General features: G+C 72.1%; 47 protein-coding genes and 1 pseudogene (1 of these 48 cut by a window edge). 27 read left to right on the plus strand and 21 right to left on the minus strand.

The annotated features are described in order from the left end of the window. Positions 1 to 106: 106 nt before the first annotated feature. From AB0C87_RS06545 to AB0C87_RS06560, 4 genes are all read right to left on the minus strand, one after another. Positions 107 to 577, minus strand: a complete 471-nt coding sequence (locus tag AB0C87_RS06545) for a hypothetical protein (RefSeq protein ID WP_360576748.1) — start codon at positions 575 to 577, stop codon at positions 107 to 109. 128 nt (positions 578 to 705) lie between these two features. After that, positions 706 to 996, minus strand: a complete 291-nt coding sequence (locus AB0C87_RS06550; RefSeq protein WP_360576749.1) for a chorismate mutase — start codon at positions 994 to 996, stop codon at positions 706 to 708. 25 nt (positions 997 to 1,021) lie between these two features. After that, positions 1,022 to 1,429 (minus strand): MarR family winged helix-turn-helix transcriptional regulator, encoded by a 408-nt coding sequence (locus tag AB0C87_RS06555; RefSeq protein ID WP_345180502.1) that lies wholly within the window; start codon positions 1,427 to 1,429, stop codon positions 1,022 to 1,024. A gap of 35 nt (positions 1,430 to 1,464) precedes the next feature. Then, positions 1,465 to 2,769, minus strand: coding sequence for a GH1 family beta-glucosidase (locus AB0C87_RS06560; RefSeq protein WP_360576750.1), 1,305 nt, complete (start codon positions 2,767 to 2,769; stop codon positions 1,465 to 1,467). Positions 2,770 to 2,918: 149 nt separating this feature from the next. On the opposite strand from AB0C87_RS06560, the gene AB0C87_RS06565 reads away from it, so the two are divergent. The 5 genes from AB0C87_RS06565 (at position 2,919) to AB0C87_RS06585 (ending at position 7,968) form a co-directional block, all read left to right on the plus strand. Continuing rightward, positions 2,919 to 3,542 (plus strand): TetR/AcrR family transcriptional regulator, encoded by a 624-nt coding sequence (locus tag AB0C87_RS06565; protein WP_345180498.1) that lies wholly within the window; start codon positions 2,919 to 2,921, stop codon positions 3,540 to 3,542. Positions 3,543 to 3,626: 84 nt separating this feature from the next. Next, positions 3,627 to 4,235 (plus strand): hypothetical protein, encoded by a 609-nt coding sequence (locus tag AB0C87_RS06570; protein ID WP_345180496.1) that lies wholly within the window; start codon positions 3,627 to 3,629, stop codon positions 4,233 to 4,235. Positions 4,236 to 4,478: 243 nt separating this feature from the next. Beyond that, complete coding sequence (locus tag AB0C87_RS06575) at positions 4,479 to 5,585, plus strand: ferritin-like domain-containing protein (protein ID WP_360576751.1); 1,107 nt, start codon at positions 4,479 to 4,481, stop codon at positions 5,583 to 5,585. Between the two features lie 260 nt (positions 5,586 to 5,845). Beyond that, positions 5,846 to 6,856, plus strand: a complete 1,011-nt coding sequence (locus tag AB0C87_RS06580; protein WP_353832562.1) for a hypothetical protein — start codon at positions 5,846 to 5,848, stop codon at positions 6,854 to 6,856. 485 nt (positions 6,857 to 7,341) lie between these two features. After that, positions 7,342 to 7,968 carry a septal ring lytic transglycosylase RlpA family protein gene (locus AB0C87_RS06585; RefSeq protein ID WP_345180490.1) on the plus strand — a complete coding sequence of 209 codons (627 nt, stop codon included), beginning with the start codon at positions 7,342 to 7,344 and terminating at the stop codon, positions 7,966 to 7,968. Between the two features lie 56 nt (positions 7,969 to 8,024). Here the strand turns inward: AB0C87_RS06585 and AB0C87_RS06590 are convergent, their stop codons facing one another. Next, the gene (locus AB0C87_RS06590; RefSeq protein ID WP_360576752.1) at positions 8,025 to 9,011 is read right to left on the minus strand and encodes a hypothetical protein; all 987 of its coding nucleotides are present in this window, start codon (positions 9,009 to 9,011) and stop codon (positions 8,025 to 8,027) included. 343 nt (positions 9,012 to 9,354) lie between these two features. On the opposite strand from AB0C87_RS06590, the gene AB0C87_RS06595 reads away from it, so the two are divergent. Further along, positions 9,355 to 9,717 carry a YkvA family protein gene (locus tag AB0C87_RS06595; protein WP_089311049.1) on the plus strand — a complete coding sequence of 121 codons (363 nt, stop codon included), beginning with the start codon at positions 9,355 to 9,357 and terminating at the stop codon, positions 9,715 to 9,717. Between the two features lie 13 nt (positions 9,718 to 9,730). Here AB0C87_RS06595 and AB0C87_RS06600 read toward each other — a convergent pair whose 3' ends face one another. Continuing rightward, the gene (locus AB0C87_RS06600) at positions 9,731 to 10,480 is read right to left on the minus strand and encodes an IclR family transcriptional regulator (protein ID WP_360576753.1); all 750 of its coding nucleotides are present in this window, start codon (positions 10,478 to 10,480) and stop codon (positions 9,731 to 9,733) included. 1,829 nt (positions 10,481 to 12,309) lie between these two features. Here AB0C87_RS06600 and AB0C87_RS06605 point away from each other — a divergent pair. The 4 genes from AB0C87_RS06605 (at position 12,310) to AB0C87_RS06620 (ending at position 17,758) form a co-directional block, all read left to right on the plus strand. Beyond that, positions 12,310 to 12,483 (plus strand): hypothetical protein, encoded by a 174-nt coding sequence (locus tag AB0C87_RS06605; RefSeq protein ID WP_345180450.1) that lies wholly within the window; start codon positions 12,310 to 12,312, stop codon positions 12,481 to 12,483. Between the two features lie 156 nt (positions 12,484 to 12,639). Next, positions 12,640 to 12,888, plus strand: coding sequence for a zf-TFIIB domain-containing protein (locus AB0C87_RS06610; RefSeq protein ID WP_345180448.1), 249 nt, complete (start codon positions 12,640 to 12,642; stop codon positions 12,886 to 12,888). Positions 12,889 to 13,159: 271 nt separating this feature from the next. After that, positions 13,160 to 14,956, plus strand: coding sequence for a fatty acyl-AMP ligase (locus tag AB0C87_RS06615; RefSeq protein WP_345180445.1), 1,797 nt, complete (start codon positions 13,160 to 13,162; stop codon positions 14,954 to 14,956). A 63-nt stretch (positions 14,957 to 15,019) separates the two neighbouring features. Then, on the plus strand, positions 15,020 to 17,758 hold the full coding sequence (locus AB0C87_RS06620; protein ID WP_360576754.1) for an MMPL family transporter: 2,739 nt from the start codon (positions 15,020 to 15,022) through the stop codon (positions 17,756 to 17,758). Positions 17,759 to 17,768: 10 nt separating this feature from the next. Here the strand turns inward: AB0C87_RS06620 and AB0C87_RS06625 are convergent, their stop codons facing one another. After that, positions 17,769 to 18,998 (minus strand): glycosyltransferase, encoded by a 1,230-nt coding sequence (locus AB0C87_RS06625; RefSeq protein WP_360576755.1) that lies wholly within the window; start codon positions 18,996 to 18,998, stop codon positions 17,769 to 17,771. Positions 18,999 to 19,007: 9 nt separating this feature from the next. Continuing rightward, the gene (locus AB0C87_RS06630) at positions 19,008 to 21,137 is read right to left on the minus strand and encodes a DHA2 family efflux MFS transporter permease subunit (RefSeq protein WP_360576756.1); all 2,130 of its coding nucleotides are present in this window, start codon (positions 21,135 to 21,137) and stop codon (positions 19,008 to 19,010) included. Between the two features lie 268 nt (positions 21,138 to 21,405). On the opposite strand from AB0C87_RS06630, the gene AB0C87_RS06635 reads away from it, so the two are divergent. The 3 genes from AB0C87_RS06635 (at position 21,406) to AB0C87_RS06645 (ending at position 30,318) form a co-directional block, all read left to right on the plus strand. Then, a complete protein-coding gene (locus AB0C87_RS06635; protein ID WP_360576757.1) occupies positions 21,406 to 27,894 on the plus strand; it encodes an SDR family NAD(P)-dependent oxidoreductase in 6,489 nt (2,162 codons plus the stop codon). A 39-nt stretch (positions 27,895 to 27,933) separates the two neighbouring features. Beyond that, positions 27,934 to 29,268, plus strand: a complete 1,335-nt coding sequence (ccrA, locus tag AB0C87_RS06640) for a crotonyl-CoA carboxylase/reductase (RefSeq protein WP_345180432.1) — start codon at positions 27,934 to 27,936, stop codon at positions 29,266 to 29,268. Between the two features lie 168 nt (positions 29,269 to 29,436). Next, positions 29,437 to 30,318, plus strand: coding sequence for a carbohydrate-binding protein (locus AB0C87_RS06645; protein ID WP_345180430.1), 882 nt, complete (start codon positions 29,437 to 29,439; stop codon positions 30,316 to 30,318). A 1-nt stretch (position 30,319) separates the two neighbouring features. Here AB0C87_RS06645 and AB0C87_RS06650 read toward each other — a convergent pair whose 3' ends face one another. Further along, the gene (locus AB0C87_RS06650) at positions 30,320 to 30,772 is read right to left on the minus strand and encodes an Lrp/AsnC family transcriptional regulator (RefSeq protein ID WP_185029243.1); all 453 of its coding nucleotides are present in this window, start codon (positions 30,770 to 30,772) and stop codon (positions 30,320 to 30,322) included. A gap of 108 nt (positions 30,773 to 30,880) precedes the next feature. On the opposite strand from AB0C87_RS06650, the gene AB0C87_RS06655 reads away from it, so the two are divergent. The 3 genes from AB0C87_RS06655 to AB0C87_RS06665 all read left to right on the plus strand — a co-directional run bounded on the left by AB0C87_RS06655 (position 30,881) and on the right by AB0C87_RS06665 (position 32,726). After that, a complete protein-coding gene (locus AB0C87_RS06655) occupies positions 30,881 to 31,489 on the plus strand; it encodes a LysE family translocator (RefSeq protein ID WP_360576758.1) in 609 nt (202 codons plus the stop codon). A 135-nt stretch (positions 31,490 to 31,624) separates the two neighbouring features. Next, the gene (locus AB0C87_RS06660) at positions 31,625 to 32,482 is read left to right on the plus strand and encodes a hypothetical protein (protein WP_360576759.1); all 858 of its coding nucleotides are present in this window, start codon (positions 31,625 to 31,627) and stop codon (positions 32,480 to 32,482) included. 28 nt (positions 32,483 to 32,510) lie between these two features. Next, the gene (locus AB0C87_RS06665) at positions 32,511 to 32,726 is read left to right on the plus strand and encodes a hypothetical protein (RefSeq protein ID WP_360576760.1); all 216 of its coding nucleotides are present in this window, start codon (positions 32,511 to 32,513) and stop codon (positions 32,724 to 32,726) included. 171 nt (positions 32,727 to 32,897) lie between these two features. Here the strand turns inward: AB0C87_RS06665 and AB0C87_RS06670 are convergent, their stop codons facing one another. Further along, positions 32,898 to 34,895: a glycoside hydrolase family 15 protein gene (locus AB0C87_RS06670; protein WP_345180420.1), complete on the minus strand. Its 1,998-nt coding sequence runs from the start codon at positions 34,893 to 34,895 to the stop codon at positions 32,898 to 32,900. Between the two features lie 439 nt (positions 34,896 to 35,334). Next, positions 35,335 to 36,348: an ABC transporter permease gene (locus tag AB0C87_RS06675; protein WP_345180418.1), complete on the minus strand. Its 1,014-nt coding sequence runs from the start codon at positions 36,346 to 36,348 to the stop codon at positions 35,335 to 35,337. Between the two features lie 347 nt (positions 36,349 to 36,695). On the opposite strand from AB0C87_RS06675, the gene AB0C87_RS06680 reads away from it, so the two are divergent. Next, on the plus strand, positions 36,696 to 37,904 hold the full coding sequence (locus AB0C87_RS06680) for a PucR family transcriptional regulator (RefSeq protein WP_244993805.1): 1,209 nt from the start codon (positions 36,696 to 36,698) through the stop codon (positions 37,902 to 37,904). Here the strand turns inward: AB0C87_RS06680 and AB0C87_RS06685 are convergent, their stop codons facing one another. Then, on the minus strand, positions 37,905 to 38,165 hold the full coding sequence (locus tag AB0C87_RS06685; RefSeq protein ID WP_345180415.1) for a hypothetical protein: 261 nt from the start codon (positions 38,163 to 38,165) through the stop codon (positions 37,905 to 37,907). Positions 38,166 to 38,291: 126 nt separating this feature from the next. Between AB0C87_RS06685 and AB0C87_RS06690 the strand changes: the two genes are divergently transcribed. Both AB0C87_RS06690 and AB0C87_RS06695 read left to right on the plus strand, forming a co-directional pair. Next, on the plus strand, positions 38,292 to 39,041 hold the full coding sequence (locus AB0C87_RS06690; RefSeq protein ID WP_353832549.1) for a UTRA domain-containing protein: 750 nt from the start codon (positions 38,292 to 38,294) through the stop codon (positions 39,039 to 39,041). Beyond that, positions 39,038 to 39,592, plus strand: a complete 555-nt coding sequence (locus tag AB0C87_RS06695) for an NUDIX hydrolase (protein ID WP_345180410.1) — start codon at positions 39,038 to 39,040, stop codon at positions 39,590 to 39,592. Before AB0C87_RS06690 ends, AB0C87_RS06695 begins: the two co-directional genes overlap by 4 nt. Here AB0C87_RS06695 and AB0C87_RS06700 read toward each other — a convergent pair. The 3 genes from AB0C87_RS06700 to AB0C87_RS06710 all read right to left on the minus strand — a co-directional run bounded on the left by AB0C87_RS06700 (position 39,570) and on the right by AB0C87_RS06710 (position 42,865). Further along, a complete protein-coding gene (locus AB0C87_RS06700; protein WP_353832548.1) occupies positions 39,570 to 40,640 on the minus strand; it encodes an ATP-binding protein in 1,071 nt (356 codons plus the stop codon). The genes AB0C87_RS06695 and AB0C87_RS06700 overlap by 23 nt on opposite strands. Next, positions 40,637 to 41,323, minus strand: a complete 687-nt coding sequence (locus tag AB0C87_RS06705) for a response regulator transcription factor (RefSeq protein ID WP_345180405.1) — start codon at positions 41,321 to 41,323, stop codon at positions 40,637 to 40,639. Before AB0C87_RS06705 ends, AB0C87_RS06700 begins: the two co-directional genes overlap by 4 nt. A gap of 72 nt (positions 41,324 to 41,395) precedes the next feature. After that, on the minus strand, positions 41,396 to 42,865 hold the full coding sequence (locus tag AB0C87_RS06710) for a glutamate--cysteine ligase (protein ID WP_345180403.1): 1,470 nt from the start codon (positions 42,863 to 42,865) through the stop codon (positions 41,396 to 41,398). 161 nt (positions 42,866 to 43,026) lie between these two features. Between AB0C87_RS06710 and AB0C87_RS06715 the strand changes: the two genes are divergently transcribed. Next, positions 43,027 to 44,370 carry an ATP-binding protein gene (locus AB0C87_RS06715; protein ID WP_345180401.1) on the plus strand — a complete coding sequence of 448 codons (1,344 nt, stop codon included), beginning with the start codon at positions 43,027 to 43,029 and terminating at the stop codon, positions 44,368 to 44,370. A gap of 47 nt (positions 44,371 to 44,417) precedes the next feature. On the opposite strand, the gene AB0C87_RS06720 is transcribed toward AB0C87_RS06715, so the two are convergent. After that, complete coding sequence (locus AB0C87_RS06720; protein ID WP_345180399.1) at positions 44,418 to 44,966, minus strand: YceI family protein; 549 nt, start codon at positions 44,964 to 44,966, stop codon at positions 44,418 to 44,420. Positions 44,967 to 45,204: 238 nt separating this feature from the next. On the opposite strand from AB0C87_RS06720, the gene AB0C87_RS06725 reads away from it, so the two are divergent. Continuing rightward, complete coding sequence (locus tag AB0C87_RS06725; protein ID WP_345180398.1) at positions 45,205 to 45,999, plus strand: L,D-transpeptidase; 795 nt, start codon at positions 45,205 to 45,207, stop codon at positions 45,997 to 45,999. 87 nt (positions 46,000 to 46,086) lie between these two features. After that, positions 46,087 to 46,812 carry a hypothetical protein gene (locus tag AB0C87_RS06730; protein WP_345180396.1) on the plus strand — a complete coding sequence of 242 codons (726 nt, stop codon included), beginning with the start codon at positions 46,087 to 46,089 and terminating at the stop codon, positions 46,810 to 46,812. 70 nt (positions 46,813 to 46,882) lie between these two features. Here the strand turns inward: AB0C87_RS06730 and AB0C87_RS06735 are convergent, their stop codons facing one another. Then, complete coding sequence (locus AB0C87_RS06735) at positions 46,883 to 47,854, minus strand: helix-turn-helix domain-containing protein (protein WP_345180394.1); 972 nt, start codon at positions 47,852 to 47,854, stop codon at positions 46,883 to 46,885. A 97-nt stretch (positions 47,855 to 47,951) separates the two neighbouring features. Here AB0C87_RS06735 and AB0C87_RS06740 point away from each other — a divergent pair, with 97 nt between their 5' ends. After that, positions 47,952 to 48,875, plus strand: coding sequence for a dienelactone hydrolase family protein (locus AB0C87_RS06740; protein WP_345180391.1), 924 nt, complete (start codon positions 47,952 to 47,954; stop codon positions 48,873 to 48,875). A 42-nt stretch (positions 48,876 to 48,917) separates the two neighbouring features. Here AB0C87_RS06740 and AB0C87_RS06745 read toward each other — a convergent pair whose 3' ends face one another. Next, positions 48,918 to 49,829 carry a chlorophyllase gene (locus tag AB0C87_RS06745; protein ID WP_360576761.1) on the minus strand — a complete coding sequence of 304 codons (912 nt, stop codon included), beginning with the start codon at positions 49,827 to 49,829 and terminating at the stop codon, positions 48,918 to 48,920. A 102-nt stretch (positions 49,830 to 49,931) separates the two neighbouring features. On the opposite strand from AB0C87_RS06745, the gene AB0C87_RS06750 reads away from it, so the two are divergent. Beyond that, positions 49,932 to 50,501, plus strand: coding sequence for a TetR/AcrR family transcriptional regulator (locus AB0C87_RS06750; RefSeq protein ID WP_345180385.1), 570 nt, complete (start codon positions 49,932 to 49,934; stop codon positions 50,499 to 50,501). 44 nt (positions 50,502 to 50,545) lie between these two features. Here the strand turns inward: AB0C87_RS06750 and AB0C87_RS06755 are convergent, their stop codons facing one another. After that, the gene (locus tag AB0C87_RS06755; RefSeq protein ID WP_345180383.1) at positions 50,546 to 51,376 is read right to left on the minus strand and encodes an alpha/beta fold hydrolase; all 831 of its coding nucleotides are present in this window, start codon (positions 51,374 to 51,376) and stop codon (positions 50,546 to 50,548) included. Between the two features lie 25 nt (positions 51,377 to 51,401). Then, positions 51,402 to 51,950, minus strand: a complete 549-nt coding sequence (sigE, locus tag AB0C87_RS06760; protein WP_345180381.1) for an RNA polymerase sigma factor SigE — start codon at positions 51,948 to 51,950, stop codon at positions 51,402 to 51,404. Positions 51,951 to 52,169: 219 nt separating this feature from the next. On the opposite strand from sigE, the gene AB0C87_RS06765 reads away from it, so the two are divergent. Beyond that, positions 52,170 to 53,744 carry an acyl-CoA synthetase gene (locus tag AB0C87_RS06765; protein ID WP_360353164.1) on the plus strand — a complete coding sequence of 525 codons (1,575 nt, stop codon included), beginning with the start codon at positions 52,170 to 52,172 and terminating at the stop codon, positions 53,742 to 53,744. A gap of 128 nt (positions 53,745 to 53,872) precedes the next feature. Next, positions 53,873 to 55,519 carry a serine/threonine-protein kinase gene (locus tag AB0C87_RS06770; RefSeq protein ID WP_345180378.1) on the plus strand — a complete coding sequence of 549 codons (1,647 nt, stop codon included), beginning with the start codon at positions 53,873 to 53,875 and terminating at the stop codon, positions 55,517 to 55,519. A gap of 24 nt (positions 55,520 to 55,543) precedes the next feature. Here AB0C87_RS06770 and rho read toward each other — a convergent pair. Further along, a pseudogene (rho, locus tag AB0C87_RS06775) lies at positions 55,544 to 56,659 on the minus strand (transcription termination factor Rho); the annotation flags it as partial. A 618-nt stretch (positions 56,660 to 57,277) separates the two neighbouring features. On the opposite strand from rho, the gene AB0C87_RS06780 reads away from it, so the two are divergent. Further along, positions 57,278 to 57,671: the 5' portion of an enoyl-CoA hydratase-related protein gene (locus AB0C87_RS06780; RefSeq protein ID WP_345180377.1), read on the plus strand. Its footprint extends 380 nt past the window's final position; the window shows 394 of its 774 coding nt (coding positions 1-394); it begins with the start codon at positions 57,278 to 57,280; its stop codon lies beyond the right edge, outside the window.

The raw sequence follows: 57,671 nt of genomic DNA on the forward strand, positions 1-57,671 counted from the left end.
CCGCGCGCGGCGCCCGCCCCGGCCCCCGTGCCACGCGCCCCCCCCGCGCCGGGGGGGGGGGGGGGGGGGCCCGCGCCCCCCCCCCCACCACCCCCTTACGAACTAGCTACTGCAGGTGCCACCGGCCCTGAAGGCGCCGTGCACCGGTCTCGTAGAACGTGTCGGAGGGGGTGATCTCACACCCCAGCGTCACCAGCACGTCGAGCAGCGGACTGCCCTCGGGAAGGTTGAAGCCGATCGTGACCGGCCCCGTGAAGAACTCGCCCGCCGACTCCACGAAGAGCCGCACGAGGTCCTTCCCGCTGTGGCCGGAGACCACGGCGAACATGTCCACGTGGAAGTCCTCGTCGGGGCCCACGTGCCGCTCCGACCACGACTGACTGATCCACCGCCCGCGCATGAAGGCGAGAACCTCCTCGCCCTCGGCCGCGACCAGGTAGACGGTCCGAACATCCTGGAAGGAGCGCTCCAGTGCGGGGGCCAGCCGCACCCAGTACGGGTTGCGGTCCGCCACCACGTCGCTCACGATCCGGCGGATGCCCTCCACATCGTGAGGATCCGCAATCTTGATTTCCATTGGTTTGTTCCTTTCGTTTGCTTCCCTAGGCTCCGGCCGCCCTTCCGGGCGCCGTCGCACTCATCGACCGTCCGAAGCCGGGCGGCTTTGTCACCTGGCTCGGGGCGCTGGGCGGCACTCCGATGGGGTCATCCGCGGCGCGTCGCGTGCTCGTCCAGTTCCAGATCGATGAAGGCGCCGATCATCGCCCGCCACACCGTCTCGGCGACCTCGGGCGAGAGCCCGGCGTCCGCGGCCCTGTCGCGCGCCAGCGCGACGACCCGCTCGACCCGGTCGGGGGCGCGGACGGCCCCCTCGTCGCGTTTGAAGGCGGCGGCCGCGCGGACCAGCCCCTCGCGTTCGGCCAGCAGCCGGACCAGCCGCCCGTCGAGGGCGTCGATCCGCGCACGCACCTCCGCGAGCGTCTCAGGAGTCTCCATGCGCGTCAGCATGCCGCACGGCTGATCACGAGGAGAGACGCAGCAGCAGGGCGAGGAGGGTCGCGCGGTCGTCCTCGGGCAGGGGCGCGAAGAGCTCGGCGAAGACCTCGTCGACGATCTGCCGGCCGGCGCCGAGGAGCTTCTCGCCGGCGGGCGTGAGGTGGTGCTCGACGCTGCGGTGCCGGCCCGGCCGCCGGTCGATCAGCCCCTGGGCGGCCAGGCGCCCGGCGAGCGTCCCGAACGCCTGCTCGCTCTGGAACGTCTCCGCCGCCAGGGCGCGGGCGGACGCCCCGGGTGCGCGGCCGATCGCGCGCAGGGCGTCCCACTGCGCGGGCGTCGTGCCGGCGGCGGCGAGGCGGTTGTCGAGCGCACGGTGCTGCCGGTGGTGGGCCTGCCTGAGCGCTCTTCCGAGTTCCTGCACTTCGACGGGCATGCGACAAGGGTAGGAGCGGCCGCCCGCCGCGTCCGTCAGCGACGCCTGGACGACGCGATGAGGTCCCGGTACCAGCCGTAGGACGTCTTCGGCGTGCGCTTCTGCGTCTCGTAGTCGACGTGGACGAGCCCGAAGCGGGGGTGGTAGCCCTCCGCCCATTCGAAGTTGTCCAGGAGCGACCAGGTGAAGTAGCCGCGGATGTCGACGCCCTCGTCGACGGCGGTCCGCACGGCGGCGATGTGGGCGTCCAGGAACGCGATGCGGGACGGGTCGTCCACGGCGCCGTCGGGACCGGGCTCGTCGGCGAACGAGCAGCCGTTCTCGGTGATGTAGACCGGCGGCAGGTCGTACCGCGAGTCGAGGGTGCGCAGCAGGTCCAGGAAGGCGTCCGGGACGATCGGCCAGCCCATCCCCGTCGTCGGGAACCCGGTGATGTCGACGATGTCGAATGGCAGCGGGCCCTCGGCCGGGGTCGCGATCCGTGTGGGGTGGTAGTAGTTCACCCCCAGGAAGTCGATGGGCGAGGCGATGACCGACATGTCCTCGGAGCGGATGAACGGCGCGTCCCCCATCAGGTCGGGGTAGCGGCCGAGCAGGACGGGGTCGGTGAACAGCCGGTTCATGAACGCGTCGAAGGCGTCGGCGGCGGGCCGGTCGGCGGGGGAGGCGGCCCAGGCCGGGGAGTAGTGGTTGGTCAGCCCGACCGTGCGCGCGCCCCGGCTGCGCAGGGCGTTGACGGCGAGGCCGTGGCCGAGGAGCTGGTGGTGGGCGGTGGGCAGCGCGTCGAGCAGGAGCGTCCTGCCCGGGGCGTAGACGCCGAACGCGTAGCCGTACGCGGTGACGACCACGGGCTCGTTCAGGGTTATCCACATGTCGACGCGGTCGGAGAGGCGCTCGGCCGCCAGGTAGGAGAATTCGGCGAACCGGTAGGCGGTGTCCCGCTCCATCCAGCCGCCGGCGTCTTCGAGCGGCTGCGGGAGGTCCCAGTGGTAGAGGGTGGCGGCGGGTGCGACGCCGGCGGCGAGCAGGCCGTCCACCAGCCGGTCGTAGAAGTCGAGCCCCTTGGCGTTGACGGCTCCGCTCCCGGAGGGCTGCACGCGCGGCCACGCGATCGAGAACCGGTACGCGTCGACGCCGAGGCCCGCCATCAGCGCGACGTCCTCGGGCCAGCGGTGGTAGTGGTCGCAGGCGACGTCGCCGGTGTGGCCGTCGCGGGTCCGCCCGGGCGTGTGGGAGAACGTGTCCCAGGTCGACGGTCCCCGCCCGTCCTCCCCGACCGCGCCCTCGATCTGGTAGGCGGCGGTGGCGACGCCCCAGCGGAAGTTCTCCGGAAGACCCATCCGCGCTTCCTTCCCCCATGGTCCGACCGAAAATGCGAATAGCCTTCGGATATTAGTGGCGGGGTGGTGCGGGCGGAAGACTCCCGCGACCCAGAGGTGTGGCACGCTGTGCATGCTCGGCACCCGCGCGTCCGAGGGACAATGGCAAGGTGACCGAGATCCGAACCCCGCTCCGCCGCCGTCCCGCCCAGCGCCGCAGCGCCGAACGCGTCCAGCGGATGCTGGACGCCTGCGCCGAGATCCTGGACGAGGACGGCTACGACGGCCTCACCACGACGCGCATCGCCCAGCGCGCCGAGGTGGCGATCGGCTCGGTGTACCAGTTCTTCCCCGACAAGCGGGCGGTCGCGCAGGCGCTCGCGCTGCGCAACCTGGAGGAGTTCGGCGAGCGGATCTCGGCGCGGCTCTCCGGTGGCCGGTTCGGCGACTGGTCCGACACCGTCGGCGCGATCATCGAGATCTTCGTGGAGATGCACCGGACCGTGCCCGGCTTCCGGGTGCTGCGCTTCGGCGACGTCGCCGACGTCAACCTCCTCGACTCCGACGCCGACAACAACGCGGTGGTCGCCGACCGGCTCCGCAGGATGATCGTGGACACCTTCGGCGTCCAGGACACCCCCGGCCTCGCCACCGCGCTCGCCATCGCGGTCGAGGCCGGCGACGCCGTGCTGAAGATGGCGTTCCGCCGCAGCCCGGACGGCGATCCGCTGATCGTCGCCGAGGCCGAGCGGCTGATCCACGGGTACCTGGCCGCGCACATCCAGGAGTCCTGACCCGGACATCGGACGCATCCGGAAAACGTCGGATGAAGGGGACCTGCTATGGCAGACTCCCCTCCGCAAACCGACACGGAACGGGTGAGTTCGCTGGACGAGGAAAGACTCCAGGCACAGCGCCGGCTGCTGATCCGGCAGCGGGTGCGCCTGATGGTGAACCAGTACGAGGTGCACGCGGAGGGGCCCGACGGCGGCGAGGGCGAGCTGCTCGCCTTCGCGCAGCAGAAGCGGCTGGCGTTCAAGGAGCAGGTCACCCTGTACTCGGACGACTCCAAGACGCGCCCGATCCTCGGGTTCAAGGCGCGCAAGCGCATCGACCTCGCCTCGGCGTACGACATCACCGACGCCCACGGGCAGCCCATCGGGGTGTTCCGCAAGGACTTCAAGAAGTCGCTGCTCGCCTCCACCTGGCACCTGGAGCAGCCGGGCCTCGGCGTGACGACCGGCAGCGAGCGCAACAAGTTCGTCGCCGTGCTGCGGCGCGTCTGGCAGTTCATCCCCTACGTCGAGAACCTGCCGTTCGCGTGGCCGTACCACTTCGACTTCTACGCCGGTGACCAGGTCGTCTTCAGCGTGGAGAAGAAGTTCGGCTTCCGCGACCGCTACATCGTCGAGATCAGCGATCCGCGCCTGGACCGCCGGCTCGTCATCGCCCAGGCCGTCGGCCTGGACGCCCTCCAGTCCCGCTGACCCCGGGCCCTGCCGCCCGCTCGCCCGCACCCCCGCCCGGGGGCGCGGGCGACCGCGTTCGGGGGGTCCGTGCCCGGCGACGCCCGCGTTCGGCGACGGCCGTGTTCGGTGGCTCCCGCGTCACGGGTTCCGGCGACTCCCTGGTTTAACCGGGCTTTACATGTTACGAAGGTATGTAAAGCCATGGGCGGTGCACACCCGCGTCGCGATCGTGCGGCGTCACCCCTGGAGGAGGATCCCCCCGTGAGTTCTCACGACCTCTACGCCACGCCGGTCCCGACCGACACGTGGAACGTACCGATGGCGGGCGACACCCGCTTCACCTGGGAGTACGACGAGGGCCGCGACCGGCTGCTGAACCTGTACCAGAAGGGCAAGGACAAGCAGTGGGACGCGCAGAAGCGCATCGACTGGGACCTTGAGGTCGATCCGATCAACATCGCCGGGCTGCCGGAGAACTTCAACCCGCTGTTCGGGTCCGACATCTGGGAAAAGATGTCGCAGAAGGAGAAGGACGAGTTCGGCCGCCACCAGGGCTCGTGGCTCTTCAGCCAGTTCCTGCACGGCGAGCAGGGCGCGCTGAACGTCTCGGCGCGGATCGTCCAGACCGTCCCCGACCTGGACTCGAAGTTCTACGCCGCCACCCAGACCATGGACGAGGCGCGGCACGTCGAGCTGTACGCGAAGTTCGTGCACGAGAAGATCGGCATGTACTACCCGGTCAACCAGGACCTGGCGAAGCTACTCGCCGAGTCGCTGGAGGACAGCCGCTGGGACCTGCCCTACCTCGGCATGCAGGTCCTGATCGAGGGGCTCGCGCTCGCCGCGTTCGGGCTGTACCGGGACATGTCGACCAACCCGCTGGTCAAGCAGCTCCTCGCGTACGTCATGCAGGACGAGGCGCGGCACGTCGCGTTCGGGCGGCTCGCGCTCAAGGACTACTACGCCGAGCTCACCGACAAGGAGCGGGCCGAGCGCGAGGAGTTCGTCGTCGAGGGCTGCTACCTGATGCGCGACCGCTTCAAGGGCCGCGAGGTCTTCGAGCAGCTCGACATGCCGGTCGAACGGTGCATGGAGTATGTCGACAACTCCGACATGTACACCCTCTATCAGTCGCTGCTCTTCAGCCGCATCGTCCCGTGCGTCCGGGACGTAGGCCTTTGGGGTGACAAGGTGCAGGCCGCCTACGAGGACATGGGCGTCCTCGACAACGCCAAGGCCGACCTCGAAGCCCTGATGCGGCAGGACGAGGAGATCGCCGAGAAGGTCGACGAGGAGCGCTACGCGACCGAGCTCGCGGCCCGCAAGGACGAGGTCGACGAGGCCATCTCCCTCGGCGCCGCCGAGTAGCCGGCGGGCCCGCGCGGGCGGGGGCGTCCCACGGGGCGCCCCCGCCCTTGTTTTATCGGAAATTGTCGGCATTTGGTATTTCGCCGAGCGTCTATGATCAGTTCATCTAGATCTTTCTGATTTCCCCAAGTCATTTTCGAATCGGCCGCATGCGGCACCGCGGTGTACTAGCGTCCCCGCTCGACGGTGCGCCGGGATTCACCAGCCGCTCGGGCGCACGCCGCATGTGCAGGGCCAATCCGAAAACCCCGGGGGAAAGAATGAACCGCTCCGCCAGAAGCCTGCTGAGGGTCTCCGTCCTCGCCTCGTTCGCCACCGCGCTCGCCGTGGCGGCCGCCCCGACGGACGCCGCGCCCGCGAAGGCGGCGCCGAGCGCGGCGGCGGGTCCGTCCACGCTCCTCCTCTACGAGACCGCCGCCACGGGCCATACCGTCATGCGCACGCTCCCGGACCCGGTCGCCGGGACGGGCGCCCGGACCGCCGCGCTGGGCGGCGGCGCCGCGAACGGGGTCCTCCGGGCCGCTCCGGCGGGCTCGGGGCTGCGCACCGCCCGCGCCCGCTGCCGGGTGCGCCCGGCCGAAGCGGTCGAGTCGAAGACCGGGCTGGCGCTGCCCGGCGCGCAGCTGCCGGCCGTCGGCCAGGCCCCGGTCGGCGGGCTTCCCCAGGGCGACTGCCCCGGTGCGACCCGCCGCGACGCGCGCGACCGCAGGCCGGGGACGGCGCTGCCCGTCCTGTCCGGCGGAGGCGGCGACGTCCCCGGGACGCTGCTCGGCGGCGCCGGCACGCTCGGCAAGGGCCTGCCCACCGGCAAGCTCCTGTCCGCCGGCAAGCTCGGCCGCCGCGAGGCCGCGCGGTCGGCCGTCCCGAACGGCCGCGCCGCCGAGACGCCCATCAGCCTGGCCGACCCGGGGCCGAGCTCCGGACTGCCGGGCGTCGGATCCCTGCTCGGCGGCGGGACGCTCGGCGGGCTGCCCCTCGGCCGGACGCTCTTCCCGTCGGCCGCCCGGTACGCCGGGCCCGCCCCGTCCGGCGACCTGGTCGGGCAGGCCAACGGCACCGTGAACAAGGCCGGCACCGGCCTCGCCCCGGCCGAGGGCGACGTCGGCCACGTGGTCGACGTGCTGAAGGCGCGTGACGGCGCCCGCAGGATGGCGGACGGCGGACCGGCGGACGGCCCGCTGTCCATGCCGGACGCGTCCGCGCTCGGCGTGCCGAAGGTGCCGGCGCTGCCGGCGGTTCCGCGCATCCCGGCCGCCCCCGGGCGCGGCTGACGCGCGGCCTGTCGTCCCAGCTCACGGGGCGGTCCGACGGAAGTGATCTTCCGCCGGACCGCCCCGTTCCGTTGTGCCGGATCCTTTGTTATCCGTCCGAGATCGGCGGTATACGCGCAGTAAAGACGATCTTGAAATGCGGTCACCCGGCGAAGTTGATCAGCTTCGGCGGGCAAAAGCTGAGGTGACAAATCCCACAAACAACGGCTCTACGTCTTGATCTGTGGAGGACACAACGTACGGTCAGGGACTTGTGCGGCGCTTCAGCGATTTCGATAAGTGAAGATGCCTTTCCAGCCGCACCTGCCGGACGCCGATCCGCGATCGAGCGGGCGCGCCTGAGAGAGCGGCGCGGGGCGGGCTGAGGAGCCCGCGGGCGGCGGGGGATCCGGGGGACGGCCGACGTCGCCTGGCCACGCCGCGAGAGAACGGCGGTCACATCCGCCTGGCGTCCGGGGTCCTGTCCCCTAACAAAGGACTCCTCTGTGGGTAGCCCTGTCAGGCGCCGTCTTCGAGCGCGCCTACGCACCATCCTGATCGTCTCCGGCGCCGCCGTCGCCGTCCTGGCCGTGGGCGCGTTCGCCCTGGCCGGGCGCGAAGGCCCCGCCGACTCGGCGCAGGCGGCGCAGACCGCGCCGCAGGCCGCCGACCCGCTGGCGGACCGTCCGCACGGCGAGCCGACCCGGGCCGGCCGAGGCCGGCCCCGCACTCCTGAGCCGTCGCCTTCGAAGACTCCCAAGAAGGGCAAGAAGAAGTCGTCGAAGGCGGACGCCCAGGTCGCGAACCTGGCGAAGCGCAAGAAGAAGAAGCAGGACAAGGTCGTGGAGTCGGGTTCCTGCGAAGCCTCCTACTACTGGGAGGGGCAGATGACCGCGAGCGGGGAGCGCTTCGACCCGACCGAGCTGACGGCGGCGCACAAGACGCTGCCGATGGGGTCGAAGGTCCGCGTGACCAACAAGAACAACGACCGTTCGGTCGTCGTCCGCATCAACGACCGCGGCCCGTACGCGGGCGGACGCTGCCTGGACCTGTCCAAGGCCGCCATGAAGAAGGTCGGCGGCACCGGATCGGGTGTCATTCCCGTCCGGTACGAGGTCCTGTCCAAGGGCTGATCTCGTCGTTTCCCACCCACCCGCCCGGCGGGCGCGTCAGCGCGCCCGCCGGGCGGTCACAGCCCGTGTCCCAGCCCGGCGCCCGTCCGGGCGTCCGGAACGTTCCCGGCGCCGGACGACCACGAACCGTGGCGCCGCTCCATCGGCTGCGTGTCGCCGTTCGCCTCGGCCGGTCCGCCGGCGGGCGCGGCCTGTGCGGCCTCGGCCGCCGCGGGCGTGAGCGTGGCGAGGCGGTCGCGGAACCAGTCGGTGAGGACGCCGTCGACCCGGACGGCCTCGGTGATCGGCGGGCGCGGCTCGGTGCCGGGCTCGGCGGCCAGCGCGTGCCCCATCCGGAACGTGGTGGACTCCGCCTGGCCGCCGTGCCTGCGCAGCTCGTCGCGGAGAGCCGTGATCTCCCGCGCGGGGACGACGCGGTCCTTGGCGCCGCCGACGAGCAGGACCGGGACGTCGCGTCCGGCGATGTCGGCGGCGAGCGCCCCGAGGTCGAGCCGGTCGGCGAGCGCGACGGCGCGCTCGCTCCAGGCGCGTTCCGAACCGGACCGCTTCTCCACCGCCCGCGCGGCCCGCGCCGGGGCGACGACGGGGGCGACCAGCGCGGCGGTGCTCACCGGGACCGCACCGTGCGCGACCGCGAGCAGGGCGGCCGCGGCGCCCGCGCTGAAGCCCGCGAGGCCGACCGGCCCGTCCGGGACGTCGAGGTCGCGGCGGATCTGCGCGAGCGCGTCGGGCAGCCGCCGGACGGCGTTCTCCAGGGCCGCGCCGTACGCCTCGATGCTCTCGGTCTCCAGGATCGCGCCGGAGCCGAGACCGCCGGGCGAGCGGCCGGGCAGGTCGAGGTAGACGCGCCACACGGGCACGCCCGTCATCGGGATCGCCGTCGCCAGGGCGCTCGCAGTCCGGGGCGGGTCGAAGCCGGGCCAGGCCACGATGAGCCGGGTCGGGCCGGACGCGGTCGCGTCGACGGCCGTCGGGGGCAGCGCGACGTAGGCGTCGCCTGCCGCGGTGCCGTGGACGGGGCGGTTCGTATGGTCGCCGCTCATATCGGTACGTCAGCTCCTGCGATGCTCGACGGGCCATGCCGGTCGTGCCGGGCGGAGGCGGCGCTCCCCCCGGATCCCCCATGCTCGCAGCGCACGCCAGCCGACACGCCGCGAACCGCCGCACGCCGACCACGAGAGTGATGAACACCTCACCCGAGGTCACGCGGATGGGCGTGACCACCGGATTCGCTCGTCGACCCTTTCGCCGGGGCCGGAATGGTGCGGCTGTGACCCGCGCCTCATGATCGATCGAAGGGAACAAACCCGGCACTCGTCGCGTCCTAGTCGTACGTGGGCGTTGCGGGGGCGCGCCCTCACAGACGTTCCGATACAAGGAGTGCTGGTGGACAGGAAGCGCAGTGCGGCCGCCGCCGGGCAGGCCTGGCATATCTACCGCGAGACGCTCGAACCCGACGCACCGGGATTCTGGGAGCGCGTCCGCGCCGTCCCCAGGATGCTGAAGTCCGTCCTGCGCGGGCAGTACAAGGGCATGTCCTTCGGGACGCTCGGACTGCTCGCCCTGGGGCTCGTCTACATCATCTCCCCGATCGACGCCATTCCCGATGTCATCCCCGTCGTGGGCATCGCCGACGACACCGGCCTGGCCCTCTGGCTGGCCACCGTCCTGGTGAAGTCCGCGGGCGACTTCGTCGCCTGGGAGCGCGGCGGACGCCCCACCGTCATCGTCGGCGAGCCCGTCGACTGACGGGCGCACGACCTCAGGAAGTGGTCGGGCCGAGCTCCTTGGCGAACCGGTCGGCTGCGTCGCGCATGATGGGCACGACGCTCGGAACGGCCTCGTGCGTCATCCGTCCGGAAGGCCCCGACACCGAGATCGCCGTCAGCGTCGGCGCGCCTTGCAGCGCCACCGCGACGCAGCGGACCCCGATCTCCTGCTCCTCGTCGTCCAGCGCGTAGCCCTGCTGGCGGATCTGGTCCAGTTCCGCCAGCAGGGCTTCCGCGTCTGTGAAGGTGTTGGGCGTGTGCGCGTCCATGCCCGTCCGGGCGAGGATCTCGCGGACCCGCTGGTCGGGCAGTTGCGCCAGGAGCGCTTTCCCCACGCCCGTGCAGTGCGGCTGGACCCGCCGCCCCACCTCGGTGAACATCCGCATCGAGTGCTTGGACGGCACCTGCGCCACGTACACGGCCTCGTCCCCTTCCAGGACCGCCATGTTGGCCGTCTCCCCGACCTCCTCGACCAGCCGGGCCAGCACCGGGCGCGCCCACGTGCCGAGCAGGCGGCTCGCGCCCTCGCCGAGCCGGATGAGGCGCGGGCCCAGGGCGTAGCGCTTGGACGGCTCCTGCCGGACGTACCCCTGGTTGACCAGCGTCCGCATCAGCCGGTAGATCGTCGGCATCGGCAGCCCCGAGGCCTCCGTCAGCTCCGACAGCGCCATCTCCCCGCCCGCGTCCGCCAGATGCTCCAGCAGCTCGAACGCGCGGGCCAGCGACCGAACGCCCTCCGTCACCCGTGACTCCTCTCCTAGCGACCACCCGATTCTACGGAGATGCGATTTCACTGTGCGAAAGAGGGTGGGTTGGCGCGATGCGGCACGTTACTTCGGCGAGTGACTTGGCAATAACTCCTTGTGTCCGACATCGCGGCACCGCCCCCCGGGTGGCCGTGAGGAACCGCTAGGGGGAGCGTGTGCGAGGGGAGCGTCGTAGAGCCCGCTGGGGCGCGATCACGGTGAGCAGCGCGCTGGCCGCACCGCTCACGCTGTTGAGCCCCGCCGCTCAGGCGATACCGGAGGCGGCCCCGTCCAAGGTGAGGCTGCGCGTGTCCATGACACCCGGCGGCGTCACCATCCAGGGATCCGAATACACGCTGCCCTTCACCGTCCGGGTGCGCACCGAGGGCGGCGTAGCCCGCAACGTTGGCCTGCGTCTCACGGCTGACCGCCCGTTGTCCTGGACGAGCCGCACGCCCGATTGCTCGCCCCTTGGCTCCGGCCAGGGGCTGCGCTGCACACTGGGCGATGTGGGTTCGGGTGGGCGTCTGCGCAGCGGGACCGTCCGATTCCCAGAATCGATGGTGAAGGGACCGTCCGCGAAGCCGCTGAGCATCCTCGCCGTAGCGGACGCCTCCAACGCCCCACGCCGCTCGGCCCGCGCGGTCTTCGACTTCTCCAAAGCCGCCCGGAACGCGCTGAACGGCACGTCACCGGATCCGTCCACGGGTGATGAGCCCACGCCCTGCGCCGACGACAGGGCGAGCCGCGCAGCCAACTGGTGCCAGACGAAGCCGCCCCGCTGCGAGCAAAGCAACACCACCACGCCCCTCCAGTCATGCACGACGCCCTCTGGCAGCGATCCCATACCTGTCGCCAAGCAGAACCAAAGTCCGCAGCCTGGCGAGGACGGCGTGTCGACGCCTTGCGTTGCTGATGGCTCCGACAAGAGCGGCCGCCCGTGCAGCTCGGCAACGGGCGGGGAGCCCGTACCCGTTGCCAAGCCGAAGCAGAGTTCGCAGCCCGGTGTGGGTGGCGCGTCGGCGTCTTGCGTTGTTGGTGGCTCGGGCAAGAGCGGTGGGCCGTGTGTGTCGTCCAGTGGGGAGTCGACCCACGGTGTTAAGCCGAGTCCCAGTCGGAAGCCGACTCCGGGCAGTGCGCCTACGCGTAGTGCTAAGCCGACCCCGAAGGCCCATCCGCGCCCGGTGGGGCCGGGCGGGCCGTCTACGCCTTGTGTGGGTGGCAGCACGACGGTGAACGGGTGGCCGTGTCCGACGACGGTTGAGGGGAAGACGCCTCACAACGCTGTGCCGTCCCAGAGCGACAAGCCGCGCCAGAGCGCGAAGCCACCGGCTAGCGTCCTGCCACCTCACAGCGCGAAGCCGTCTCACAGCGCGAAGCCGTCTCACAGCGCGAAGCCGTCTCACAGCGCGAAGCCGTCTGACGATGCGGAGCCGTCCGCAGGTGCGGAGCCGTCTGATGATGCGAAGCCATCCGAGGATGTGAAGCCGTCCGCAGGTGCGGAGCCGAGTGTTGGCAGCGAGCCGTCGCGCGGCCCGAAGTCTTCGCAGGGCGTTGAGCCGAGTGTGAGCGCCAAGCCGGGGGAGACCGGGGAGCCGGGCCAGGGCGGTGAGCCGCAGGCAGGTGCTCAGCCGGACGGGGGCGGTCTGCCTCCGGCAGCCGGGCCTGGTGTGGACGGGCCTGGGGCGCCGGGGATGGGGCAGCCGAGTGCCGGGGTTCCGGTTGCTCCGAACCTGCCCGGACAGGCGCCGTCGGCGCCCGTCGTCCTGCCGCCCGTGAAGCCTCCGAACCTGCCGCCGGTGGCCGATGCGAGTCATACGAGCCTGATGTCCCCGACCAGTGCGGAGGAGGGGGACGGGACCGACTGGGCGGTCGTCCTCGCCGTGGCCCTGGTGGCCGAGATCGGCCTTCTGTGGGGCGCGGCCTGCATCGTGGTGGCGCGGCGCCGGGGGGCGCTCAGCCGCGCCGAGTCCCGGGCAGAGCAGGACAGAACGGGCTGATGCCGACGAAGGGGTCGGGGCGAATCGATCGGCTGCGCACCCCGGTCCGGCGTCCGAATCGGCGGATGAGTGTCCTGGTATCGACCCGAAAAGGGCTCGGTGTCAGTATGCTGACCGGCAACGGTAAACGCGGGCGTGACGGACAGGGGATCCGGTATGTCAGACGCGACGCTGCAGTGCCCGAAGTGCGACTCCACGCTCGACACCCACGAACGCCACGGGGTCGTGATCGAGGAATGCCCGGGATGCAAGGGCGTCTTCCTCGATCGCGGCGAGCTGGAGCAGCTCATCGACGCGGAGAGCCGCTACCTCGCCGAACTCCCGGACGAGGTGAACCCGGAGACGACGTACCAGGGGCGGCACCGCCGGGGCATCATGCAGCAGATCTTCTCCGCCGGGCAGTAGTCCCGGGCACGGTCGGTGACCGGCCGGAAGCCCAGGTGTGAAAGGGGATTTCCTCTTGTCACGGGGATGACAAACCGTGCTTCGGCGAATGTGACCGCGAGCTAATATCGCCCACTGACTACCATCCGGTAGCTTTGTGATCATCGTCGGTCCCCCGGGGGCGTCCAGACAGAGTCGTCCGGCAGGCGCGGCGCACCTTCGCCGGCGGAGTGCGACCCCCTCACAGCACCGTCCACGGCCCCGTCCGGCCCGTCCCCTCGGGAGATGATCAATGGCATTGGGCTCGCTGCTTCCCGAACTCCTGCCCGGCGGCTCCGGCCGCACCCCGCTGATCGAGCGGGTCGCGCGGTGGGCGAGGGAGAAGCCGGACGCCCCGGCCTACACCTTCGTCGACTACTCGGCCGACCCGTCGGGCACGCACCTCACGCTGAGCTGGGCCGAGACCGACCGGCGGGCGCGCGCGACGGCGGTGGCGCTCCGGCAGGTCACCGGGCCCGGGGAGCGCGCCGCGCTGCTGCTGCCGCAGACGCTCGACTACATGATGACCATGCTCGGCGCCCTGTACGCGCACGTCATCGCCGTCCCGCTGTTCTCCCCCGACCTGCCGGGCCACGCCGACCGGCTGATCGGCGCCTACACCGACGCCGAGCCCGCGGTGATCGTCACGACGCGGAACGCGCTGCCGCACGTGGAGAAGTTCCTCGCCGACCACGACGTCCCGCAGCCGAAGGAGATCCTGTTCGCCGAGGAGGTCGACCTCGCCCTGGCCGACCGCTGGCGGGACGAGACGGTCGCGTTCGACGACGTCGCCTACCTGCAGTACACGTCGGGATCGACGCGCCGTCCGGCCGGGGTGGAGATCACCCACGGGAACGTGACGGCGAACGCCGCGCAGCTGTGGGCCGGGTGGGCGCCCGAGAAGCCGGATCCCGAGCTGGTGAGCTGGCTGCCGCTGTTCCACGACATGGGGCTGATCGCGACGATGGCGCTGCCGCTGGTGCGCGGCGACCACGCCATCTACACCGACCCCGTCTCGTTCATCATGAACCCGATGCGGTGGCTCCAGCTCATCGCGGAGCGCCCCGGCAAGAACGTCTACACCGCCGGGCCGAACTTCGCCTACGAGTACGTCGCGTCCATGGCCTCGCCGGAGAAGATCGCCGACCTGGACCTGTCCGGGCTGACGACCTGCCTGAACGGCGCGGAGCCGATCCGCACCTCGACGCTGTCGACGTTCGCCGACGCGCTGGCGCCGGCCGGGCTGCGTCCCGGCGCGCAGGCCCCGGGCTACGGGCTGGCCGAGGCGACCGTGTTCGTCACGGCCGCCGCCGAGGACGTCCCGCCGAAGATCATCTCCGTGGACCGGGAGGCGCTCACCCAGGGCGACCTGCGGCTCCGCGAGGACGGCGCGGAGGGGACGACCGCGCTGGTGTCGTGCGGGCGCCCGTGCGGGCAGATCGTCGCGATCGTCGACCCCGAGGCCCGCGTCGAGCAGCCGGACGGGCGGGTCGGCGAGATCTGGGTGCACGGCCCCAACACGGCGCCCGGCTACTGGCGCAACTCCGAGCGGAGCCAGGAGACGTTCGGCGGCGAGCTGTCCGAGCCCGGGAACCTGCCGTCCGGGCCGTGGATGAAGACCGGTGACTACGGGGTCGTCCACGAGGGCGAGCTCTATGTGACCGGCCGTATCAAGGACCTCATCATCGTGGACGGCCGCAACCACTACCCGCAGGACATCGAGGTCACCGCGCAGGAGGCCCACCCGGCGGTCCGCCCCGACCACGTGGCCGCGTTCGCGCTCACCGGGGAGGAGACCGAGCGGCTCGTGGTCGTCGCCGAGCGCAACCGCCGCGTCCCCCTCGGGCGGCTCGACGTGGACGAGGTGGAGTCGGCGGTCCGCGCGGCCGTCAACGTCGAGCACGAGATGAGCGTCCACGCGTTCGTGTTGATCGAACCGGGTGGCGTGTCGCGCACCTCCAGCGGGAAGATCGCACGGGCCGCGACCCGGCAGCGCTACCTGGACGGCGACCTGGCGACGACCGCGGAGCGCCTGGCGTCTCGCAGGTGACGACGGAACGGGCCGTGCGGGGGCGAGGGAGCCTCCGGGCGGCCGCGGCGAAACAGGAGGATCATGCTTTCGGGGCTGGGGCGTCTCATCCACCGGCGACGCTGGACCAGCCTCGTCCTGATCCTGATCATGACCGGGGTGGCGGGCGCCTGGGGACTCGGCGTGTTCGCCAAGTTCAAGGAGGGCGGCTTCGAGGACCCCGACGCGTCCTCGACGCTCGTCGCCAAGCTGGGCGCGACCTACTTCGGCAGCACCAACCCCGACGTCCTCGTCCTGTATTCGAGCGACACCATGACGGTGGACGACCCGCGCTTCGAGGCGAGCGTCGTCACCACCATCGCGCGGCTGCCCAAGGCCCGGGTCGACGAGATCATCTCCTACTGGTCGTTCAACGGCGAGGCTGCGCGCACGTTCGCCTCCCATGACCGGCACTCGACCTTCGTCGCGGTGAAACTGAAGGGCACGGAGGGCGCGGACAAGTTCGAGAACTACCACGCCGTCAAGGACAGCCTGGCCGCGCCGGGGCTCGACGTCCGGTACGGCGGCAGCGTCCCGCTGGGCGAGGAGTTCGGCCAGCAGGTCGTGGCCGACATCGTCCGCGCGGAGACCATCACCGCGCTGCCCCTGCTCATCCTGCTCGTCATCCTGTTCGGCGCCGTGACGGCCTCGGTCCTGCCCATCATCGTGGGCGTCTTCTCGACGGTCGGCGGGCTGGCCGTCCTGCACGTGGTGACGTACGCGGCGGACGTGACGTCCTTCGCTTTGGAAGTCGTCACGATGATGGGCGTCGGCCTGGCGATCGACTACTCCCTGTTCATCATCAGCCGTTTCCGTGAGGAACTTCAGCGCGGCATGACCGCGGAAGGCCTGCCACCGGGAAAGCCCTGGAAGCGAGAACGCGACAAGGCGGCGCGCAAGGCCGCCAAGGAGGCGCACAGGACGGCGCTCAAGCCCATCCGTGAGGCCGCGCTGGCCGCCACCATGGCGACCGCGGGCCGCACCATCATGGTCAGCGGCGTCACCGTCTCCGCGGCTCTCGCGGGCCTTCTGCTCTTCCCGCAGATGTTCCTCCGGACGATCGGGCTCGCCGGCATAGCCACCGTCATGGTCGCGGTGTTCGGAGCCACCGTCCTGCTGCCGACGCTCCTGGCTCTTCTAGGGCCGCGTGTCGAAGGCGGGCAGATGTGGTGGCGGCGCCCCAATGCCAAGCGCGCGCGGCGGGACCCGGAGAGCGGCTTCTGGTACCGGCTCGGCCACAGCGTGATGAAGCATCCGCTCCCGTACTTCGCGGTCGTGCTCGTCATCCTGGGCGTGATGTTCGTGCCGTTCCTCAACGTCCAGTTCGGCAGTGTGGACGCCCGTGTCCTTCCCAAGGACAGCCCCACCCGCGCCGTGGTGGAGACCATCAAGAGGGACTTCCCCAACGGAACCGTTGAGCCGATCGACGTGGTGGTGTCCGGAGACCTCATCCCGCGCGACTGGACGCCGTCCGGCAAGGGCGACCCCATCCCGCCCTACCTGGAGCAGTTCCGGAAGCAGCTCGCGTCCCTTCCCGGCGTCACCGAGGCCCAGTTCACGGGCTACTCCGGCTCGTACGGGGGCGTGCGCATCTCCGTCACGCACAAGTACGAGCCGATGGACCGGCACGCTCAGGACCTCGTCACCGAGATCCGCGCGATGAGCCTGACCAAGGACGGCTACCCGATGCACATCGACGTCGGGGGCAGCACGGCCGGCCAGATGGACCTGATGTCGAGCCTGATGAGATCCCTGCCGAAGATGGCGCTCGTCGTCGGGGTCGCCACGTTCCTCCTGCTGTTCATGTTCTTCGGCTCGATCGTCCTGCCGCTGAAGGCCATCGTCATGAACGTCCTGTCGATCGGCGCCTCGTTCGGCGCGATCGTCTGGGGCTTCCAGTACGGGCACCTCGCCGGGCTGCTGGACTTCACCCCCACCGGCGGGGTCGAGGCCACCAGCATGATCCTCATCCTCGCGGTCGTGTTCGGCCTGTCCATGGACTACGAGGTCTTCCTGCTGAGCCGGATCCGCGAGGAATGGGACCTCACGCACGACAACCGCGTCGCGGTCGCGTCCGGCATGCAGCACACGGGCGGCATCATCACCAGCGCCGCGCTGCTCTTCCTCCTCGTCATCGCCGCGTTCAGCATGGCCGGGATCACCGTCGTGAAGCTGATCGGCGTCGGCATGTTCGTGGCCGTCGTCGTGGACGCCGCCCTCGTCCGCTCCCTCCTCGTCCCCGCCACGATGCGCTTCATGGGCGCGGCCAACTGGTGGCTGCCGGGCTTCCTCGCGGGCCTTCACGCTCGCATGGACCTGCGCGAACGCACCGTCCTCGTCCCGGACGGCGCCACCGTGGCCCCGCCCCGCCTCCCCGACGAGCAACCCTTTCCCTACGCCATCGACTGGGCGGAATCGACCCCGCGTCCCGCGAATGCCGTGCCGTCGAACGGAAACGTCCGCCCGGACACCGTCGAGCCCGGCGCCCCTTCGAACGGGGCGCCCGCGGACGTGCCGCGCGCCCGTCAGCGAGTGGACGCGAACGCCGCGTTCCAGTCCGAACCGCAGCCGAACGCGGACGCGTCGCCGAAGCTGGTCTTCCAGTCGGCCGCCGACGGCGCGGGGCTCCGCCGGGCCCCCGAGCCCGAGGGCGCGCCCTGGGCGCCGTGGGCGGACGGCCCGCCGCAGCCGGTGCCGCGCCCCGCGCCGCGCACCCGGCGCGTGATCGTCCCCAACGCGGACGGCTCGGGCTGGCACTGGGGCGAGGAAGAAGACTCCTCCTGACACCCGCCCGTCACAGGAGCGAGTCGATGATCTCCTGGGCCCGTCCGATGCCGTCCTCGTCCCGGATGCGCCGCCCCGCCTCGCTCGCCCGGTCGGCCATCCCCTGGTCGCCGACCGCACGGCGGATCTTCCTGGCGAGCCGCGGGACGGTCATCGCGCGGAACGGCAGCGGGGCGGGCCCCGCCCCCAGCGCCGCGACGCGTTCGCCCCAGTACGGCTGGTCGCCGAAGAACGGGCACACCACGGTGGGCACACCCGCCCGCAGCCCCGCCGCCGTCGTGCCGGCGCCCCCGTGGTGCACGACCGCCGCCATACGCGGGAACAGCCACGAGTGCGGCACGTCCCGGACGGCGAACACGTCCTCGTCCGACGTCGCCGGGTCGCCCTGAACGATGCCGCGGACTCCGGCGAGTTTCAGGGCCGTCCGCACGGCCATCCCGGTCATCTCGGCGTCCTTCGGCACCATGCTCCCGAACCCGACGTACACCGGGGCGGGCCCCGCCGCCAGGAAATCCGCGAGGTCCGCGGGAGGCTCCCACTCCGGCTCGTCAAGGAACCAGTAGCCCGTCAGGTTCACGTTCGGCGCCCAGTCTCGGGGGCGCGGGACCACCACCGGACTGAAGCACGCGAGCACCGGACCGCCGTCGGACCGCCGTCCCCGCAGCGGCAGCCGCGGCAACCCCAGCACCTCGTCCCGCCACGGGTTGATGAACGGGCGCGACAGCTGCCACGCGATCTGATCGACCGCGCGGAAGCTCGCCCGATTCGCCCACTGCCCGAGCATGCGCGCCTGCGGGACGAACGGGTGCGGGAACGCCCCGGTCGGCTCGCTCGGCTGGAAATGGACCAATGCCCACGGAACGCCGAGATGTTCGCCCAGGTGCCGGGGAAGGAATCCGAGTGTGGGTCCCAGAATCAGATCCGCGCCTTTACAGGCGTCCGAACACTCCGACAGCAACCGTTCGGCCATCGGCCCGAGGATCCGCCGGAAGCCGCCGAGGAACTTCACCGGATTCCGGCCCCCGGCCAGCAACTCCTGCCCGGCGTCCGATTCGAGGATCTCCGTCGGATCCGCCGTGAGCGGCGCGAGCTCCAGCCCCGCCGCGACGACCATCGGCGCGTACCGCGCACTCGCGACCAGCCGCACCTCGTCCCCCCGCGCTCGGAGCGCCCGCCCCAGCGCCACGCAGGGCTGGATGTCCCCCCGCGACCCCGCCGCGAAGATCACGATCCGGCTCACGTCCACCTCCTACCAGGCGTCACTGCGCGGGACGATGCGAGGCTCCTCCACCGGCTCCGCCTCGGGCACATAGGGCTCGTACCACCCCTCCGGCGGCGCCGGACGCTCCCCGTCGTCGTCGAGGTCGGCCCGCTCACCGGGCTCTCTCGGGCCTTCGTCCGGCAGGGTCTTCGCGTCTTCGGCCGGAAGTTCTTCTGGGAGCTCCGCCAGGGTGCCTTCGATCGGCGTTGCCCCTTCGTGCGCGGCAGGTGGTCCGGCGATCTCGCTCGCGCTCGGTGGGGGTTCTGGGGGCGTCCAAGGGGAGGTGCCGCCCGGCCCCTCTTCGGCTGCGCCCTGTTCGCCGGGCAAGGGGAACACCTCGGTCGCCGGTGGCGGAACTCGTGCGGGGGCCTCTGCCGATGGTTCGGACGCGGGAGCGCCGGGCGGCGGCTCGGCGGTGGGCCAGTCCTTCCAGGGGTTGGCAGCGGGAGGAGGCGGAGGCCAGGGGGTTTCGGCTGCCCAGGTGGAGGTGTCGTCCCGGGGCTTCGGATCGGTGTCGGTCCACCAGTGGGGGCCCGGCGTGGGTTCGGGCATGGGGTCTTCCTCCCAGGTGAGGGGGAGTGGGAGGGGCTCGCCCGGAGGTGCGGCGACGGCGACCGGGGCGGTCAGCGCGGGGACGGGGTCGCGGGGGGACGGGTCGGAACCGCGGGGCGCGGGTTCGACGAGGGGTGAGGACTTGCCGTGCTTGGGCCCCAGCCAGCCGCGGCGGCTGGGGAGGGTGAGGCCGCTGATCAGACCGCCGACGAGGACCAGGACGGCGCCGAGGATGAGGCCGGAGGCGGTGCCGCTGCGGAACGTCTCCAGCTCGGCGGCGCTCGCCCCCTCCGCGGGGACGTGGTGGACGAGCAGGCCGATGATGGCGATGCCGAAGGCGCCCGACGCCTCGCGGATGACGTTGATGATGCCGCTCGCGACGCCCGCCTGCTGCTCCGGGACGGCCTTGAGGACGTACATGACGAGCGGCATGCCCATCGCGGCGCCGACGCCGACGATCATGACGCCGGGCATGAGGTCGGCGTAGCCGTCCCCCTGCTGGATGGTGGAGAACAGGAACATGCCGAAGGCCATGAGGGCGAGGCCGCCGCCGATGGCGGGGCGGGGGCCGAGCTTGGCGGCCAGCCAGAACGCGACGGGCGTCATGACCATGATGGCGATGGACGGCGGCAGCATCACCAGGCCCGCCTGGGGCGGGGAGAAGCCGAGGAAGCGCTGCAGAAACGTCGCCGAATAGAAGATCATCCCGTTGAAGCCGATGCCGTAGAGCATCTGCGAGAGCAGGCCGCCCGCGAAGACCCGGTTGCGGAAGAACCGCAGATTGATCATCGGGTCGGGGGCCCAGCTCTCCACCAGGACGAAGCAGGCCAGGGCGATGAACGCGAGGGCGAACACGCTGAGGACGGACGGGTCGGCCCAGCCGTGCTTGTTGCCCGACTCCAGCCCGTAGGTGAAGGCGAACAGCATCGTGGCGGAGATGAGGACGCCGGGCAGGTCGACCCGGGCGTCGCGGTTCTCGCCCTTGCCGGTCAGGACGACCAGGCCGAGCAGGATGACCAGCACGCCGGGGACGATGTTGATCAGGAAGATCCAGCCCCAGCTCCACTGCTGGACGATGAAGCCGCCGATGGTGGGGCCGAGGGCGGTGGCGCTGGAGCCGGCGCCGACCCAGACGATCGTGCCGAGAGAGCGCTGCTTGTCGGTGCGTCCGACGGTGACCATCACCTGGGTGGCGGGGAGGGCCAGGGCGGCGCCGGCGCCCTGCGCGACGCGGGCGAGGATGAGGGTCGCCGAGTCGGGGGCGAGGCCGCAGACGGCGGACGCGGCGGTGAAGACGACCATCCCGGACACGAAGGTGACGCGGCAGCCGAAGACGTCGGTGAGCCGCCCGCCCGCCACCATCAGGCAGGAGAACATCAGGATGTAGCCGGTGGCGACCCAGTCTTTGGCCGAGTTGGACATGTCGAGGTCGCTCATGATGGTGGGCAGCGCGTTCGCGACCACCGTGTTGTCCATGGTGATCATGAATGCGCTGACGGCCACCACCGCCAGCGCCCATCGGTATCGGCCGCGGGTCAACAGTCCGTACGGCGTGAACTCCCGCACCGGCCGCGGAAATCCGCCGCTTCCCCCTAAAAACAGTCGTCGCTATTGTTACTATTGGTTGGCGCTTCGTTACTCGGCCCTGACTCCAGGCCGCGGTACCACAACTATCCCATCAGGCCACATTGGTTACTGCCGAGTCTTGTCATCACCGTGACAAGACGTGGGGGAGAAAAGTGGTCTGGGTGCGCATCGTGAGTCGGTCATCGTGAGACAAAGTGGTCCCTCCGCTTCGACGAACGATCCCGGTTTCATGGGGGGAACGCACCGCATGCAGAGCAACGATCGTTCCGGAGCCGCGCGGGAGAACGCGCAGGACGAGACACGGATCAGCGAGGATTCGGTCCGCCGGCACCTGATCGAGCAGATCGCGCGCCGCTCCAGGACCACCGCCGCCGAAGTCGACCCCGACCGGCCGCTGGAGGAGTTCGGTCTGGCCTCCAGGGACGCGGTCGCGATCGCCGGCGAGCTCGAGCAGATGCTCGGGCGAGCCCTCCCCGCCACCCTCGTCTGGGAACACCCGACGATCAACAAGCTCTCCGTCGCGCTGGCCGGCGGGACCCCCGCGCAGGCCCCGGCGCCGGAGCCGGCCGCGAGGCGGGCCGCGAGCGAGGAGCCCATCGCCGTCGTCGGCGCCGGGCTGCGCTTCCCCGGCGGCGGCCGCGACCTGACCGGGCCGGACGACTACTGGCGCTTCCTGACCGGGCGCGGCGACGCGATCCGCGAGGTGCCGGACGGCCGGTGGGACGCGTTCGACGACGGCTCCCCCGAGGTCGGCGACCTGCTCGACCGCACGACGCGGCTCGGCGGTTTCCTGCGCGACGTCGCCGGGTTCGACGCGCAGTTCTTCGGCATCACCCCGCGCGAGGCCGCGGTCATGGACCCGCAGCAGCGGCTCGTCCTCGAAGTGGCGTGGGAGGCGTTCGAGCACGCGGGCATCGGCCCGGCGTCGCTGCGCGGCAGCCGCACGGGCGTGTTCGTCGGCGTTTCCGCGCCGGAGTACGCCGCGTTCACCGCGTCCGACCTGGCCTCGCTCGAACCGTTCACGGCGACGGGCGCGTCGCTCGGCATCATCGCGGGCCGGCTGTCGTACCTGCTCGACCTGCGCGGCCCCAGCATGATCGTCGACACGGCCTGCTCGTCGTCGCTGGTCTCGGTGCATCTCGCCGCGCAGGCGCTGCGCGGCGGCGAGGCCGACGTCGCGCTGGCCGGGGGCGTGAACCTGCTGCTGTCGCCGACCGTCACGATGACGTTCGACCTCGCCGGCGGGACGGCGGCGGACGGGCGCTGCAAGGCGTTCGACGCCTCCGCCGACGGCATGGTCCGCGCGGAGGGCTGCGGCGCCGTCGTCCTGAAGCGGCTGTCGGACGCGGAACGGGACGGCGACCGGATCCTCGCCGTGATCCGCGGCTCCGGCGTCAACTCCGACGGGCGCTCGAACGGCCTCGTCGCCCCCAACTCCGACGCGCAGCGTTCCCTGCTGCGGGACGTCTACGCGAGCGCGGGCGTCGACACGCGAGAGGTCGACTACGTCGAGGCCCACGGAACGGGGACGTTCCTGGGCGACCCCATCGAGGCCAAGGCGGTCGGCGAGGTCCTCGGCGCGGGCCGCGGCCCCGGAGAGCCGCTGCTGCTCGGCTCCGCGAAGTCCAATCTCGGGCACATGGAGTCCGCGGCGGGCATAGCGGGCCTCATCAAGACGGTCCTCGCGCTGCACCACCGGGTCATCCCGCCCAGCGCGCACTACAAGGAGCCCAACCCGCACATCCCGTTCGACGAGCTGCGCCTGGCGGTCGTCGCCGAGGAGACGCCGTGGCCCGACCGGGGGCGGCCCGCACGGGCGGGCGTGTCCGGGTTCGGCTTCGGCGGGACGAACGCGCACGTCATCCTGGAAGAGGCTCCCGCGCAGGAGACGACCGTCCAACCGGCCGTGGTCAGGACGTTCCCCCTGTCCGACACCAGCGACGACCGCATCCGCGACCACGCGGCCCTGCTGGCCGAGTGGCTCCCGAACCAGGACGTGAAGCTCGCTGACGTCGCCCGCACCCTGCACCGGCGCGCCGGCCGCGGACGGGCCCGCGCCGCCGTCGCCGCCAGAGACCGCGCAGGGCTCGTCGAAGGGCTGACCGCCCTGGCCGAAGGGCGTCCCCACCCGGGCGTGGTGACGGGGACGGCGCTCGGTGCGCCCGGCCGTCCCGTCTGGGTGTTCTCCGGGTACGGGGCGCAGCGCGCGGGCATGGCGCAGCGGCTCCTGGAGGAGGAGCCCGCGTTCGCCGAGGCCATCGACGACTTGGACGGCCTGTTCGCCGAGGAGGGCGGCCCCGACCTGTGGTCGCTCCTCGAAGAGGGCCGCAAACCGGACGGGCCGGCCGACACGATGCCGGTCCTGTTCGCGATCCAGATCGCCCTCGCCCGCATGTGGAGGGCGTACGGCGTCACGCCCGGCGCGGTGGTCGGCCACTCGATGGGCGAGGTCGCCGCGGCCGTCGTCGCGGGCGCGCTCACCCTGGAGGACGGCGTCCGCGTCATCTGCCGCAGGTCGCGCCTGCTGACGCGGCTCGTCGGCGGCGGCGCGATGGCGGTCCTCGGCGCGTCCGCCGCGGAGGTCGCGCGGCTCGGCGAGGGGCTTCCCGAGGTCTACGCGGCCGTGCACTCCTCGCCGAGGCAGACCGTGGTCACCGGCGACGCCGGCCAGGTCGCCGAGATCGTCGAGCGGGCCGAGGCCGAGGGCCGGCTCGCCCGGATGGTGCAGGCCGAGGGCGCCGGCCACTCGCCCCAGGTCGACCCGCTCCTGCCCGAGCTGCGCGAACTCCTCGCCGGCGTGGGGGCCGAGCGGGGCGCCCCGCTCGCCGAGGGCATCAGGCTCTACACCACGGCCCAGGACGATCCCCGCGCGTACCTCGACTCCGCGTCCGCCCTCGGCGTCGACCACTGGGCGGCGAACCTGCGGAACGCGGTGCGGCTCACGGACGCGGTCGCGGCCGCCGCCGAGGACGGCTTCCGGACGTTCGTCGAGGTCAACGCGCACCCGATCCTGGCGCACGCGGTGGGCGAGACCCTGGAGGGGACGGGCGCGCTCGTCACCCACACGCTCAAGCGGGCGCCGAAGGGCCAGGAGACCGACGACACGCTGGCGTTCCACGCGCAGCTCGCCACCCTGGCCGCGCACGGGCACACGATCGGCAGGCCCGTGGACGGGCGGATCGTCGACGTCCCGCAGTCGCCGTGGCGGCACGAGCGGCACTGGGTCGACCTGTCGGCGAGCACATCGGGCAAGCGCGATGAACACCCCCTCCTGGGGGCGCATGTGGAGCTTCCCGGCGAAGACCGGCACGCCTGGCGCGCCGACGTGGGGCTCGCCGCGCAGCCGTGGCTGCGCGGCGCGGCCGGCGCCGGCGCTCAGGCGGGGGTCCACGCCCTGCCGGTCGCGGCGTTCGCGGAGATGGCGCTCGCCGCCGGCGCGGCCGCGCTCGGCACCGAGGACGTCCGTGTCAACAGCCTGTGGATGGAGCGGCCGCTCGCGCTCGCCGACCACGCGACCGTGACGACGACGTTCACCGAGGCGGAGCAGCGGGTGGAGATCCACGCGCTGACCCCGGCGGGCACGTGGGCGCGGCTGGCCAGCGCGGACGTCGGAGAGGACCGCCGTCCCCCCGCCGCGTCCGGGCCGGGCGCGGCCACCGAGGTCGCCGCCGCCGAGCGCGGCAGCCGCCACTACCGGCTGCACCCCGAGGTCTTCGACCGCTGCCTGGCCGTGCTGTCGGACGAGGCGGCGGGCGGCGACGGCGGCGTGTGGCAGGCCGAGACGATCGGCAGCCTCCGCGTGTTCGGCCCGACGCACCGCGGCGGCCACGTCCAGGCGAGGGTCGTCCGGGGCGAGGAGGGCGTGACGGGCTCGGTCGCGCTCCTGGCGGCGGACGGCCAGGTCCTCGCCGAGGCGACCGGCATCGTGCTCCGCCGGGTCGAGCGCCACGACATCCCCGTCCCGCTCGCCGACAAGCTGGTCGAACTCGTCTGGGACGAGACGCCCCTCCCGGAGGGCGCCGAGCCGTCCGAAGGCGGTACCTGGCTGGTGCTGGCCGACGAGGACGACGCGCTGGGCACCGCGGCGGCCGCCGGGCTGGAGGAGCGCGGGAGGCGCGTCATCCGGCACCGGCCGACGAACCGGCCGCCGGACGACCATCCGGCCATGGCCGAGCCGGTCGAGGGCGTCGTGCTGGTCCCGCCCGCCGATCTCGTGGACGAGGAACTCGTCCTCGCCGTCGCCGGGGTGAGCCGCTCGCTGCCCGACGGCCCCCGCCTCTACATCGCGACCCGATCCGCGCTGCCCCTGGCAGGGGAGGGCGTGCCCGGCCACGGGTTCGTCAGCGCGCTCACCAGGGTTCTGGCTTTCGAACGCACCGTCCAGCGCGCCACCCATGTGGACGTCGACCGTCCCGCCGATCTGGTCGCGGAACTGCTCGCGGGCGACGACGCGCGGGAGGTCGCCTGGCGCGCCGGCACCCGGCACGTGGCGCGCCTCGCGCAGGCCGTCCTGCCGGAGACGCCGGCCAGGAAGAAGCGCGCCGTCCGGCGCGGCGGCGCGTACGTCATCACCGGCGGGTACGGCGGGATCGGCCTGGTCACCGCGCGGCTGCTGGCCGAACGGGGCGCCGGGCGCATCGTCCTGTCCGGGCGCGGCGGCCCCGACGCCGACGCCGAGAAGGTGATCGCCCGCCTGCGCGAGGACGGCGTCGACGTCGGCGTCGTGCTCGGTGACATCGCCCGGCCCGGCACGGCCGAACGCCTGGTCGCGGTCGCCCAGGAGGGCGGCGCCAGGCTGTGCGGGGTGGTGCACGGCGCCGGAGCGATCGACGACCGGCTGATCGCCGACCTCGGCCCGGAGGATCTCCACAGGGTGTGGACGGCGAAGGTCGAGGGCGCCCGGCGGATCAGCGAGGCCACCTGGGACCTCGACCTCGACTGGCTCGTCACGCACTCCTCGGCGGCCGCGCTGCTCGGCTCGCCGGGGCAGGCCGCCTACGCCGCCGCGAACGCCGCGACCGACGCGCTCATGGCGTACCGGCGCGCGAACGGCCGCCCCGGGACCACCATCAACTGGGGCACGTGGTCGCGGGTCGGCGGGGCCGCCGAGACGTCGGTCGCCGTCATCGACCCGATCAGCCCGGCGGAGGGCGCGGAGGCGCTGGAGGCCCTCCTCGTGCACGGCAGGGCGGCGACGGGCGTGCTGCGCTTCGACCCCGCCACCGCCGTCGGCCTGTTCCCGGAGATCCGGAACATGCCCTACTTCGCCGCGCTCACCGAGGCGGCCGACGAGCTGGGCGCGGGCGACGCCGGTGACTGGCCCGGCGTGGAGGCGCTCGGGGAGCTCGATCCGGCCACCGCCCGCAAGATGATCGCCGCTCAGGTCAGGCACCGGATCGCGGCCGTGCTCGGCTTCGACCCGGAGCGCCTCGACCCGTCCGTCCCGCTCACCGACCTCGGCCTCGACTCCCTCGTCGCGGTCCGGATCAAGAGCGGCGTCGAGCACGACCTCGGGCTGACCGTCCCGGCGTCGGTGCTGCTCCAGGGCGCCAGCGTGAACGTCTTCGAGGAGTGGGCGGCCCGCGAGCTCGGCCTCGCCGACGCCGGCGCCCCCGCCCCCGCGGCGGTGTCGAACGCCGAGTCCGGGTACGTCATGCCGCGCGACGCCGCCGAGCGCCTCGCCGTCCGCATCTTCGAGGACGTCCTCGGCCTCGACCGCGTCGGCGTCACCGCCGACTTCTTCGCCGACCTCGGCGGCCGGGACCGCGACGCCGACCGGGTCGTCGCCCTCGTCGCGCGGGAGGTCGGCGGCGAGGTCACCCGCGGGGAGCTGTTCGAGACGCCGACGGCGCAGAACGTCGCCGAGTACCTCAGGGCGGCCGACGAGGAGGCGGCGCGGCAGACCGTCCGGCCGCTCAGATCCACCGGGGACCGGCGTCCGATCTTCATCGGGCACCCGGCCGGCGGCACCACCGCCTGCTACCGCCAGCTCGTCGACCTGCTCGGCGACGACCAGCCGGTGTACGGGCTGGAGCGGTTCGAGGACGCGCCGCCCGTCGAGGAGCGCGCCGCCCGCTACGTCCGGCACCTGGTGGAGGCGCAGCCCGAGGGCGCGTTCCGGCTCGGCGGCTGGTCGTTCGGCGGCGTCCTCGCCTACGAGACCGCCCGGCAGCTGGCGCGGGCGGGCCGCGAGGTCGAGTTCGTCGCGCTGTTCGACGCGGGCCTCCCGCTCGCGGTGGACGACGAGTCCGACACGCTCGCCCGGCGCTTCTCCGCGTTCGCCGACTACATCAACGAGACCTACGGCCTGGAGGTCGCCCTCACCTACGAGGAGCTGTCCGGGCTGGACGAGGAGTCGCAGTTCGCGCTGGTCATGGAGCGTGCGGCGCCGCTGGTCGACCACATCCCCCCGGCGGCGCTCACCCACCAGCTCACGTCCCACCAGGACACCCGTTCCCTGGAGGCGTACAAGCCGGAGCCCTACGACGGGCACGTCATCCTGTACCACGCGCCCGAGGAGACCCCCTGGGCCGTGCGGGACGCACGCTACGTGCTCGACGGGACCAACGGTTTCGGCGGGCTCTGCGCCGACCTGGAGATCGTCACGATCCCCGGCGCGCACCATCTCAACCTGCTCGACCCGCCCGGTGTGGGCGTTCTCGCCGCGCACCTGGAGGCCAGGCTCGCGGGACGGCGGGAGAGCGACGCCGTCCCCGCGCCGATCACGGCCCGCTGAGGGCCGCCCCCCGAACCCCGTTCCACGGAGGACTTCCCCATGGCCCACCCCGGCCCGTCCCACGCCCTGCTCGACGCCGTCCGGTCCGGCGCGAGCGGTCCCGAGCTGCAGGAGATCGACCTGCCGACCCGCTTCCGCGCGGCGTTCACCCGCAAGGACGAGGTCGGGATCTTCGAAGGCCAGACCGACAAGGACGTGCGCCGCTCCCTGCACGTCGGCGAGGTCGAGATGCCCGAGCTCGCGCCCGACGAGTGCGTCGTCGCGGTGATGTCCGCTGCGATCAACTTCAACACCGTCTGGTCGGCGATCTTCGAGCCGGTCCCGACGTTCGCGTTCCTGGAGAAGTTCGGCCGGCAGGGCTGGTACGGCGCCCGGCACGACCTGCCGTACCACATCCTCGGCTCGGACGGCTCGGGCGTCGTCGTGCGCACCGGCAGCGGCGTGAAGAGCTGGAAGGTCGGCGACAAGGTCGTGCTGTCCCCGTCCTACGTGGACGAGGAGGACCACGGCTCCTACGACGACGGCATGATGTCGGAGAGCCAGCTCGCGTGGGGCTTCGAGACGAACTTCGGGTCGCTCGGCGAGTACTGCATCGTCAAGGCGAACCAGCTGATCCGCAAGCCCGCCCACCTGACGTGGGAGGAGGCGGGCTCCAACACGCTGTGCGCCGCGACCGCCTACCGGATGCTCGTCGGGTCGCACGGCGCCCGCATGAAGCAGGGCGACGTCGTGCTGATCTGGGGCGCGACCGGCGGGCTCGGCTCGTTCGCGACGCAGCTCGTGAAGAACGGCGGCGGCATCCCGGTCGCCGTGGTCTCCTCCGAGGAGAAGGCCGACATCGTCCGCTCGCAGGGCTGCGACCACATCATCAACCGCAACGACCTGGAGCTCGGCGAGCAGGGCCTGCGGCACCCGAAGGCCGGCCGGATGCTGGGCGAGGCGATCCGCCGGCTCGTCGGCGAGGACCCCGGCATCGTGTTCGAGTACCTCGGCCGCGAGACGTTCGGCGCGTCCGTCTACGTCGCCAAGCGCGGCGGCAAGATCGTCACCTGCGGCTCCTCCACCGGGTACCGGCACGAGTACGACAACCGGTTCCTCTGGATGCGGCTGAAGAGCATCATCGGCTCGCACGGCTTCAACTACCACGAGGCCGTCGAGATCAACCGGCTGATCGGCCTCGGCATGATCCACCCGACGCTGTCGAAGGTCTTCCCGCTGGACGAGGCGGGCGACGCGACCCGGGCCGTCCAGACGAACCAGCACATCGGCAAGGTCGCGGTCCTGTGCGGCGCCACCGGCGAGGGCCAGGGGGTGGACGACCCGGCGCTGCGCGAGCGCATCGGCGAGGAGAAGCTGAACCTCTACCGCCGCTGAAACGCGTGCGGGACGGGCCCGGAGCGCGGGGCCCGTCCCTTTTCTTCTACGCTTTCTGAAGGCGGGTTGAAAAACGTTTCGTTGACAGTATGAGGCGCGGATAGCGATTCTTTGGGACGGCACCAGCGCGCGCTAGCAGACCGCCCCCCCGCAACAAGGAGTCGCGTGATGCAGCGTCGAACCCTGCTCGCCTGCGCCGTTCTCGCCGCCTTTACCGCCATTCCCGCCGCGAGCGTTTCCGCGGCCCCCTCCGCTCCCGACCCGACCGCCCCGAAACGCGGGCACGTCGCGGGCGCCCGCACCTTCGTCCCCGACGCCCGCAACGCCCGGGCCGTGCAGAGATTCCGCGACCTGCACCGTTCCCGCCTGCGCCGCGAGCAGATCCACCACTTCTGGGGCGTCGAACCGGCCGCCGGCTCCCACGACGGGCTGACCGCCACCCACAGCGTCGACACGAGCTATCGGGTGTCCAACAGCGCCGACTTCACCTACACGCCCACCGTCAAGGCCGCCGGGTCCTGCATGGAGATCACGACCGTCTACTCCCAGGTCGTCGGAAACGAGATCTGGGCCTGGGACTGGTGCGGCGGCAACGGGCCCGCCAAGGAGGTGAAGATGGACGCGAACTTCCTCCGGACCTACACCAAGAGCGTGAACGGGCGCCCCGCCTACAGCGTCCAGCTCGTCAGGACGAACGCCTCCACCAACGCGTGGTCGGCGTACCTGTACAACTACACGACGAATTCCTGGAGCCTCTTCTACAGCAAGTCGGGCCGGGACACGAGCTCGCTGACCTATGGCTGGGACATCTTCGAGATCTACGCGTCCCGCGACCCGAGCACGGGCAACGCCTACTACTGCGCGGACGCGAAGAACGTCGTCTTCGAGAGCAGTTCCATCCAGCTCCGCAGGAACGGCGCCTGGAGCCCGGCGACCGCCTCGGACTCGCCCTGGCAGCCGACCGCGACCCCGAACCCCCGCGACTATCTCTGCCCGTCCCTGCAATTCGTCCGCGCCGGCGCGAACGACCACTGGATCGTCAGGCAGTAGCTCAGGTGGGCAGCGGCCGATCGTTCACGACGTGCTTCATCACCAGCGTGGAGTTCAGCCGCTGCACCCCCGGCAACGCCGCGAGGACGTCGTCCTCCAGTTCCTGATAGGCCTTCAGGTCCGCGGTGACGATGCGCAGCAGATAGTCGGGGTCGCCGAAAAGGCGCTGGGCCTGCACCACCTCCGGCACCCTCGCGACGGCGGCCTCGAAGCCGAGCAGCGTGTCGCGGTCCTCCTGCCGCATGGTGACGAAGACCAGCGCCTGGAAGGTCAGGCCGAGCGCGGCGGCGTCCACGACCGCGCGGTACCCGCGGATCGTGCCGCCGCGCTCCAGCTCCCGCAGCCGCCGGTGGCACGGCGAGACGCTCAACCCCACCCGCGCCGCCAGTTCGGTGACCGTCAACCGGCCGTCCTCCTGGAGCACGGCAAGGATCTTCCGATCGATGGCGTCCACAAAGCAGATTCTTCCACAAAAGGGTTCTGAACGGCCAAAAGTCGAAACCATTTTCCGCCAGTTCAAACGTATTCTCCCCGTAATGGCCGCCAGAAGGGGAGGAATGCGATGGCAGCGGGATCGGTGCTCGCGTTCTGGGCGGTGTCCCTGCTGCTCATCGCCGTCCCGGGCGCGGACTGGGCCTTCACCCTCTCCACCGGACTGCGCGGCGGCGTCGTACCCGCCGTGGCCGGGCTGGTCACCGGCTACGCCGCGGTGACCGCGATCGTCGCGGCAGGCGTCGGCGCGCTGGTCGCCGGCTCCCCGTCCGCCCTGACGGCCCTCACCGTCGTCGGCGGCCTCTACCTCATCTGGCACGGCGCGACGACCGTCGCCCGCCCCGGCCCCCTCGACGTCCGGACCGGCACCGGCACCGGCTGGGGCACCTTCCTGCGCGGCGTCGGCGTGAGCGGCCTCAACCCCAAGGGCCTGCTGATCTTCCTGGCCCTCCTGCCCCAGTTCACCGATCCGCGTGACGCCTGGCCGGTCCCCGCCCAACTCGCCGTCCTGGGCCTGACCTTCATGGCCACCTGCGCCGCGTTCTACCTCTGCCTGGGCACACTGACCCGCACCATCCTCAACCCCCGCCCCGCAGCCGCCCGCACGATCACCCGCCTCTCCGGAGCCGCGATGACCGCCCTGGGCACCTGGCTCCTCCTCCCCCACCTACTCCCCTGACCAGCACACCAACCGCCCTCCCCGGCCAGTTCGATAGCGCGATCGAGCTATGGCGATCCTCCCTGCCATGGCACGCAGGGACCGAATCGGCTCGATAGCTCTACGTTGCCAAGTGATTACTCTTAGCTTGCTTTCATGCCCACCAACGAACACGAGCTACCGCTGGAGATGGTCCGCAACAGGCCGCAGCTCGTCCCCGAGATGTTGCGGAGCGTCTTCGGACTCGACGTGTCCACCAACGCGCGAGCCACGCTGGCGTCGGAGTCCTACGCCGACACCAACCCTGCTGAACTGCGCTGCGACGCCACCGTCCTGCTCGGCGACCCGAAGTCCCCCGTTCTGGGCGTCGTGGTCGAATCCCAGCTACGAGCCTTACGCCAGAAGACCTACAGCTGGCCCGCCTACCTGGCGTCGCTGCGCCTGCGCCGCCGCTGCCCCGTGGTGCTTCTCGTCCTGTGCCCGGACCAGGCCACGGCACGAGGATGCGCCGTCCCGATCGACATGGGACACCCCGGTTGGGTGCTCAAGCCCCTGACCGTCCATCCCGAGATGCTGCCCCCCATCACCGACCCGGACCACGCTCGCCGCCTCCCCGAACTGGCGGTCCTCAGCGCCCCCGCCCACGCGGACGGCCCGCAGTCGGAAGCCGTCCTCCGGGGCCTCTCCGCCGCCATCGGCTCACTCACCGGCGACACCGGAGCGCTCTATCATGACTACGTAATGTCGCGGTTCTCTGACGCCGCCCGCAAACTCATGGAGGACATGGTGAAGCTCGACAACTACGAGTGGCAGTCAGAGTTCGCCCTCACCCACCGCGCCGAAGGGCGTACCGAGGGGGAGGCGAAGGCTCTGCTGCTGATGCTTGCGGCGCGCGGTCTCGATGTCTCCGAGGATGTCCGCGCGCGGGTCGAAGCATGTACTGATCCCGAGCAGATCGAGCGGTGGATCCAGCGTGCGGTCAGTGCCGACTCGGCTGAGGATCTCTTCACCTGACACTGCCCGTGACCTCATGGAGGACGTGGTGAAGCTCGACAGGTACGAGTGGCAGTCAGAGTTCGCCCTCACCCACCGCGCCGAGGGGGAGGTGAAGGCGCTGTTGCTCATGCTTGAGGCGCGCGGGCTTGATGTTTCTGCGGGTGTTCGTGCTCAGGTCGAGGGTTGTAGCGATTCCGAGCAGATCGAGCGCTGGATCCGGCGTGCGGTCAGTGCTGATTCGGCTGAGGATCTCTTCGACTGAGGGCTTGGTCCGGGGGCTGGCGCGTCGGTTCACACAAGAGTCCGGCTCGTGCCCCGAAGGGTACGAGCCGGACCGGTGTTCTGGTGTGGTCGTGCCGACCCGTGCCCGAAGGCACGGGCCGGCACGATTCACTTACTGCCGTACCGCGAGTTGCACGGTGCGGCTGGTGTGCTAGACCGCCTCAGCGGCCAGCGCCTCCTCGATCTCGGCCATGAGGGCCTCGAAGAGGAGAGCGAACCAGATGATCGCCTGGTAGACGTACGCCTGGTTCAGGTTCCCGAGGGCGTGGCCCTCGGGGGTGTTCTCCTCGGTGGCCTGCCGCACCCGGTTGAGGATGCCCATCAGCTCCCCCATGAGGGTCTCGGCACGTCGGGGCATGCCGAGCAGGAGGAACACGATGGCCAGCCAGCCCGTGATGTTGTTGAACAGCCCCTCCTCGGCGAGGGAGATGCCGTCCTGGAACTCGGCCGCGTGGTAGCGGACGTGCCCCTTGCCGACGCGGAGCCCCTTGAGGGGTCCCGCGGCGGTGTGGGGCGCGTCGATGGCGAGCGCCGTAGCGCGCACCAGCTCCTCGTCCACGGACTCGAAGATGTCCGGCGCCTGCATGAAGGCGAGGAGGATCGACGAGTCCAGCACGGGCATGTCGGGCGCGGCCACGATGACGCCGTGCTTGACGCACTCGTCCCGCACCCACGGCATGACCTTGGCGGCCAGGGCCTTGTACTCCCGGGCCTTCTCCTGCTCCCCCGCCATCTCGAAGATCTTGGAGAAGTAGGCCAGAGCCTGGCCGTTGAGGATCTGCGCCGAGGCGTAGACCCGCAACTTCGCGCCGTTCTCCTGGTTCTCCGCGGGGCGGATCTCCCAGACGCCGGAGCACGGCTCGAACATGGCCGCCCTGGCCTGAACGGCCAGGGACGCCACGAACTCCAGGTCGATCAGACCCTGGAGCGCCAGGCGGTAGCACACCTCCGCCGCGTACGAGATCCAGTCGTGCTGCTTCTGGTCGCCCGCGCCGTTGCCGACGCGGTAGACCGAGCCGCGGTGACCGATCCCGGGGATGACGACCTCGAGGTTGCTCGCGACGTTGCCGCCGTCGACCTCGTGCATGATCGCCAGCCTGCGGCGGATGTCGTGCAGCTTCTTGTACCACTGGTAGCGCGCCAGGAGGACCTTCGGGTCCCCCGCGTCCGTCAGGCTGAGCACCGTCAGGACGCCGTCACGCTCCCAGTCCTTCAGGTAGTCCCAGCACCGCACGGCCTGGCCGAGCCGCGGGTCGTCCTCCGGGAGGCTCCGGGTGGCGGCCGCGTAGAACGAGCCCCCGTTTCCGAAGCCCAGCAGCCGCAGGTTGATCGCGCTTCGGAGCGCGATCTCGGCGTACTTGCCGCGGAGGTTCCGCAGGCTCTGGACGTACTTCAGCCAGCCCTTGTCGGACTCGACGATGAGGCGCTTTGCCTCCTTGTCGGTCCGCGGCGACAGGCTGTCGTGTCCTCCGACCGCGAAGAAGGCGGACTTCTTGGCCTTCAGGAGCAGAGACCCCCTGACCGAGGTCCCGCCCTCCTCGAACGTGAGGTGCATGTTGGTCGTGAAGAACATCTTCACGTTCCCCACGGTAGCGACGCACTCCGTGAAGCCGCGCCCGGATCGCAGGACGGTCCACTGGACCGGCTGCTCGCCCGCGTGGCCGTAGCGGAGGCGGAAGTCCAGCGTGGCGGTGACGCTCCCCCTCTCACAGGTGAGCCTTCGCACCAGCTGGTTGCCGTCGGGGGTCGTCGGGGACCCCACCATGACGGCCTCCTCCCTGGCCTGCCCCGTGGGGCTCGTCCAGGTTGACACCAGGGTGGCCGAGTTGGCCTTGAACCGGATGTCCGTCGGACGGTCCTCACCGGCCACGCCGAGCCGGAACGCGGTGGTCTTCGATCCGTCGTACAGGCCGTTGCAGACCGGCACGCCGTGCCCGAAGGGAACGTTCCACGAGCAGACGTTCCCGGCGAAGTCGAAGACCGCGAGGCGGCCGTGGCCGTTCCCGATGACGGCGGTGTCGCCGATGTCGGGGGACGTGTACTTGCGGCCGAGGGCGTCGGCGATGCCGGCGACCACGGCGGTTGCCGCGGCGTTTGCGGGGCTGCGCCACCGCATCCGCTGCAGCAGTACTGAGAGCTCGCTACGCATAGCGTTCTCTCCTCTCTGGGTTGTTGGGTGTGTTGCGTGCGCCACGTGAGGTGGCACACATTCGTGACCGTCCGTGGATGTCAGACGGAAGCAACACAGCCGACACACGCAGGACCCACGGGCGTTACCGTCCCGCCTCTCACACCGGCTTGATCATTGTTGGGGGAAACGGGGAGGTGATAAGTTGCCGCGCTTCGGCGGAGCGGGAGCCCGGTTCCGGGACGGCGCGAAGCCAGCCGGACGGGCGCGGCGCGCAAAGCCGCCAGGCACGATGAGGCCCGTGGCGCCGATCATGGGTGGAGGGCGGTCACCGTCCGGAGTGGTGCGGTCCGCAACGCGTCCCGTCGTCAGGGGCGCCAGGACGCCGGTTTGGCCGTATCCGGCCAACCTGAAGGATTCGGGCGCGAAGCCTCGGTTGAGAGCGATACGGCCGCGGGGGTCAGGCGAGTCGCACGCGGGGGTCTATCACCGCGTAGAGCAGGTCGACCAGCAGGTTGAGCAGGACGATCGAGGCGGACGTGAGCAGGGTGACGCCCAGGACCATGGGCAGGTCGCCGCTCTGGACCGAGCTGAGGGCGAGTTGTCCGAGGCCGGGGATGCTGAAGGTGTTCTCGGTCAGCACCGCGCCGCCGATGAGCAGGCCGAGGTCGAGGCCGAAGACCGTGATGATCGGGGTCAGGCAGGAGCGCAGCGCGTGCCGGGTCACGACGGACCTCTCCGGGACGCCCTTGGCGCGGGCGGTGCGGATGTAGTCCTCGGTCATCGTCTCCAACATGCCGGCCCGGGTGAGCCGCGCGTACATGGCCGCGTAGAGGAACGCGAGCGTCACCCAGGGCAGGACCAGGGCGTGGAACCACGTCAGGGGGTCGTCGGTGAGGGGCCGGTAGCTGCCGCCGCCTGGGAAGACCTTCAGGGTGTAGGAGAACAGCGCGAGGGAGACCAGGCCGGTGAAGTAGATCGGCAGCGAGACGCCGCCCAGCGCGATGATCATGGCGGCGCGGTCCCAGGCCGAGCCTCGGCGCAGCGCCGACAGGACGCCGGTGGCGATGCCGCCCGCGAGCCAGACGACCGCCGCGCCCAGGGCCAGGGAGAGAGTCGCCGGGGCCCGGTCCAGCAGCGTTCCTAGGACCGGCTGGCTGCTGCGGAACGAGTAGCCGAGGCACGGCGCCGGGCAGTGGTCGGTGACCGGGCCGGCGTCGTAGTCCGCGCCCGCGACGATCGACTCCAGGTAGTGGCCGTACTGCACGACGACCGGGTCGTCGAGCCCGAGCCGCTCCTTGGTCGCCTCGATCGCCTCGGCGGTGGAGGCCCGGCCGACGTAGGCGGCGGCGATCTGGTCGGTGCTCTGCCCGGCCAGCTTCGGTAACCAGAAGAAGATGCCGAAGGTCACCAGAGTGATCAGCAGGAGCATGAGGGCGGCGCCGATGAGGCGCCGGACGAAGTAGGCGAACACGTGTCCCGGTCCCGTCCGCCCGGCCTCGCACCGGGCCTGAACCCAGGATGAGCACCCTGTTGATCAGGGCGGTCTCGGGGAAGTCACGGAACCGCTTCCCCGGCCGGAGAAGTTTGTGAATTTTTCTCACGTCACCGGCCGAACCTGGTCGTTCGCCGACCTAGACTTTGCGCCTCGGGCACGTCGCGGGTCATGATTTGCCCCACACAGGTCCCATAAGTAAGTAATTACCCCGTGTGAACGGCGCGCAACGCAGGGGGACGGAGCTGGGAGGTTCTGTGGCGAACGACGGTTCGACCACCAGCGGGCGCCCGTGGGCGGATCTGCCGAGGGAACTGGCGGATCACATGCGACCCCACCTCGACGAGGTGGCGGACGACATGATCCAGGAGATTCAGACGCGCGTCAGGGAGTACGACCGGCCGGGGGACGGCTCCTACTCGGGGACCCTCCGGCTCGCCGTGGAGCGCGTGCTCCACTTCTTCGTCGAGCGGGTGGCCGACCCCGGCCACGACCCCGCTCCGGTGACCGACTTCTTCCGCGCCATCGGCCGCGGCGAGGCGGGCGAGGGACGCAGCCTCGACGCGATGCAGACGGCGATGCGGGTCGGCGGCATGGTGGCGTGGCGCCGGATGACCGAGGGCGCCGAGGCGCTGCAGGTGCCGCCGCGCACGCTCGGCGCCGTCGGCGAGGTCCTGATGCAGTTCCAGGACGAGCTCGCGCACGCGGCCGCCGAGGGGTTCTCGCAGGCCAAGGCGGCGGTCGCGGGGGAGATGCAGCGCCGCCGCAAGCGCCTGCTCGACCTGCTGTTCGCCGACCCGCCGGCCGCGCAGGAGGCGATCGCCGACCTCGCCGCCGCCGCGCACTGGCCCGTCCCGCGGACGGTCGCCGCGGTCGCGCTCGGCCGGCACCACGCCGACACCCGCCAGCCCGCGTTCCCGCCGGACGTGCTGGCCGACCTCACCCGCCGCACCCCCAGCCTGATCATCCCCGACCCGGACGGCCCCGGCCGCGCCAAGCTCGTGGACCGCGCCCTGTCCGGGACGCTCGCGGTCGTCGGCCCGACCGTCCCGCTGATGGAGGCGGCGCGCTCGATCCAGTGGGCGCGCAAGACGCTGTGCCTGGTCCAGCGCGGCGTGATCGAGGCCGACAGCGGCGTGATCCGCAGCGTGGAGCACATGTCCACGCTGATCCTGTTCCAGGACGAGGGGCTCATCACCTCGCTGGCCGACCTGCGGCTCGCGCCGCTGGCGCACCTGCGGGCCAGCCAGCAGGACCGGCTCGCCGAGACGCTGCTGGCGTGGCTGCAGTCGGGGCGCAACGCCAACGAGGTCGCGATGCGGCTGCACGTCCACCCGCAGACCGTCCGGTACCGGCTGCGCCAGCTGGAGGAGCTGTTCGGCGACCAGCTCCTGGACCCGGACCTGCGCTTCGACCTGGAGATCGTGCTGCGCGCCCGGGCGCTGCTGGCCGACAACGCGGGGGAGCGGATCATGCCGCCGGCCCGTGCGGCGGTCGGGGAGTCGGGCGAGGTCGTCAGCCTGCGGCGGGGCTGATCAGGGCTGCGCGGCGTGACGGGAGGACCGCAGCCGCTCGGCGGTGGCGACGCGCTCGGCCAGCCGGGTCTGCGCGTCGCAGAGCAGCCAGAGCTCGCCCTCGTCGGCGGCGACGATCTCTTCGAGGCAGCCGTTGAGGAGCTGGTAGTCCGACAGGGGGGTGACGCGGGTCGCGCGCAGGCCGGCGTCCGAGCGTTCGCTGTGCCAACCGGGCATGCACATGGTCGCCGACATGAAGCGGGGCTCCCTCGGTCGGTTCATGGTAGGTCTACCATAGAACCACCAAACACTGACCACAATGCGTTCGCGGCAACCCCAAGAGGGGGCGGGAGCGAGTGGGATCTGTACGGTATGAGGTCAATGCACCGACCTGGAGCAGGATCTGGTATGCCGCGACCCCCCGCGAAGGCACAGGCGATCAGCAACGCGCTCGCCGCTCGTATCGTCGAGGGCGAACTGGACCCGGCGGCCTGGCTGCCGTCCGAGCGCGAGCTGGCGCGCGTGTACGAGGCCGACCGCTCCACCGTCCGGCGGGCGCTGCGGCTGCTGGCCGAGCAGGGCCTTGTCCGGCTGCGGCACGGCGCGGGCGCGCAGGTGCGGGAGGCTCCGCGGGTGCGGCGCGCGGCGTCCGACATCACCCGGCAGGTCGGGGGGTGGCGCGGGTTCCACGTGTCGGCGCGGCGGGACGGGCGCACCCCGTTCACCCGGACGGCCGTCGCCGAGGTGGAGGCCGACGACCGGCTCGCGTTCCGCCTGGACGTCCCGCCCGGGACGCGGGTGCTGGAGCGGGCGCGCGTCCAGGGCGTCGAGGGGGAGCCGCCGGTCCAGACGGCGACGACCTGGGTGATCCTTGAGATCGTGGAGGAGGTCCCGGTGCTGCGCGAGGTCGACACGGGTCCGGGCGGCATCTACTCCCGGCTGGAGGAGGCGGGCTACCGGATCACGTTCGAGGAGACGGTGACGTGCCGGCTGCCCCGCCCGGAGGAGCAGGAGGCACTGGAGATCAAGCCCGACCAGCCCGTCCTGACGCTGTGGCGCCGCGCCCACGACCAGCGCGACCGGGTCGTCGAGGCCACCCACCGGGTGGTGGTCGGCGACCGGCACGAACTCGTCTACCGCTACGGGGCGGGCGTGTGAGCGGCGAGGAGCGGCCCGCCGTGCGCCAGGTCGCGTCGCGGGTCGTCTACGAGAACGCCTGGATGGTCGTCCGGGAGGACGAGGTCGAGCGGCTGGACGGCTCGCGCGGCATCTACGGGGTGGTCGACAAGCCAGACTTCGTGCTGGTCATCCCGGTGGAGGGCGACGGGTTCCACCTCGTCGAGGAGTACCGGTACCCGATCGGCAGGCGCACGTGGAACTTCCCGCAGGGCTCGGCCCCGGGCCGGCGCGAGGCCGACCCGGAGGAGCTGGCCCGGCGGGAGCTCGCCGAGGAGACCGGGCTGCGCGCCGGGACGCTGCGGCGCCTCGGGTACCTGCACTGCTCGCACGGGACGAGCGGTCAGGGCTTCACCGTCTTCGTCGCGTCCGACCTGGAGGCCGGGGAGGCCGACCGGGAGCCCGAGGAGCAGGACATGCGGCAGAAGTGGGTGACGCGGGAGGAGTTCAGGGCGCTCGTCCGGGACGGCCGCATCACCGACGACTCGACCCTCGCCGCGTACGCCCTGCTCACCATGGACTCGACCGGGTAGCGGGGTCCGGGGGGATCACGACCCGGATGCGGCAGCCGCTCGGGGTGTCCATGACGGTGATGTCGCCGCCGTGCAGCTCGGTGGCCCAGTTCGCGATGGCGAGGCCGAGCCCGGTGCCGCCGCCGGGGGTGCCGGCGCCGGACGCGGAGCCGCGGGAGAAGCGCTCGAACACGCGGGCGCGCTCCTCGGGCGGGATGCCGGGCCCCTCGTCGGCCACCTCGACGACCAGTCCGCCGGGCGGGTGCGAGGGACGGGCGGTGATCGTGACGGGGCGGCCGTCCGGGCTGTGCCGGGCGGCGTTGTCGAGCAGGTTGGCGACGACCTGGTGGAGGCGGTCGCGGTCGGCGGCGGCGCGCAGGCCGGGCGTGACGTCCGGCTCGAACACCGCCTCCGGGCGGCCCGCCCGCGCCTCCGCGACGACGTCGGCGACGAACGCGGCGACGTCGAGGTCGGTCACGTCGAGCGCCGCCGCGCCCGCCTCGACCCGCGACAGGTCCAGGAGCTGGGTGACGAGGCGGCCGAGCCGCTCGGTCTGGTCGAGGGCCGTCTCCAGGACGTCCGGCGTCGCGGGCGTGACGCCGTCGGCGACGTTCTCCAGCACGGCCCGCAGCGCGCTGATGGGGGTGCGCAGCTCGTGGGAGACGTTCGCGACGAACTCACGGCGCTGCCGGTCGACCTCGGCGAGGTCGGCGGCCATCCGGTTGAACGCCTGCGCCAGCTCCCCGACCTCGTCGCGCGAGGTGGCGCGCACCCGGCGGCTGTAGTCGCCGCGCGCCATCGCCCGCGCCGCCGCGGTCATCTCGCGCAGCGGCGCGGTCATGCCGTGGGCGAGCAGCTGGGTGACGACCAGCGAGAGGAGCACGCCGACCGGCATCGTCTGCCGGGCGCGGAATCCGAACGGGTACCCCCACAGCACGATCAGGACGGCGACGCACGCGGTCACGACGACCACGACGCCGAACTTCACCTTGATCGACCGGAGCGGGTCCAGCGGCCGGGGCAGCCGCGCCCACAGCCGGCGGGCGAACCGGGCGCCCTCGGCGGTCACGGCGCGGCCTCCAGGCTGTAGCCGACGCCGTGCACGGTGCGGATCAGCTCCTGGCCGAGCTTGCGCCGCAGCGCCTTGACGTGGCTGTCGACGACCCGGGTGCCGGACGCGTCCGCCCAGTCCCACACCTGCTCCAGCAGGACGGCGCGGGTGAGCACCGCGCCGCGGTTGCGCAGCAGGCACGCGAGCAGGTCGAACTCGGTCGGGGTGAGGTGCACCTCGCGCCCGTCGCGCCGCACCCGGCGGGCCCGCTGGTCGACCTCCAGCTCTCCGACGCGCACCGGGCCGTCCCCGGCGTCCATCGCGGGCCGCTCGACGCGGCGCAGCACGGCGCGGATGCGCGCCACGAGCTCGCGCATGCTGAACGGCTTGGTCACGTAGTCGTCGGCGCCGACGCCGAGGCCGACGAGCAGGTCGGTCTCGTCGTCGCGCGCCGTCAGCATCAGCACGGGCACGGGGCGTTCCGCCTGGACCCGGCGGCAGACTTCGAGGCCGTCGAATCCGGGCAGCATCACGTCCAGCACGATGAGGTGCGGCTCGTAGGCGCGGGCGCGCTCGACCGCCGACGGCCCGTCCCCGGCCGTCTCGACGCCGAACCCCTCGGCCGCCAGCCGGTCGGCCACCGCCCGCGCGATCGTCGGCTCGTCCTCGACGACGAGGACGCGCGTCTCGTGTGCACTCACGCCACCCGACTCTAGAAGGCCGGTTCGGGGAGGCAGGGTGTGATTTGTGCGGGACCTGTGAAGATCTTCGGGTTACCAGGTGTGCACGGGCTCGTTGTCGCGCAGGTGCTCGACGTAGGCGCGGGTCATCATGCGCAGGGCGTCGTGGCGGCCGACGCCGTGCTCCTCCTCCAGGGTCCGCACGGTGTCGATCTGCCAGGCGGCCCCGGTCTGGCCGGTGACGCAGCGGCGCTCGATGATGCCGAGGAGGCGGTCGCGGCGGGCGGGGTCGACGCCCCAGCGGTCGAGGCCCTCGTGGGCGAGGGGCAGCAGCTTGCGCAGGACGAGCTCGGCGGCGGGCACCTCGCCCATGCCGGGCCAGTAGAGGGTCGATTCGAGGCCGTCGCGCGCGGCGCGGTGCAGGTTCTCCTCGGCGGTGGCGAAGGACATGCGGGACCAGACGGGACGGTCCTCCTCGGCCAGCATCCGGACGACGCCGTAGTAGAAGGCGCCGTTGGCGACGACGTCGGCGACGGACGGCCCGGCCGGCAGGACGCGGTTCTCCACGCGCAGGTGGGGGCGGCCCTTCACGACGGCGTAGATGGGACGGTTCCAGCGGTAGATCGTTCCGTTGTGGAGGGTGAGCTCGCCGAGTTCGGGGATGCCGCCCTGCTCGAGCACCTCGCGGGGGTCCTCCTCGTCGCACAGCGGCAGCAGGGACGGGAAGTACCGGGTGTTCTCCTCGAAGAGGTCGAACACGGAGGTGATCCAGCGTTCGCCGAACCAGACGCGGGGGCGGACGCCCTGGCTCTTCAGCTCGTCGGGGCGGGTGTCGGTGGCCTGCTCGAACAGGGTGATGCGGGTCTCGTGCCAGAGCCGGTGCCCGAACAGGAACGGCGAGTTGGCGCCCATCGCGACCTGGGCGCCGGCGATGGCCTGGGCCGCGTTCCAGTAGGCGCCGAACTCGTCGGGGCTGACCTGGAGGTGGAACTGGACGCTGGTGCAGGCGGCCTCGGGGATGATCGTGTCGGTGTGCATGCGCAGCGGCTCGGGGCCGTCGATGGCGATGCGCATCTCCTCCCCGCGGGCGGCGAAGATCTGGTCGTTCAGCATCTTGTAGCGCGCGTTGGCCGACAGGGTCTCCTCGCCGATGTCGGTGCGCCGCAGGGTCGGCAGGATCCCGATCATCACGAGCCGGCCGCCGACCTCGCGGGCGCGGTCGTCGGCGTGCGCGAGATGGTCGCGGACCTCCGTCTCCAGGGCTCCGGTGCCCTCGCCGCCGAGCTCGCGGGGCGGGATGTTGATCTCAAGGTTGAACTGGCCCAGCTCGGTCGCCCACGCCGGGTCCGCGATCGCCTTGAGCACGTCCGCGTTGCGCATCAGCGGGTCGCCGAGCGAGTCGATCAGGTTGAGCTCGATCTCCAGGCCTATGTGCGGGCGCTCGAAGTCGAACTGGGATTCGCCCAGCATCCGGGCCAGTACGTCGAGGCACCTGCGCACCTTGTCGCGATACCGCCGCCGGTCCTCGCCGCTGATGGCGACCGAAGCCACGTCCCTGCCCATGTGTGTCCGTCCCTGTACTCCGGAGGGAATCGTCATAAAACGGGATGTCCCAGTAAGCGAAGGTGAAAACACGGCGTGCAGTTTCGGGCTCCCCGTTTCGTGACCGGCCGGTAGCGTGTGTCGTCCTGCCGGGAAGCCGGTACGTCGGTCGTGGAGGACCCATGCGCATGCGCCCCCGGTCCATCCGGGCCAGGGACACGCTCGTCGCCGCCGTGATCGCCGCACTGGTGCTGGGCGTCACCGCGATCGGCGTGGACGTCGCCGTGCGCAGCACCGTCAAGGCGGAACTGCTGCGCCGGACGCAGGTGGACGCCCGGCGCGTCAGCGGCGGCGTGCGCGACGGGACGCTGGAGGGCGCGATCCGCGACGGCTCCCGCGGCCGCGTGCTGATCCAGGTCGTCGAGCCCGGCGGGCGGGTGACGAACGCCACACCCGCCGCAACGGACAGGCCGCCGGTGAGCAGATTCTGGCCGCCGAGCAACATGCGGGTCCAGGACTTCAGCGAGTGCCGCGGACGGTGGCCGCACCGCGAATGCTTCGTGGCCGAGGCCATCCGCGTGAGCACCGCGCCCGACTCCGTCGTCGTGTACGCGGCCGCGCGGCAGCCGTCCTACCTCGTGAACGGTCTGCTGGAGGGGATGCTCGGCTCGGGCGTGCTGCTGCTGGCCGCGGTCGCCGCGGGGATCACCTGGCGCGTCGTCGGCCGCACGCTCGGCCCCGTCGAGGCGATCCGGGCGCAGCTCGCGGAGATCAGCGCCACCGACCTCAGCCGCCGGGTGCCGCAGCCGCCGGGCCAGGACGAGATCGCCCAGCTCGCCCGCACCGCCAACGAGACGCTGGACCGGCTGGAGCGGGCCGTCGCGCGGCAGCGGCAGTTCGCCTCCGACGCCTCGCACGAGCTGCGCACCCCGATCGCCGGGCTCCGGGCCAACCTGGAGGACGCCTCCATGCACCCGGAGGACAACGACCTGCGGGGCGTCATCGCGTCGGCGCTGCGCGACACCGACCGGCTGGAGTCGATCGTCACCGACCTCCTCCTGCTCGCCCGCATCGGCACCGGCGGGACCGCGGCGCAGGAGCCGATCGACCTGGCCGCGCTCGCCGGCGCCGAGGTCGGCCGCCGCCCGTCCGAGCTGAAGATCGTCACCGAGCTGTCCCCCGGCGTCGTGGTGCGCGGGGTGCGGATGCAGCTCGTCCGGCTGCTCGGCAACCTTCTCGACAACGCCGAGCGCTACGCCGGGTCGCGGGTGACGGTGGAGGTGGGCAGGCGGGACGGGCGGGCGCTGCTCGTCGTCACCGACGACGGCGCCGGCATCGCGCCCGCCGACCGGGAGCGCGTGTTCGAGCGCTTCACCCGCCTGGACACCGCGCGCAGCCGCGGGGCGGGCGGCGCCGGCCTCGGCCTCGCGATCGCCCGCGAGATCGCCCGGGCGCACGGCGGGACGCTGCGGATCGAGGACCACCCGTCCGGCGCCCGGTTCGCCCTGCGCCTGCCCCTGGAATAGCGAAAGAGCCGCCCGGTGGGCGGCCCTTTCGTCAGTGGCGGGAGAGCTCAGGCGCGAACGGCCTGGACCTCCAGCTGGATGTCGACCTTGTCGCCGAGCAGGGCCTTGTCGCCCTTCAGCGGCACGTTGAACTCGATGCCCCAGTCCTTGCGGTTGATCGTGGTGGCGGCGGAGAAGCCGGCGCGGGTGCCGCCCCACGGGTCCTCGCCGACGCCGTTGTACTCGACCGTGAGGGTGATCGGGCGGGTGACGTCCTTGATCGTCAGCTCGCCGTCCAGGAGGTACTCGCCGTCCTGCGCGCGGACGCCCTTGGTCGTGAAGGTCATGACCGGGTGGTTCTCCACGTCCAGGACGTCCGAGGTCCGCACGTGGGCGTCCCGGTCGGCGTTGCGGGTGTCGATCGAGGCGACCTTGATCTCCGCGGTGGCGGTGGACTCCGACAGCTCCTCGGCGATCTGCACGGACCCGGTGAAGTCGGTGAACGTTCCGCGCACCTTGGTCATCAGGTGCCGGATCACGAAGGTGACCTCCGAGTGGGCGGGGTCGATGTTCCAGGTTCCGACGGTCAGCTCGGGGGCGACGGCGGCGATGCTCATGGGGTCTCCCTTGTCAAATGCTTGAATCTTCAACGAACACGTCGAAGGTTAGTTGAGGGTTCAAACAGCTGTCAATCCCCGCTTGTTCCCGGCCGGCCGCACGGATCGGCGAGGGCCCGCGGAGCACGGACCGCGATTCCTTCCCCACACCGTGCAACCTTCCCGTGCCCTCGCGCGTAGAGAGCGGGCACAGAGGCGTGCCGGAGCCCCTCTCCGGCGGGATCACTTGGAGTTTTTCGTGAGCGACGAACCACCGCGCGCCGCCGGGCGGACGGCCCGGACGGCGGCACCGGCCCTGCTGGTGACGGCCCTGCTCGTGACCGGCTGCGGGGGCGGCCACAAGGGGGCGTCCGCCGGCGCCTCCCCCGCCGGGGGCCTGGAGAAGCTGCCCGAGGCCACCACGTACACGACGCTGGACGACCTGCCGCTGGACGCGGCCCCGTCCGGCAAGAGCGACGGGACCGTGGTGCATCCGGACAACGCCGTCCCGGTGTCGGCGAAGCCGGGCGCGCCCGCCGTGGCGGAGCTGCCGAGCACCCAGCTCAAGGGCCCCACCTGGGTGCCCGTCCTGGAGAGCCGCCCGGGGTGGCGGCGGGTGCTGCTGCCGAGCCGCCCGAACGGCGTGACCGGCTGGATCCCCGACTCCGGCCTGAAGGCCGCGCGCAGCTCCAGCGCCGTCAAGGTGGACCTCGGCGACAGGAAGCTGACCCTGTTCCGGGGCGGCCGCCAGGTCGGCAGCTGGCCCGTGGCGGTCGGCGCGCCGAAGACGCCGACGCCCACCGGCCGGACGTTCATGCTCGCCTCGCTCGCCCCCGAGAAGCCCACCTACAGCCCGCTGATCCTGCCCGTCGGGGCGCACTCGGCCACCCTCGACACCTTCGGCGGCGGCCCCGGGACGGTCGCGTTCCACGGCTGGCCGACGAAGTCGGTGTTCGGCAAGGCCGTCACGCACGGCTGCGTGCGGGTGCCCGCCGACGCGCTGAAGCAGCTCGCCCAGGTCCCGCTCGGCACCCCCGTCCAGATCACGGACTGACGATCCCGCGATCCACCCGGCCGCACGGCCGGGCGGCCCGAACCCCACCCCGTCCCCCAAGAACACGAACCCCCTGAGGAGAGAACCGTGCGTTTGCAGGCACTCACCAAGTGCGCGGCCGTCGCCGGCGCGCTGGCCCTGCCGTTCGCCCTGTCCGCCGCCCCCGCCTCCGCCACCCCCGGCGGCGCCGGCTCGGCGGTCGCCATCTCCGCCACCGGCTCCGTCGTCGTCCCGCCGACGTCCTCGGTGGCGTCCTCGGCGCAGCGGCCCACCAGCAAGAGCGTGGCGGAGCTGCCCGCCAACCCGCTCGTCCAGGCGCGGCTGCTGAACGGCTCCGCCTGGGCCGGGCACGGCCGCGCGTCCGTCGCCGATCTGCGGGTCGCCAAGCTCGGCCTGTCCGCGCACGCCGTCTCCGCCAAGTGCGAGAACGGCACCGGAGTCTCCCACGTGGTGGGCGCGACGCTCGGCACCCGGGCGCTGAAGCTCGGCGCGACGCCCAACACCACCGTCACCACCGACCTGAAGGGCCTCGGCAACGTCACGGTCACGCTGAACAAGCAGGTCCGCGGGCACGACGGGAACCTCACGGTCACCGCGATCGAGGTGTCGGCGACCCTGGCGGGCAAGACGCAGACGATCAGCATCGCGTCCGCGAGCTGCGGCAAGAGCCGGCCGGGCCAGCCGGGGCAGCCGAGCCAGCCCGGTCAGCCGTCCCAGCCGTCGCAGCCGGGCCAGCCCGCGCCGCCTTCGGCCCCGCCCGGTGAGGCCCCCGCCCCGACCCCGGTTCCCGGCGACCTCCCGGTGACCGGCTGAGTCGAGCCGGCATGAGGCCGGGGTCCGCGCACTCAGGTGCGCGGGCCCCGGCCTTTTTGCGTGCGGGCCCTCAGCGTGCGGGACGCCGGAAGGTCGCGCGGTAGTCCTTCGGGCGCCGCCCGGTGTGCCGGGCGAAGAGGGCCGCGAAGGTCCCGGCGTCGCGGTACCCGACCGCGGCGGCGACGGTGGCGACCGTCCGGTCCGTGGTCTCCAGGAGATGGCGTGCGCGCCGGACGCGGGCCGACTGGAGGTACTCCAGCGGGCTCTGGCCCGTCTCGTCGGCGAAGCGCCGCAGCAGGGTCCGGGTGCTGACGTTGAACGCGTCCGCCAGCGCGGCGAGGTCGTACCGGGCGGCGAGGCTCTGGTCGAGGTGCCGCATGACCCGGCGGGAGAACTCGTGTCCGGGACGCGGAAGGAGACGGGCGTCGACGTAGGGGGCCTGGGACGAGCGCGCGTCGTCCACGAGCGCCATCCGCGCGGTCGCCCGCGCCACGCCGGCGCCACTGTGCCGGCGCACCAGTTCCAGGGCGAAGTCGTACATGGCGCTGAACGCCGCCGTGGTCGTCACCCCCGCGTCGGTGACGACCAGGAGGTCGGGCCGGACGTCGGCGCCGGGGCAGCGCCGGGCCAGCTCGTCCGCGAACAGCCACGCCGTCGTGGCCCGGCGCCGGTCGAGCAGCCCCGCCGCGGCGAGCAGGAACGCGCCGACGCAGATCGAGACCACCGCGCCTCCCGCGGCGGCGTGCGAGCGGACGGCCGCGATCTCCGGGGCCAGCCCGGCGAGCTTCGCGTCCACGTCGAGGCCCGGACGCAGCTCGAACCCCGGCACGACGAGGACGTCGACCTCCCGGAGCGGGGAGGCGGCCAGCGCCACGCCTCCCGAGGCGACGACGCGGCGGCGCGGCGAGACCACCGCCACGTCGTAGCCGGCGCGATCCGGACCGGCGACGTGCCCGGCCATCGTCAGCAGGTCGGGCACGCCGAACACCTCCGACGCGAAGCAGCCCGGATAGGCCAACACCCCTACCCGCAGCGCACCCACGCCTGCCTCCCGCCGTCACCCGCGATGGCGAGATTACCCCCGCACATGGCGATCCGGCCTCTCCCGGCAAGGCGTGCCGCCCGGCCACGCTGTCCCCATGAACTCCGAGGAATCGACGAGCGCTGAGAACACCCCCGGCGCCGACGAGAGCACGGGCGCCGACCAGAGCCCAGCCGTTGACCAGGCCACGAAAGCCGGCGTCGTGGCCGGTGCCGGCGGGCGCCTTGACGATGCGATCGCCGACTTCTCGCGGCGGCAGGTGGACGTGGACGGGGTGGTGAAGACGGTCCACGTCGCGGGCACCGGCCCGGCCGTCGTGCTGATGCCTGAGATGCCCGGCATCAGTCCGGACGTCCTGCGGCTGGCGCGGTGGGTGCGGGACGCGGGCTTCACCGTCCACGTGCCGTCGCTCTTCGGCCGCGACGGCGCCTACCCCACGGTCGAGGACGGCGAGCGGGTCGTCCGCCGGGCCTGCGTGAGCGCCGAGTTCCGGGCGTTCGCCGGGGGCGGCACCAGCCCCGTCACGGCGTGGCTGCGCGGGCTCGCCCGCCGGGCCCACGCCGAGTGCGGCGGGCCGGGGGTCGGCGCGATCGGGCTCTGCTTCACCGGGAACTTCGCCCTCACCATGGCGCTGGAACCGGCCGTCATAGCGCCGGTCGTCAACCACCCGTCACTGCCGCTGGACGACCCCGCCGGCCTGGAACTCGGCGACGACGACGCCCGCGCGCTCAAGGAGCGCGTCGCGCGCGACGGCCTGACCGTCCTCGCCTACCGCTTCGACAACGACCGGTGGTGCACAGGTCAGCGGTTCGCCGCCTACCGGGCTCTGCTCGGCGACGCCTTCGACGGACGCGTGCTCCCGGGCGGCGTCGCGAACACCGACCCGCCGCCGTTCTTCCGCGACGTGGTCGCGACCCCCCACAGCGTCGTCACCGCGCACCTCGTGGACGAGGACGGCCACCCCACCCTCCAGGCCCGAGACGAGATCCTCACCTACCTGACCGACCACCTGAAGCCGTAGAGGCCGTCTTCCCGAAAGCGCGACGGAGCAGTCCGGCCGGGCTCACTTGCTGGAGACGCTCCACGCGCCTTCACCGGCCGCGGCGGCGTCGCCGAAGGCGGTCCACGCGGTGTCGTCGACCTTGAGGGCGTCGAGGAGGTAGGCGGAGATCGCATCGGCGACGAGGGCGACGCGGGCGGGGTTCTCGTCGGTGGTCTCGGCGACCGCCTCGCCGGCGACGCCGCCCAGGGTGTGCTCGCCCTCGGCGACGACGAGCAGGCTCTTCGGGGACGGGCTGAGGCGGTAGGCGTCGGTGAACCACTCCGGCCCCCGGGTGGAGAGCCGCGACCGGTCCTCGCCGCCCGCGACGACCAGGGCCGGGGTGGTCATGGTGGAGTAGTCCGGCCTCATGAACGGAAGGTGTTCGGCGGCGAACGGGGTGAGCGAGTCGCCGGTCCCGGTCGCGGCGATCAGCGCGCCGGCCGAGACCGCGGGGTGGGAGAAGTCCTCTCCGGGAACGCCGTCGGCGTCGAGCACGCGCGCGCCGAGGATCGCGCCGGCGGTCTGGGCGCCCCAGGAGTGGCCGACGACCGCGATGCGCTCGCGGTCGACGCGGGCCTCCAGGCCGCCGGCCTGGGCGAGGATGTCGCCGAGGCAGTCGAGGATCGCGTGAAGGTCGGAGATCCGGGCGCGCCAGATCGTGGCGAAGCGCGGGTTGTCCCAACCGATGGCGTTGCGGCGGGAGTCAAGGTGGGTGGGCTGCACCACGAGGAACCCGGCCGCAGCCCACCGGTCGACGAGGGGCTCGTACGCGTCCAGGGACCATGCGTTGCCGTGGGAGAACACGATGACCGGCAGGTTCCGGCCCGACATCGGGGCGGTGACCTTCACCTGCAGGTCGACGCCGCGGCCGGGCGCGGGGACGGTGATGGGCTTGACGGAGACGATCCGCTGGCCGAGCTGACGATGGGACATGGGAGACCTGCGCTTTCTCCATGGATCGCTCTGCCATACTTTGGCGGAGCACTGTTCCGCCAAAGTAGCGGAACATTGTTCCGCGAGCAAAAGGAGGGTCCCGTGCCGGAACCGGTCGGAGTGCGCCGAGCACAGGCGCAGCGCACCCGCAGCGGCGTGCTGGCGGCCGCGGCGGCGGTCTTCGTGGAACAGGGCGTCCAGGCGCCCGTCCGCGACATCGCCGAACGCGCCGGCGTCGGCGTCGGCACGATCTACCGGAACTTTCCGACCCGGGCGGATCTCGTCACCGCCGTCTACCGGCACCAGATCGACACGGCCACCGCACTCGCCCCCCGGCTCCTGGAGGAGTCGGCCTCCCCGTTCACCGCCCTGACCCGCTGGGTGGACGCGTTCGTCGAGTTCCTCGTGACCAAGCACGGTCTCGGAGCCGCTCTGGGGTCGGGGGATCCAGGGCTGGAGAACCTCCACGCCCTGATGCTCGACACCCTGGTCCCGGCGTGCGCGACGTTGCTCGATGCGTGCGCCACCGCCGGCGAACTCGGCCCCGACGTCTCCGCCTACACGCTCATGCGCGCCATCGGCAACCTCTGCATCACCGGCCCCGACTACGGCCAGGCCGACGCCAGGCGCATGGTCGCCACCCTCCTCACCGGATGCCGGCGCGAGGCATGAACCGGGGACGACCGATCACTCCAGATCCGCCTTCGGAGGACGGCCTACGACGCGGCGGCCTCGGGACGGGCGCCGCGGAGCGGGTGCGCGCTGCCTTCCAGCAGGACCTTCGCCACGAGGGCGGGGTCGTCGGCCATGGGGACGTGGCCGCAGCCCTCCAGCCAGACGAAGCGGGCGTCGGGGAGGCGGCGCTGAGCGCGGATGGCCTGGCTGCGCAGGAGCAGGCGGTCCTTCGTGCCCCAGGCGATGGTCACGGGGACGTCGGCGCAGGAGCCGAGGAACCGGGTGGTGCGGCCCGCGCGGAGGGTGGGCTCGAAGCCCGGGGCGTCGCGCATGGCGCGGGCGTCCCCCGCGAGGGTCTCGACGTCCATCAGGTCGGGACGGCCGTAGATCATGCCGAACATGAGCGTGCGGCGGCGCGGTGAGCGGGCCAGCCGGGTGAGGAACGTCTCGGGGACGCGGGCGCCGAGCCGCGACGCGCGCAGCACCGACATGCCGTAGCGGAACTCCAGGTTGTTGAAGAAGCCGGCGGGGGACAGCGCGGTCGCCGAGCTGGCGAGGCCGCGGTCGGCGGCTTCGAGGGCGAACAGGCCGCCGAGGGAGTTGCCCGCGATGTGCGGGCGGTCCAGGCCGAGGGCGGCGAAGGCGTCCGCGAGCGCGGAGACGGCCGTGTCCAGCGTGTAGGGGGCGCCGTCGGGCAGCGGCGGGGAGTCGCCGAACCCGGGCAGGTCGACCGCGACGACCTCGCGTTCGGCGGCGAGCAGGTCCATGACGGGGGCCCACCCCTGGCGGCGGTGGCCGATGCCGTGCAGCAGGACGAGGGGCGGCCCCTCGCCGCGGCGCTCGAAAGCGATGTTCACCCGCGCGTTGTCCACGGGCGAAGGGTAGGCCGGAAGTTACTCAGCGGTCACTAGTGATGCTCGTCACTGCGCACTCGGCGGGACGGCGGTGCTCCAGCGCGGCGCGCAGCTGCGCGCGGCCCCGGTGGATGCGGGATCGGACGGTGCCGAGCTTGACGTTCAGCGACGCGGCGATCTCCTCGTACGACAGGCCCTCGATGTCGCACAGGACGACGGCGGCGCGGTACTCCGGGGCGAGGCCGTCCAGCGCCTTCTGGATGTCGTGGTCGAGGTGCCGCTCGTCGTAGGCCTGCGCGGGGCCCGGCTCGCGGCCCTGCAGGCGCTCGGCGGCGTCGTCGCCGAGGGAGTCGAACCGGATGCGCTGCTTGCGGCGGGCGCGGTCGAGGAACAGGTTCGTCGTGATCCGGTGCAGCCAGCCCTCGAACGTGCCGGGACTGTAGGAGGACAGGGAGCGGAAGACCCGGATGAAGACGTCCTGGGTGAGGTCCTCGGCGTCGTGGCGGTTGCCCGTCAGCCGGTACGCCAGCCGGAACACCCGGGTCGAGTGCTCGCTGACGATCTCCTCCCACGTCGGAGGGGTCCACGCCATCGCACCTGCGCTCACCACTACCCCCGTCTGATATTCAATCGTTACGACCAAGCATGCCGGTACCCAGATAAGAGCCGTGTAAGAACCTTGAGCGTGGCCGGATCAGGCACGTGAGATGTGACTCATCTCATTGGACTGGATGTCGACAAGGATTGAGTCGGCGCCGGTCCGCATGGAGGATCGGGGGCAGTCCCCCACCCCGAAACGCGAGGACGTGGCATGGCGCGAAGCTACAACCTGGCCGACCTGCTCGAGATCCTGGCCGCGGCGGGGCCGGACCGCCCCGCCCTGGTGGCGGGCGCCGAGCGGCGGACGTACCGGCAGCTCAGCGAGCGGGCGAGCCGCGTCGGGCACCATCTCGCCGAGGCCGGGGTGCGGCCGGGCGAGCACGTGGCGATCCTCGCCTACAACCGGGCCGAGTGGATCGAGGCGATGCTCGGCGCGTTCAAGATCCGCGCCGTGCCGATCCCGGTGAACTTCCGCTACGTCGCCGCCGAGCTGCGCCACGTCCTCGCCGACTCCGACTCGGTGGCGCTCGTCGGGGAGCGTTCGCTGCTGGCGAGGGTGGAGGAGATCCGCGGCGAGCTGCCGGCGCTGCGGCACGTCGTCGTGCTGGAGGACGGTTCCGCGGCCGAGATCCCCGGCGCGGTCGAGTACGAGAAGGCGCTCGCGGGCGCCGCCCCGGACGACGACTTCCCCGAGCGCTCCAGCGACGACCGCTACATCATGTACACGGGCGGGACGACGGGCTATCCGAAGGGCGTCGAGTGGCGCTGCGAGGACATCTTCTTCGGCGCGCTCGGCGGCGGGAACGTCCTCGGCGACCCCATCGGCAGCCCCGAGGAGCTGGCCGCCAACGCCGACCAGCCCGCCATGGCCGTGCTCGACTGCGCGCCCGTCATGCACGGCGCGGGCCAGTGGGTCGCGTTCATGGGTTTGTTCAGCGGCGCCAAGGTCGTCCTTTACACCGACCACGCGTTCGACGCCGACAGGGCCCTGAGGCTGCTCGCCGAGGAGCAGGCGAACGTGATGATGCTGGTCGGCGACGTCATGGCGCGCCCGGTCGCGAAGGCGCTCGCCTCCGGCGATCACGACACGTCCTCGCTGATGGCGATCGCGTCCGGCGGCGCGCCGCTGACCGAGGGGGCGAAGGCCGCCCTGCTGGAGCACCTGCCGAACATCATGTTCCTCGACAACTACGGCGCGTCGGAGACCGGCGCCTGCGGCCCGTCCGTCGGGGCCAAGGAGGGGACGGCCCGGTTCATGATGAAGCCCGGCATCACCGTCCTCGACGACGACCTGAACGTCGTGCGGCCCGGTGAGATCGGCAGGCTGGCCCGGAGCGGCCACATCCCGCTCGGCTACTACAACGACCCCGCGAAGACGGCGTCGACGTTCTTCACCGCCGCGGACGGGACGCGCTGGTCGGTCCCCGGCGACTTCGCGAGCCTGGAGGAGGACGGGACGATCACGCTGCTCGGCCGCGGCTCCCTCGTGATCAACACGGGCGGGGAGAAGGTGTACCCGGAGGAGGTCGAGGTCGCGCTCAAGGACCACCCGGCCGTGGAGGACGCGGTCGTCGTGGGCCTGCCGGACGAGCGGTTCGGGCAGCGCGTCGCCGCCGTCGTCGCCCCGCGTCCCGGCGCGACGGTGACCCTTGAGGATCTGACCGAGTACTGCCGCGAACGTCTCGCGGGTTACAAGCTTCCGCGGCAGATGACCCTGGTCGACGAGGTACAGCGAACCGCCGTCGGGAAGTCCGATTACAAGTGGGCCAAGAGCGTGCTCGCGTAGAGTCTTGGTAAAGCCACCGTGTGTGGGTTATACCACGCGCGGCCGCACTTTCCCCGGCGAACGCCAGTCAAGAATCAATTGATGCCGAGGGAGCGTGCCTTGGGCGCGTTCCGGCGAATAACCGCCCCATGAGTGGGGATCGGCTGATACCGCTCGCGCGCCGGTATCGCCTGCTCTCTGTCGTCGGCAGAGGCGGCATGGGCACCGTCTGGCGGGCGTACGACGAGATGCTCGACCGGGACGTCGCGGTCAAGGAGGTCCACCTCCCCCCGCGCATCACCGAGAGCGAGCGCAGGGTGATGTGCAGGCGCCTGTTCTCCGAGGCCCGCGCGACCGCCGCCCTGCGCCATCCCGGCGTGGTCGCCGTGCACGACCTCATCATCGAGGACGGCCGCCCCTGGATCGTCATGGAGTTCCTGGAGTCGTGCTCCCTGCACAGGCTGGTCACGGAGGACGGCCCGCTCGGCGTGCGCCGGACGGCGGAGATCGGCGCGGCCGTCCTGTCGGTGCTCCGCGCGTCGCACTCGGCGGGCATCCTGCACCGCGACGTCAAGCCCAGCAACGTCCTGCTGTGCGACGACGGAAGGGTCCTGCTCAGCGACTTCGGCCTCGCCGTCCACACCGGCAAGGGCCCGCAGCCGGCCGACACCCTGCTCGCCGGGATCGAGGGCTCTCCCGCGTACCTCCCGCCGGAGCGGGTGAACGGCCTGCCGAGCGTGGAGGCGTCCGACCTGTGGTCGCTCGGCGCGACGCTCTACACGGCGGTCGAGGGCTTTTCGCCTTTCCTGCGCTGCCATGCGCTCGCGTCGATGGTGGCGGTTCTCCTGGGCGACTATGCGCGCCCCGTCCGGGCCGGTCCGCTGGGTTCGGTCATCGAAGGGCTGCTGCGGCAGCGGCCGGAGGACAGATTGACGGCCGAGGCCACCGCGGAAATGCTGCAAAGGGTCATCGGAACGGTTCCGGAACCCGGTTTCACCCGCGCGCCGGTGCCGCATCCCCGCCGTTTCTCCGCGCACCGCACCGTTCTGGGGCGCCGGGTGCCGTGGGCGCTCAGCGGCGCCTGGGTGTCGCGGGACGCGCCGAGGGCGCCGGTCCCGCGCGGGCCGCGGGTCCCGTGGACGCTGCGCGGCGGGAGGCCGCCGGGCGACCCGTCCGGCAAGCCGCCGTGCGGTTCGCGGCAGGCGGGGTGGCGGGTCCCGGCGCTGCCGTCGCGGCGGCCGCGGCCCGGGACGGTCGTCAGCGTGGCGCTGCTCGCGGCGCTCGCGGCCGGGGCGGGGACCTGGACGGCCCGGTGGACGTCGATCGGCAAGGGAGACGCGGTCGCGCTGCGCCCGGCGGCGGGCGTGTCGGTGAAGACGGCGAAGTATCACGAGGCGGGCGCCTACTCGGTGCGGGTGCCCGCGGGCTGGCAGGCGGAGCGGCGCGGCAGCGTGATGACCTGGAAGGACGTCGGCACGGGACGGGGGCTGCGCATCGCCCCGGCGCCCGGCGACCCGCTGACCGGGCTGCGCTCCGAGGAGCGCGGCGCCGTGGCGGGGCACCGCTATCCCGGCTACCAGCGGCTGCGGCTGGAACCGGTGCCCGAGGTCATCGACGGCGCCGCCGAATGGGAGTTCACCTGGCGGGACGGTGTGCACGACGCCGTCCGGCACGTGCTGTGCGGTCGCGCGGCCGGGTACGAGTTCTGCTTCCACGCGCCCGACCCGGAGTGGACGCCGGGCCAGCGCCTCTACGACAGGATCCTCAGTTCGTTCAGGCCGGAGAGCGGCGGCTGAGCCCCGGCCGGATCGCGGGGCCGGTCAGGTCGTGTGCTGGAGGCGCAGGAGGAACTCGGCGTTGGAGGAGGTGCCCTTCATCTTCTCCAGGAGCTGCTCGATGGCCGACTGCTTGTCCAGGCCCTGGAGGGCGCGGCGCAGGCGCCAGGAGAGGGCGAGCTCCTCGGGGGACATGAGCAGCTCGTCGCGGCGCGTCCCGGACGCCTCGATGTCGACGGCGGGGAACACGCGGCGGTCGGCGAGGCCCCGGTCGAGCTTCAGCTCCATGTTGCCGGTGCCCTTGTACTCCTCGAAGAAGACGTCGTCCATGCGGGACCCCGTCTCCACCAGGGCGGTGGCGAGGATGGTGAGCGAGCCGCCGTTCTCGATGTTGCGGGCGGCGCCGAAGAACTTCTTCGGCGGGTAGATCGCGGTCGTCGCGACGCCGCCGGCGAGGATGCGGCTGCTGGAGGGCGCCGCGAGGTTGTAGGCGCGGCCGAGCCGGGTGATCGAGTCGAGCAGCATCACGACGTCGTGGCCCTGCTCGACGAGGCGCTTGGCCCGCTCCACGGCGAGCTCGGCGAGCGCGGTGTGGTCGCGCGCGGGACGGTCGAAGGTCGAGTGGATCACCTCGCCGCGCACGGTCCGCTGCAGGTCGGTGACCTCCTCGGGCCGCTCGTCGATGAGCACGACCATGAGGTGGACCTCGGGGTTGTTCTCCGCGATGGCGTTCGCGACGGACTGCAGCACCATCGTCTTGCCGACCTTCGGCGGCGACACGATGAGCCCGCGCTGCCCCTTGCCGATCGGCGCGACCAGGTCGATGACGCGGGTCGCGAGGGGGCCGGTGTCGAGGCGCAGCCGCTCCTCGGGGAACAGCGGGGTGAGGGCGCCGAACTCGGGCCGGTTCGCCGCCTCCGCGACCGGAAGGCCGTTCACCGTCTCGACGCGGACGAGGGTGGGGGAGTCGCCCCGGCCCTGCTTGGGCGCCTTGGCGAAACCGGCGACCACGTCGCCGGGACGCAGGTGGTGGGCCCTGACCTGGGCGAGGGAGACGTGCACGTCCTCCGGGCCGGCGAGGTAGCCGGACGTGCGGACGAACGCGTGCTTGTCCTGGAGGGACAGCAGGCCGTGGAAGGGGACGGTCGGGCCGTCGTCGGCCGGGCGCCGGGGCTGCCGGCCGTCCTTGCGGGCGCTCTGCGCGGACACGGCGTGCGCGCCGCGTGCGGGGGCCTTGCGGCCTGCCGCGGGTTCTGATTCGAGTGTGGGGGCGGACATACAAGTCCCTTCTCAGGCGGGCGCGCGGCGGGCGGCGCCGCCCGGAGTCGAAGTCCGCGTACGGCGGCGGAACCCGCGGCGCGTACGCGAGAGGAATGCGAAGGATGCAGCTCGGTCCACCGGGCTGACGTCGGCTCCCTTGTGCGGTGGCCCCGCACGCCGTGTGCGCGCCGGGCCGAAACTCACCGGGCGCTCAGATGGCCCGGGCGGGGAAGAGACGTCCTCGACGTGAGTCGTGTGAATCCAAGGACGTTGCCTCGACAGTACAGCAATCGAGGGCGTTTTCGCATTCCCCGATTTCGGTGGCGGCTTTCACGCGGAGGTCCCCCTGCGTCCGTCCGGCGCCGCGGCGTCCCCCGGCCGCGGCCCCGGTGCTCATGCTGACGATGGTTATGACTACCGGAGGGGCCTCCAGGTTCCGACGGCCCGACGGCCCTCCCGCGGCGGGCGCCGGGTTCTGGGCGAATACGATGAGCCGCGCTGCGCGGGCGAGGGAGGACGATGGGCGAGGGGCTGCGGTTCGAGGCGGCCGGAGGCGTCGGGACGATCACGATCGACCGGCCGGCCAAGCGGAACGCCATGTCGGCGGAGATGTGGCGGGCGCTGCCCGGCATCCTGGACGGTCTCGCCGCCGACCCGGACGTCCGGGTCGTGGTGCTGACGGGGGCGGGCGGGAACTTCTGCGCGGGCGCCGACATCTCCGAGCTGGACGACATCCACCGCGACGACGACTCGCACCTGTCGACGGTCGCCGAGCGGGCCCTGGCCGCGTTCGGCAAGCCGACGCTCGCCGCGATCGAGGGGTACTGCGTCGGCGGCGGCTGCCAGCTCGCGGCCGCCTGCGACCTGCGGTTCGCGGCGGACGACGCGCGCTTCGGGATCACGCCGGCCCGGC

Origin of the sequence: Actinomadura sp. NPDC048021 (assembly GCF_040653135.1) — a bacterium.
Lineage (GTDB): Bacteria > Actinomycetota > Actinomycetes > Streptosporangiales > Streptosporangiaceae > Spirillospora > Spirillospora verrucosospora.

Coding starts and splice junctions, on each gene's coding strand:
- AB0C87_RS06605 (WP_345180450.1), top strand. CDS start 12,310: ATGTCCCCGACCAGTGCGGAGGAGGGGGACGGGACCGACTGGGCGGTC.
- AB0C87_RS06770 (WP_345180378.1), top strand. CDS start 53,873: ATGAGTGGGGATCGGCTGATACCGCTCGCGCGCCGGTATCGCCTGCTC.
- AB0C87_RS06680 (WP_244993805.1), top strand. CDS start 36,696: ATGCGACCCCACCTCGACGAGGTGGCGGACGACATGATCCAGGAGATT.
- AB0C87_RS06620 (WP_360576754.1), top strand. CDS start 15,020: ATGCTTTCGGGGCTGGGGCGTCTCATCCACCGGCGACGCTGGACCAGC.
- AB0C87_RS06740 (WP_345180391.1), top strand. CDS start 47,952: ATGAACTCCGAGGAATCGACGAGCGCTGAGAACACCCCCGGCGCCGAC.
- AB0C87_RS06660 (WP_360576759.1), top strand. CDS start 31,625: ATGCCCACCAACGAACACGAGCTACCGCTGGAGATGGTCCGCAACAGG.
- AB0C87_RS06560 (WP_360576750.1), bottom strand. CDS start 2,769: ATGGGTCTTCCGGAGAACTTCCGCTGGGGCGTCGCCACCGCCGCCTAC.
- AB0C87_RS06545 (WP_360576748.1), bottom strand. CDS start 577: ATGGAAATCAAGATTGCGGATCCTCACGATGTGGAGGGCATCCGCCGG.
- AB0C87_RS06655 (WP_360576758.1), top strand. CDS start 30,881: ATGGCAGCGGGATCGGTGCTCGCGTTCTGGGCGGTGTCCCTGCTGCTC.
- AB0C87_RS06615 (WP_345180445.1), top strand. CDS start 13,160: ATGGCATTGGGCTCGCTGCTTCCCGAACTCCTGCCCGGCGGCTCCGGC.
- AB0C87_RS06645 (WP_345180430.1), top strand. CDS start 29,437: ATGCAGCGTCGAACCCTGCTCGCCTGCGCCGTTCTCGCCGCCTTTACC.
- AB0C87_RS06715 (WP_345180401.1), top strand. CDS start 43,027: ATGCGCATGCGCCCCCGGTCCATCCGGGCCAGGGACACGCTCGTCGCC.
- AB0C87_RS06720 (WP_345180399.1), bottom strand. CDS start 44,966: ATGAGCATCGCCGCCGTCGCCCCCGAGCTGACCGTCGGAACCTGGAAC.
- AB0C87_RS06710 (WP_345180403.1), bottom strand. CDS start 42,865: ATGGGCAGGGACGTGGCTTCGGTCGCCATCAGCGGCGAGGACCGGCGG.
- AB0C87_RS06745 (WP_360576761.1), bottom strand. CDS start 49,829: ATGTCCCATCGTCAGCTCGGCCAGCGGATCGTCTCCGTCAAGCCCATC.
- AB0C87_RS06765 (WP_360353164.1), top strand. CDS start 52,170: ATGGCGCGAAGCTACAACCTGGCCGACCTGCTCGAGATCCTGGCCGCG.
- AB0C87_RS06580 (WP_353832562.1), top strand. CDS start 5,846: ATGAACCGCTCCGCCAGAAGCCTGCTGAGGGTCTCCGTCCTCGCCTCG.
- AB0C87_RS06635 (WP_360576757.1), top strand. CDS start 21,406: ATGCAGAGCAACGATCGTTCCGGAGCCGCGCGGGAGAACGCGCAGGAC.
- sigE (WP_345180381.1), bottom strand. CDS start 51,950: ATGGCGTGGACCCCTCCGACGTGGGAGGAGATCGTCAGCGAGCACTCG.
- AB0C87_RS06555 (WP_345180502.1), bottom strand. CDS start 1,429: ATGCCCGTCGAAGTGCAGGAACTCGGAAGAGCGCTCAGGCAGGCCCAC.
- ccrA (WP_345180432.1), top strand. CDS start 27,934: ATGGCCCACCCCGGCCCGTCCCACGCCCTGCTCGACGCCGTCCGGTCC.
- AB0C87_RS06610 (WP_345180448.1), top strand. CDS start 12,640: ATGTCAGACGCGACGCTGCAGTGCCCGAAGTGCGACTCCACGCTCGAC.
- AB0C87_RS06550 (WP_360576749.1), bottom strand. CDS start 996: ATGGAGACTCCTGAGACGCTCGCGGAGGTGCGTGCGCGGATCGACGCC.
- AB0C87_RS06685 (WP_345180415.1), bottom strand. CDS start 38,165: ATGAACCGACCGAGGGAGCCCCGCTTCATGTCGGCGACCATGTGCATG.
- AB0C87_RS06590 (WP_360576752.1), bottom strand. CDS start 9,011: ATGAGCGGCGACCATACGAACCGCCCCGTCCACGGCACCGCGGCAGGC.
- AB0C87_RS06670 (WP_345180420.1), bottom strand. CDS start 34,895: ATGCGTAGCGAGCTCTCAGTACTGCTGCAGCGGATGCGGTGGCGCAGC.
- AB0C87_RS06690 (WP_353832549.1), top strand. CDS start 38,292: ATGCCGCGACCCCCCGCGAAGGCACAGGCGATCAGCAACGCGCTCGCC.